The sequence below is a fragment of the Paracoccus lichenicola genome (genome assembly GCF_009708075.1).
In the GTDB taxonomy this organism is placed as follows: Bacteria; Pseudomonadota; Alphaproteobacteria; order Rhodobacterales; family Rhodobacteraceae; genus Paracoccus; species Paracoccus lichenicola.
Genome location: NZ_WMBT01000008.1, coordinates 111,732 through 163,233, shown reverse-complemented (window position 1 = coordinate 163,233; position 51,502 = coordinate 111,732). Strand labels below are relative to the sequence as shown.

Annotated in this window: 50 protein-coding genes and 1 pseudogene (1 of these 51 running past the window's edge); 21 read left to right on the top strand and 30 right to left on the bottom strand. The window is 69.2% G+C overall.

Features of this window, described 5'->3' with window-relative positions; all coding sequences use genetic code 11:
- Positions 1 to 155: 155 nt before the first annotated feature.
- On the top strand, positions 156 to 653 hold the full coding sequence (locus tag GIY56_RS13510; protein WP_154765370.1) for a cell wall hydrolase: 498 nt from the start codon (positions 156 to 158) through the stop codon (positions 651 to 653).
- Here GIY56_RS13510 and GIY56_RS13505 read toward each other — a convergent pair.
- From GIY56_RS13505 to GIY56_RS13490, 4 genes are all read right to left on the bottom strand, one after another.
- On the bottom strand, positions 640 to 1,914 hold the full coding sequence (locus tag GIY56_RS13505) for a Gfo/Idh/MocA family protein (protein WP_230312522.1): 1,275 nt from the start codon (positions 1,912 to 1,914) through the stop codon (positions 640 to 642). The two genes, GIY56_RS13510 and GIY56_RS13505, sit on opposite strands and share 14 nt — an antisense overlap.
- 19 nt (positions 1,915 to 1,933) lie before the next feature.
- Positions 1,934 to 2,182, bottom strand: a complete 249-nt coding sequence (locus tag GIY56_RS13500; RefSeq protein ID WP_154765369.1) for a hypothetical protein — start codon at positions 2,180 to 2,182, stop codon at positions 1,934 to 1,936.
- Positions 2,183 to 2,295: 113 nt separating this feature from the next.
- The gene (locus GIY56_RS13495) at positions 2,296 to 3,330 is read right to left on the bottom strand and encodes a site-specific integrase (protein WP_154765368.1); all 1,035 of its coding nucleotides are present in this window, start codon (positions 3,328 to 3,330) and stop codon (positions 2,296 to 2,298) included.
- A 38-nt stretch (positions 3,331 to 3,368) separates the two neighbouring features.
- The gene (locus tag GIY56_RS13490) at positions 3,369 to 4,046 is read right to left on the bottom strand and encodes an SDR family oxidoreductase (RefSeq protein ID WP_154765367.1); all 678 of its coding nucleotides are present in this window, start codon (positions 4,044 to 4,046) and stop codon (positions 3,369 to 3,371) included.
- A 239-nt stretch (positions 4,047 to 4,285) separates the two neighbouring features.
- Between GIY56_RS13490 and GIY56_RS18785 the strand changes: the two genes are divergently transcribed.
- From GIY56_RS18785 to ligD, 8 genes are all read left to right on the top strand, one after another.
- On the top strand, positions 4,286 to 4,420 hold the full coding sequence (locus GIY56_RS18785) for a hypothetical protein (protein ID WP_268866578.1): 135 nt from the start codon (positions 4,286 to 4,288) through the stop codon (positions 4,418 to 4,420).
- Between the two features lie 84 nt (positions 4,421 to 4,504).
- Positions 4,505 to 5,671 carry a glycosyltransferase gene (locus GIY56_RS13485; RefSeq protein ID WP_154765366.1) on the top strand — a complete coding sequence of 389 codons (1,167 nt, stop codon included), beginning with the start codon at positions 4,505 to 4,507 and terminating at the stop codon, positions 5,669 to 5,671.
- Entirely contained in the window at positions 5,668 to 8,001 is a 2,334-nt protein-coding gene (gene glf, locus GIY56_RS13480; RefSeq protein ID WP_230312521.1) for a UDP-galactopyranose mutase, read from the top strand. The genes GIY56_RS13485 and glf overlap by 4 nt, the downstream gene beginning before the upstream one ends.
- A gap of 7 nt (positions 8,002 to 8,008) precedes the next feature.
- On the top strand, positions 8,009 to 10,099 hold the full coding sequence (locus GIY56_RS18895; RefSeq protein ID WP_328288547.1) for a glycosyltransferase: 2,091 nt from the start codon (positions 8,009 to 8,011) through the stop codon (positions 10,097 to 10,099).
- Positions 10,089 to 11,189, top strand: coding sequence for a zinc-dependent alcohol dehydrogenase (locus GIY56_RS13470; RefSeq protein ID WP_196053631.1), 1,101 nt, complete (start codon positions 10,089 to 10,091; stop codon positions 11,187 to 11,189). Before GIY56_RS18895 ends, GIY56_RS13470 begins: the two co-directional genes overlap by 11 nt.
- Entirely contained in the window at positions 11,186 to 13,468 is a 2,283-nt protein-coding gene (locus GIY56_RS13465) for a glycosyltransferase family 4 protein (RefSeq protein WP_154765363.1), read from the top strand. Before GIY56_RS13470 ends, GIY56_RS13465 begins: the two co-directional genes overlap by 4 nt.
- A 54-nt stretch (positions 13,469 to 13,522) precedes the next feature.
- Entirely contained in the window at positions 13,523 to 14,386 is an 864-nt protein-coding gene (gene ku, locus GIY56_RS13460; protein WP_154765362.1) for a non-homologous end joining protein Ku, read from the top strand.
- A gap of 3 nt (positions 14,387 to 14,389) precedes the next feature.
- Entirely contained in the window at positions 14,390 to 16,882 is a 2,493-nt protein-coding gene (ligD, locus tag GIY56_RS13455; protein ID WP_154765361.1) for a DNA ligase D, read from the top strand.
- A gap of 153 nt (positions 16,883 to 17,035) precedes the next feature.
- Here the strand turns inward: ligD and ku (GIY56_RS13450) are convergent, their stop codons facing one another.
- The 3 genes from ku (GIY56_RS13450) to GIY56_RS13440 form a co-directional block, all read right to left on the bottom strand.
- Positions 17,036 to 17,842 (bottom strand): non-homologous end joining protein Ku, encoded by an 807-nt coding sequence (gene ku / locus GIY56_RS13450; RefSeq protein WP_154765360.1) that lies wholly within the window; start codon positions 17,840 to 17,842, stop codon positions 17,036 to 17,038.
- Positions 17,843 to 17,909: 67 nt separating this feature from the next.
- Positions 17,910 to 18,395, bottom strand: a complete 486-nt coding sequence (locus tag GIY56_RS13445) for a DUF4142 domain-containing protein (RefSeq protein WP_154765359.1) — start codon at positions 18,393 to 18,395, stop codon at positions 17,910 to 17,912.
- Positions 18,392 to 20,170: a YbhB/YbcL family Raf kinase inhibitor-like protein gene (locus GIY56_RS13440; protein WP_154765358.1), complete on the bottom strand. Its 1,779-nt coding sequence runs from the start codon at positions 20,168 to 20,170 to the stop codon at positions 18,392 to 18,394. Before GIY56_RS13440 ends, GIY56_RS13445 begins: the two co-directional genes overlap by 4 nt.
- 164 nt (positions 20,171 to 20,334) lie before the next feature.
- Here GIY56_RS13440 and GIY56_RS13435 point away from each other — a divergent pair, with 164 nt between their 5' ends.
- Together GIY56_RS13435 and GIY56_RS13430 are read left to right on the top strand one after the other, a co-directional pair.
- Positions 20,335 to 21,087, top strand: a complete 753-nt coding sequence (locus GIY56_RS13435; protein ID WP_230312520.1) for an SDR family NAD(P)-dependent oxidoreductase — start codon at positions 20,335 to 20,337, stop codon at positions 21,085 to 21,087.
- Between the two features lie 11 nt (positions 21,088 to 21,098).
- Positions 21,099 to 21,278, top strand: a complete 180-nt coding sequence (locus GIY56_RS13430; protein ID WP_154765356.1) for a DUF3606 domain-containing protein — start codon at positions 21,099 to 21,101, stop codon at positions 21,276 to 21,278.
- Between the two features lie 281 nt (positions 21,279 to 21,559).
- Here the strand turns inward: GIY56_RS13430 and GIY56_RS13425 are convergent, their stop codons facing one another.
- The 8 genes from GIY56_RS13425 to GIY56_RS13390 all read right to left on the bottom strand — a co-directional run bounded on the left by GIY56_RS13425 (position 21,560) and on the right by GIY56_RS13390 (position 26,137).
- Positions 21,560 to 22,006 (bottom strand): DUF421 domain-containing protein, encoded by a 447-nt coding sequence (locus tag GIY56_RS13425; RefSeq protein WP_154765355.1) that lies wholly within the window; start codon positions 22,004 to 22,006, stop codon positions 21,560 to 21,562.
- 7 nt (positions 22,007 to 22,013) lie between these two features.
- A complete protein-coding gene (locus tag GIY56_RS13420) occupies positions 22,014 to 22,529 on the bottom strand; it encodes a hypothetical protein (RefSeq protein WP_154765354.1) in 516 nt (171 codons plus the stop codon).
- A 68-nt stretch (positions 22,530 to 22,597) separates the two neighbouring features.
- The gene (locus GIY56_RS13415) at positions 22,598 to 22,762 is read right to left on the bottom strand and encodes a hypothetical protein (protein WP_154765353.1); all 165 of its coding nucleotides are present in this window, start codon (positions 22,760 to 22,762) and stop codon (positions 22,598 to 22,600) included.
- Positions 22,759 to 22,962 (bottom strand): hypothetical protein, encoded by a 204-nt coding sequence (locus tag GIY56_RS13410; protein ID WP_154765352.1) that lies wholly within the window; start codon positions 22,960 to 22,962, stop codon positions 22,759 to 22,761. Before GIY56_RS13410 ends, GIY56_RS13415 begins: the two co-directional genes overlap by 4 nt.
- Before the next feature lie 5 nt (positions 22,963 to 22,967).
- On the bottom strand, positions 22,968 to 24,152 hold the full coding sequence (locus GIY56_RS13405) for a zinc-dependent alcohol dehydrogenase (RefSeq protein ID WP_154765351.1): 1,185 nt from the start codon (positions 24,150 to 24,152) through the stop codon (positions 22,968 to 22,970).
- Positions 24,152 to 24,769, bottom strand: a complete 618-nt coding sequence (locus GIY56_RS13400) for an SRPBCC family protein (RefSeq protein ID WP_154765350.1) — start codon at positions 24,767 to 24,769, stop codon at positions 24,152 to 24,154. The genes GIY56_RS13405 and GIY56_RS13400 overlap by 1 nt, the downstream gene beginning before the upstream one ends.
- A gap of 54 nt (positions 24,770 to 24,823) precedes the next feature.
- A complete protein-coding gene (locus GIY56_RS13395) occupies positions 24,824 to 25,756 on the bottom strand; it encodes a manganese catalase family protein (RefSeq protein WP_154765349.1) in 933 nt (310 codons plus the stop codon).
- A gap of 120 nt (positions 25,757 to 25,876) precedes the next feature.
- Positions 25,877 to 26,137, bottom strand: a complete 261-nt coding sequence (locus tag GIY56_RS13390; RefSeq protein WP_154765348.1) for a WGR domain-containing protein — start codon at positions 26,135 to 26,137, stop codon at positions 25,877 to 25,879.
- 154 nt (positions 26,138 to 26,291) lie between these two features.
- Here GIY56_RS13390 and GIY56_RS13385 point away from each other — a divergent pair, with 154 nt between their 5' ends.
- Positions 26,292 to 26,714 carry a PPC domain-containing DNA-binding protein gene (locus GIY56_RS13385; protein WP_196053630.1) on the top strand — a complete coding sequence of 141 codons (423 nt, stop codon included), beginning with the start codon at positions 26,292 to 26,294 and terminating at the stop codon, positions 26,712 to 26,714.
- A 5-nt stretch (positions 26,715 to 26,719) separates the two neighbouring features.
- Here GIY56_RS13385 and GIY56_RS13380 read toward each other — a convergent pair whose 3' ends face one another.
- The 8 genes from GIY56_RS13380 to GIY56_RS13345 all read right to left on the bottom strand — a co-directional run bounded on the left by GIY56_RS13380 (position 26,720) and on the right by GIY56_RS13345 (position 36,925).
- Positions 26,720 to 28,987 (bottom strand): FdhF/YdeP family oxidoreductase, encoded by a 2,268-nt coding sequence (locus GIY56_RS13380; RefSeq protein ID WP_154765346.1) that lies wholly within the window; start codon positions 28,985 to 28,987, stop codon positions 26,720 to 26,722.
- A 199-nt stretch (positions 28,988 to 29,186) separates the two neighbouring features.
- The gene (locus GIY56_RS13375) at positions 29,187 to 30,032 is read right to left on the bottom strand and encodes a formate/nitrite transporter family protein (protein ID WP_154765345.1); all 846 of its coding nucleotides are present in this window, start codon (positions 30,030 to 30,032) and stop codon (positions 29,187 to 29,189) included.
- Between the two features lie 11 nt (positions 30,033 to 30,043).
- Positions 30,044 to 30,379, bottom strand: coding sequence for a nitrite reductase small subunit NirD (nirD, locus tag GIY56_RS13370; RefSeq protein ID WP_154765344.1), 336 nt, complete (start codon positions 30,377 to 30,379; stop codon positions 30,044 to 30,046).
- On the bottom strand, positions 30,376 to 32,820 hold the full coding sequence (gene nirB, locus GIY56_RS13365) for a nitrite reductase large subunit NirB (RefSeq protein WP_154765343.1): 2,445 nt from the start codon (positions 32,818 to 32,820) through the stop codon (positions 30,376 to 30,378). The genes nirD and nirB overlap by 4 nt, the downstream gene beginning before the upstream one ends.
- Before the next feature lie 261 nt (positions 32,821 to 33,081).
- The gene (locus GIY56_RS13360; protein WP_154765342.1) at positions 33,082 to 34,260 is read right to left on the bottom strand and encodes an ABC transporter substrate-binding protein; all 1,179 of its coding nucleotides are present in this window, start codon (positions 34,258 to 34,260) and stop codon (positions 33,082 to 33,084) included.
- Positions 34,257 to 34,844 carry an ANTAR domain-containing response regulator gene (locus GIY56_RS13355; RefSeq protein ID WP_154765341.1) on the bottom strand — a complete coding sequence of 196 codons (588 nt, stop codon included), beginning with the start codon at positions 34,842 to 34,844 and terminating at the stop codon, positions 34,257 to 34,259. Before GIY56_RS13355 ends, GIY56_RS13360 begins: the two co-directional genes overlap by 4 nt.
- A gap of 183 nt (positions 34,845 to 35,027) precedes the next feature.
- On the bottom strand, positions 35,028 to 35,933 hold the full coding sequence (locus GIY56_RS13350) for an asparaginase domain-containing protein (RefSeq protein WP_154765340.1): 906 nt from the start codon (positions 35,931 to 35,933) through the stop codon (positions 35,028 to 35,030).
- Positions 35,933 to 36,925: a bile acid:sodium symporter family protein gene (locus tag GIY56_RS13345; protein WP_154765339.1), complete on the bottom strand. Its 993-nt coding sequence runs from the start codon at positions 36,923 to 36,925 to the stop codon at positions 35,933 to 35,935. The genes GIY56_RS13350 and GIY56_RS13345 overlap by 1 nt, the downstream gene beginning before the upstream one ends.
- Positions 36,926 to 36,960: 35 nt before the next feature.
- Here GIY56_RS13345 and GIY56_RS18945 point away from each other — a divergent pair.
- A pseudogene (locus GIY56_RS18945) lies at positions 36,961 to 37,466 on the top strand (GntR family transcriptional regulator).
- Here GIY56_RS18945 and GIY56_RS13330 read toward each other — a convergent pair.
- On the bottom strand, positions 37,439 to 37,813 hold the full coding sequence (locus tag GIY56_RS13330; protein WP_154765336.1) for a type II toxin-antitoxin system VapC family toxin: 375 nt from the start codon (positions 37,811 to 37,813) through the stop codon (positions 37,439 to 37,441). The pseudogene GIY56_RS18945 and the gene GIY56_RS13330 sit on opposite strands and share 28 nt — an antisense overlap.
- The gene (locus tag GIY56_RS13325; RefSeq protein ID WP_154765335.1) at positions 37,810 to 38,052 is read right to left on the bottom strand and encodes a type II toxin-antitoxin system Phd/YefM family antitoxin; all 243 of its coding nucleotides are present in this window, start codon (positions 38,050 to 38,052) and stop codon (positions 37,810 to 37,812) included. The genes GIY56_RS13330 and GIY56_RS13325 overlap by 4 nt, the downstream gene beginning before the upstream one ends.
- A 275-nt stretch (positions 38,053 to 38,327) precedes the next feature.
- Between GIY56_RS13325 and GIY56_RS13320 the strand changes: the two genes are divergently transcribed.
- The gene (locus GIY56_RS13320) at positions 38,328 to 39,344 is read left to right on the top strand and encodes a GlxA family transcriptional regulator (RefSeq protein WP_154765334.1); all 1,017 of its coding nucleotides are present in this window, start codon (positions 38,328 to 38,330) and stop codon (positions 39,342 to 39,344) included.
- A 126-nt stretch (positions 39,345 to 39,470) separates the two neighbouring features.
- Here GIY56_RS13320 and GIY56_RS13315 read toward each other — a convergent pair whose 3' ends face one another.
- Genes GIY56_RS13315 through GIY56_RS13305 form a run of 3 tightly spaced genes read right to left on the bottom strand, consistent with a single transcriptional unit; the run spans position 39,471 to position 41,054 of the window.
- Positions 39,471 to 39,761, bottom strand: a complete 291-nt coding sequence (locus GIY56_RS13315; protein ID WP_230312519.1) for a type II toxin-antitoxin system RelE/ParE family toxin — start codon at positions 39,759 to 39,761, stop codon at positions 39,471 to 39,473.
- Positions 39,754 to 40,011 (bottom strand): type II toxin-antitoxin system ParD family antitoxin, encoded by a 258-nt coding sequence (locus GIY56_RS13310; protein WP_154765332.1) that lies wholly within the window; start codon positions 40,009 to 40,011, stop codon positions 39,754 to 39,756. Before GIY56_RS13310 ends, GIY56_RS13315 begins: the two co-directional genes overlap by 8 nt.
- A 47-nt stretch (positions 40,012 to 40,058) precedes the next feature.
- Positions 40,059 to 41,054, bottom strand: coding sequence for a GlxA family transcriptional regulator (locus tag GIY56_RS13305; protein WP_154765331.1), 996 nt, complete (start codon positions 41,052 to 41,054; stop codon positions 40,059 to 40,061).
- 102 nt (positions 41,055 to 41,156) lie between these two features.
- Here GIY56_RS13305 and GIY56_RS13300 point away from each other — a divergent pair, with 102 nt between their 5' ends.
- The 7 genes from GIY56_RS13300 (at position 41,157) to GIY56_RS13270 (ending at position 49,974) form a co-directional block, all read left to right on the top strand.
- Complete coding sequence (locus GIY56_RS13300; RefSeq protein WP_154765330.1) at positions 41,157 to 42,410, top strand: sarcosine oxidase subunit beta family protein; 1,254 nt, start codon at positions 41,157 to 41,159, stop codon at positions 42,408 to 42,410.
- Positions 42,411 to 42,420: 10 nt separating this feature from the next.
- Positions 42,421 to 42,714, top strand: coding sequence for a sarcosine oxidase subunit delta (locus GIY56_RS13295; protein ID WP_154765329.1), 294 nt, complete (start codon positions 42,421 to 42,423; stop codon positions 42,712 to 42,714).
- Complete coding sequence (locus tag GIY56_RS13290) at positions 42,711 to 45,686, top strand: sarcosine oxidase subunit alpha (protein ID WP_154765328.1); 2,976 nt, start codon at positions 42,711 to 42,713, stop codon at positions 45,684 to 45,686. Before GIY56_RS13295 ends, GIY56_RS13290 begins: the two co-directional genes overlap by 4 nt.
- A gap of 12 nt (positions 45,687 to 45,698) precedes the next feature.
- The gene (locus GIY56_RS13285; protein ID WP_154765327.1) at positions 45,699 to 46,229 is read left to right on the top strand and encodes a sarcosine oxidase subunit gamma; all 531 of its coding nucleotides are present in this window, start codon (positions 45,699 to 45,701) and stop codon (positions 46,227 to 46,229) included.
- 197 nt (positions 46,230 to 46,426) lie between these two features.
- Complete coding sequence (locus GIY56_RS13280) at positions 46,427 to 48,115, top strand: alpha/beta hydrolase (protein ID WP_154765326.1); 1,689 nt, start codon at positions 46,427 to 46,429, stop codon at positions 48,113 to 48,115.
- Between the two features lie 101 nt (positions 48,116 to 48,216).
- Positions 48,217 to 49,149, top strand: a complete 933-nt coding sequence (locus tag GIY56_RS13275) for a DMT family transporter (RefSeq protein ID WP_154765325.1) — start codon at positions 48,217 to 48,219, stop codon at positions 49,147 to 49,149.
- A gap of 87 nt (positions 49,150 to 49,236) precedes the next feature.
- Positions 49,237 to 49,974 (top strand): peptidoglycan-binding domain-containing protein, encoded by a 738-nt coding sequence (locus GIY56_RS13270; protein ID WP_154765324.1) that lies wholly within the window; start codon positions 49,237 to 49,239, stop codon positions 49,972 to 49,974.
- A 6-nt stretch (positions 49,975 to 49,980) separates the two neighbouring features.
- Here the strand turns inward: GIY56_RS13270 and GIY56_RS13265 are convergent, their stop codons facing one another.
- Together GIY56_RS13265 and GIY56_RS13260 are read right to left on the bottom strand one after the other, a co-directional pair.
- Positions 49,981 to 51,351, bottom strand: coding sequence for a sensor histidine kinase (locus GIY56_RS13265; protein ID WP_154765323.1), 1,371 nt, complete (start codon positions 51,349 to 51,351; stop codon positions 49,981 to 49,983).
- Positions 51,351 to 51,502: the end of a response regulator transcription factor gene (locus tag GIY56_RS13260; RefSeq protein ID WP_154765322.1), read on the bottom strand. It continues 517 nt past the right edge of the window; only the last 152 of its 669 coding nucleotides appear in the window; its start codon lies off the right edge, out of view — the gene reads right to left on this strand; it ends in the stop codon at positions 51,351 to 51,353. Before GIY56_RS13260 ends, GIY56_RS13265 begins: the two co-directional genes overlap by 1 nt.

Here is a 51,502-nt window from a genome sequence, read left to right as displayed (position 1 = left end):
GACCCCGAAGAGCATGGCGCTTCGTCGCAGCCCCCGAAATGAAAAGCGTCGCAGAAAAGGATAAGGGGTGAGGGGTAAGGGGTAAGCGCGGCTTGCAGGGGAAACCCGGTTCTTGATAGGCGTTCTGCAACAACAAGCAGGACAGGGGCAGGGCGATGACGATGATCTCGGGGTCTCGGGCCGGGCTGGCGCTTGGCATGGCGCTGGTGCTGGCGGGTTGCGGCCTTGGCCGCATGTCCGAACAGGAATGCATGGAACGGGCGATGTATTTCGAATCGAACCGCTCCAGCCGCGACGGCATGGTCGCGGTGGGCAGCGTGGTCATGAACCGCGTGCAGTCGGGGCAGTATCCCCGGTCGGTCTGCGGCGTGGTCGCGCAAAAGAACCAGTTCGCGCCGGGCATCATGAGGCGCAAGATGAACCTGCGGACCGCGCCGCAGGTGCGCGAGGCCGCCCGGTCCGTCCTGCGCGGCGAGCGCCATCCCCTGGTCGGCAACGCGATGTTCTTCCACACGGCGGGACACCGCTTTCCTTATGACAACATGCATTACGTGCTGGTGGCAGGCGGCAACGCCTTCTACGAAAAGCGCCGCAACCTTCTGGTGACGCAGCCCATCCCGCCCCATCCCGTCGAGGGCATCACCGGGCGCTGACCGGCGTGCCGTCGGGGTTCAGGTCCACCCATTCCCCGCGTTCGGCCGAGAGATAGACCGCCTCCAGCAGGTGCATGTCGCGCAGGCCCATGTCCGCCGGGGTCAGGATGGGGGTGCCGTCGCGCACGGCCTTGCTGAAATGGTCGATCTGCCCGGTGAACTGCCGTTCGCTGGGACCCGACGGCTTGGGGATCTCCTGCCCCTGGGCCGTGGTGACCGTCAGCCGGTTGCCGCTGTATTCGGTGGCCGGATCCAGCACCGCCACGCCCTGCGATCCCCACAGGTCGATCCGCTTCTTGCTGGCGACATAGCCCGACGAGATGCCGGCCCGCCGCCCCGAGGGAAAGACCAGCTGCACCTGCGCGATGGCCTCGACCTCGCCGAAGCGGCCGTCGGGGGTCTCGGGCGAGAAGGTGGCGGCGATCAGGCGGCTTGGCACCTCGTCCAGCAGCCAGATCAGCCCGTTCAGGGAATAGATGCCGATGTCCATCATCGACCCGCCGCCCGCCAGATCGCGCACCATCCGCCACTGGTCGCGCTCGACCCCAGGGTCCAGGGGGCGGTGATGGTCCGAGGTCGCATACCAGATCTCGCCCAGTTCGCCCTTGTCCACCATCTCCTTCAACGCGGTGTTGTTCGGCTCGAAATGGGCGCGATAGGCGATCATGATCTTGCGGTCGGCGGCCTTGGCCGCGTCGATCATCCGCTGCGCCGCGGCGGAATTATGGGCGAAGGGCTTTTCGCAGAGGACATGCTTGCCCGCCTCCAGCGCGGCGACGACGTTTTCCTCGTGGATGGCATTGGGCGTGATCACGTAGACGATGTCGATGGCGTCGTTGTCCGCCAGCCCCTGCATCCCGTAATCGAAGATCGCGCCTTCCGGCACGCCCCAGGCGGCGCCCACGGCCAGCGCCTTGTCGCGGTTGCCCGAGATCAGGCCGGTCAGCGTCGCCTCGGACGCCTGGCCGATGGCGGGAATGGCATGGTTCTGCGCGAAATGACCCAAGCCGCAGACCGCCCAGCCAAGCCGGTTTTCGGGCGGGGTCGGGCGCGGGGCGGCGTCCAGTTCGGGTTCGGGCCGGCCTGCCGCCCCGCGTTCCAGGGGATCGGCGGGCGGCGTCTGCCCGGTGCCGATGGCGCGCCCGGCGGTCTGGGCCAGGGCGGGCGCGGTCCCCAGGCCAAGCGCCAGGGTGCCCATGCCGGCCCCCGCCGCCGAGGTTTGCAGGAAGCCGCGCCGGGAAACGGTGGTCATGGTCATCATGGAGGCTCCGTGGCTGGGATCAAAGCGACGAGGGTTGGAACCGTTGCAGCGTCAGTTCGATCGTCCCGTCGGCATCCGGGTTCGCGGGGACGCTTTTCAGCATGACCTTTTCGGTCCTGCCGTCGATCTCGATCCGGCCCTTGTGCAGGCGGTCCAGCCCCCGGGCATCAAGGCCGCCATCGGTGTGGAAGCGGATGAAGTCGCCCCCGGATTCGGCTGTCCCCTGCAAGGGGGCCATGCCGTCCAGGGTCAGTGTGGCCTTGCTCATGCGTCTTTCCTTCCTGATGGGTCGGGGGTCGGTGTCCCCCGTCAACCCCCCGGAAGGGCCGGGCGTTCCGCCACGGCGGCGCGGGGCCAAGGGAAAGACAGGACGGGCCGGCCCTATCCCAGCAGGTCGGTCGCCGGGTTGTCGGCGATCTCGACATCCGCGTAATAGCGTTGCGCCTGCACGGGGCTGCGGTGCAGCGACAGCGCCATGGCGGCGGGCAGGGGGGCGCCGTCCAGCGCGGCCTGCGTCAGGAAGCCGGACCGCAGCCCGTGGGCGCTGGCGAAATCGGGCGGATAGCCCGCCAGCACCAGGCGGTTGCGCACCACGGCGCGGATCGCCTCGGGACCCAGACGGCGGGGCAGCACGCGGTCCGACAGGCTGACGGGGCGGAACAGCGGGCCGTCGCCGATCCGGGCCAGGGTGATCCAGGCCATGACGGCGCGGGCCGGGCGGCCCTTCAGCGGCAGGCGGGGGGCCAGGCCGGGACCGGTGGTCTTGGTCGCCAGCAGCCTGATGCGCAGCAGGCCCGACGCCTCGAAGTCGCGCGCGTCCACGTCATCCCCGTTCAGGGCCGAGATTTCGGACCGCCTGCGCCCGCCCGAGGCCCATCCCAGCATCAGCAGCGCCGTGTCGCGCAGGCCGCGGTGGCTGTGATCGCAGGTGGCCAGCATGGCTTCCAGCACGGGGCGGGTGATGGGGTTTTCGGACTTGCGCGCCCGGGGCCGCGCCGCCGCGCGCCGGGCACGGGCACGGGCCTGCGAGACCAGCGGCGCCTCGAAGGGCGAGGGCAGGTTCCGCATCCGGTGGAAGGCCCGCCAGCTGGCGATGCGCCGGTCCAGGGTGGCGGGGGCGGGGCAGGCCAGCGTGCGGCGCAAGCCCGCCGCCACCAGCGCCAGCGCCGCGTCCTGCGCCGCGCCCGGCACCCGGGTCAGATCCTGGGCATGATCCAGAAGAAAGCGCAGCGCCACGGCTTCGCTTTCCGGCCAGTCAAGCGCCGCGCCGAAGGCCGCCCGCTTCCAGGCGGCGATATAGGCAAGGTCGCGTTCCCACGCGCGCAGCGTGTTGGCGGGCGTGCCGCGCCGGTACAGCGCGGCCAGCGCCGCGGCCTGGTCGGGGGGCAGGGACAAGGGGGCAAGGGGCAGGTCCATGCGCGCAGGATGCGGCGGATCGGGGCGGGGGCGCAAGCCTACCAGGGGATCGGGTGGCCAAGGCGGTCCAGGAAGCTGCCGCTGTGTCCGGGCGCCAGCCGGTCGATGCTGTCCAGCAGGGCGGATGCGGCCTCGGGCGGCTGTTGGACCTGCAAGCCGGTCTTGGCGAATTTCCCCGACAACCCGGTCGCGACCGTGCCGGGATGAAAGGCCACGCAGATGGCCCGGGGGTGGGTGCGGCGCAGTTCCACCGCCGCCGTGCGGACGATCTGGTTCAGCGCCGCCTTGGACGCGCGATAGGAATACCAGCCGCCCAGCCGGTTGTCGCCGATGCTGCCCACCTTGGCCGACAGGACCGCGAACACCGCCCGCCGGTCGCGGGGCATCAGCGGCAGGAAATGCTTCATCACCAGCGCCGGGCCGATGGCATTGACGGCAAAGGCCCGGGCCATGGCCTCGGGGTCCAGCGCGCGGAGGGTCTTTTCCGGCTCGACCCCCGGCCCGTGCAGCAGGCCCGTCGCCACGATGACCAGCGCGGGCGTGCCGATGTCGGCCACCCGCCGGGCGGCAAGCGCGACGCCGGCGGGATCGGTCAGGTCCAGGTCCGGCCGCGACAGGCCGATCACCGCGCGGAACCCGCCCCGGGCCTGCACCTCTGCCACAAGCGCAGCCCCGATCCCGCCCGAGGCCCCGACCACCACCGCCACGTCGTCCATCGGTCCCCCCGCATAGTTTTTCTAATGCGCCATCCCAGAATATTGTCGTTCGCGGGGAAAGCCATGGGGGGCGTAGCAGGTGGGGCGGCACGCCGCTGGATCATGTCGGCCGTGCTGCCGCCGATGCGCGTTCTGGAACAGGGCGGCAAGACCATCCATGATCCGGTGGCGCCCGCCTCCGACAACCCCATCGCCATGAGCCTGCGCGAACCCGTGGGCGTCGTGGGCCTGGTGCTTCCTTGGCCGCGGGTTCCGGTCATCTGGGCAACGGCATCCATGGCCATCCGCCGTGCCTGGGCTGCGGCAAGGGCGGCGAGACGCTGGAGGAGGCCGCGAAAACGGATCAGGATCCGGCGGCCTCGCTGGCGGCATGAAGTGGCTGGACACTGATAAAAATCAATGCAACCCTTTGCGGGTGTTGACGGTTGACCCATGCTCTTGTTGCTGGATGGTCCCATATGCCTGGTTGGATTGCTGCGATTTCCGATTTCTGCTCGCAGGTCCCGCCCAGCATTCCGCAATCCCCCCCCGATCCCGGCTTCTGGGAGGCAAGCACGCTTCCCTTAGACCGGAGGCGGCCTGACAAGGTCGAGGTCGTCGGCGGCTATCTGGAACGCCTGCCCTTGGCCGCCGTCGCCGCGGGCCTGGTCGATCACGCCGAGGTCTGGAGCTTTGCAGGCCGCGACGGCGACTCCGACCGCGACAGGGACCTTTCGGACGGCACGCCCGACGCCCGCAACCCCGGGCTGGTCCGGCGCGTGTTCCGGGCCGACGGTCCCGCGCCCCATGCGTCCTGCGAGGCGGTGGATTTCATCGCCAAGGTGGGCGCGCCCGAAATCCTGTGTGTCTGGGGCCTTGGCGTCGATGCGGCGCTGCTGGAGGCCTGCGATGCCTCGGTCAAGATCTACAATTCCATTGACGCGCCCGCCCTGCGCATCCCCGACGACCTGGCGGCGAAGTTCGATCTGTTCCTGACCGGCGCCGACTGGCAGTCGCGGGAAATCGAGGCCCGGGTGCCCGGCGCGCGCACCCTGGTGCTGCCCATCGGTCCCGCCTTCGCATCCGGCGATACGTTCTTTCCGACGGGCGCGGACAAGGACCGCGACGTGGTCTATGTGGCCTGCGCGCAGCCCTACAAGCGCCACGACATCCTGTTCGACGCCATGGCGCGCCGCCCCGGCACGCGCGGGCTGCTGGTGGTGGGCTACGGCCACCAGGCCGACGAGTTCCGCGACCGCGCCGCCCGCGACGGGCTGGATCTGGAGATCGTGGGTCCGCCCGGCGTGTCCCATGACGAGGTGAACCGCCAGATCAACCGCGCCCGCGTGGGCGTCGTGTGCGGCGTCGATGACGGGGCGCCCGCGATCCTGACCGAATACCAGCTGGCGGGCCTGCCGGTGCTGGCCAATGCGCGGCTGTCCTGCGGCTTGCAATTCGTCACGCCGGACACCGGGGTCGTTGCCCACGAAGGCGCCGACTTTGCCGAGGCGCTGGACATGCTGCTGCGCGATTACGCCCGCTATGACCCGCGCGACGCCGCGCTGTCCCGGTGGGGCTGGCAGCCCAGCATGGCCGTGCTGGCCCGGGAACTGACCGAAATCCGCAATGCAAGGATGGTGCCATGAACGATGCCAACCCCCTGACCCCCCTTGCGCTTGCGATCCGGCCGGCGCTGATCTGCTTTTCGCACCTGCGTTGGGATTTCGTGCTGCAACGCCCGCAGCACCTGATGTCGCGCCTGGCCCGCGACTATCGCCTGTTCTTCTGGGAAGAAGCGATCCCCACCGACCACCACCTGCCCTATCTGGAATTCCACGCCTTCGAGGGCACCACGGTCCAGGCGATCCGCCCCCGCGTCCCCGCCCGCTGGTCGCCCGCCGACCAGGCCCGCGCGCTGTCGGGCCTGCTGGACCAGATGATGGGCCTTGGCGGCATCCACCGTCCGGTCCTGTGGTTCTACACGCCCATGATGTGGCCCATCGCCGCCCATGTCGAGGCAGGGGCCGTGGTCTATGACTGCATGGACGAACTGTCGGCCTTCCGCTTCGCCCCGCCCGACCTGGCCGCGAACGAGGCCGCGCTGATGGCCACGGCGGACGTGGTCTTTACCGGCGGCCATTCGATCTACGAGGCGAAGGCCGACCGGCACGCCAACATCCACCCCTTTCCGTCGGCGGTCGATACCGCGCATTTCGCCCGCGCCCGGGGCGGGCTGGCGGAACCGGGCGACCAGGCGGGCCTGCCCCATCCGCGCTTGGGCTATTACGGCGTGATCGACGAACGGCTGGACCTGGGCCTGATCGCGGCGCTGGCCCGCGCCCATCCCGACTGGTCGGTCGTGATGATCGGTCCCCTGGCCAAGATCGCCCCCGAGGATCTGCCGCGCGCGCCCAACATCCACTGGCTGGGCCAGCGCGGCTATGACCAGTTGCCCGCCTATCTGTCGGGATGGGACGTGGCGCTGATGCCATTCGCCATGAACGAGGCGACGCGCTTCATCTCGCCCACCAAGACGCCGGAATACCTGGCGGGTGGCGTGCAGGTGGTGTCCACCCCGGTGCGCGACGTGGTGCGCCAGTATGGCGACGTGGCCGCCGTGCGGATCGCGGCGGATGCGGACGGCTTCGTGCGCGCCTGCGAGGAGGCCCTGGCCGCGCGCGGCCAGACGCAATGGCGCGACGACGCCGACCGGGTGCTGGCCGATCTCAGCTGGGACAGCACCTTCGGGCGGATGCGGGACCATCTGGACCGGGTGCTGGGCAAGCACCCGCCCTCGGCCTCGGTCGTGAAGCTGCCGACGCCGCCCACCTTGCGCGGCGCGAAAAGGCACGACGTGACGATCTGCGGCGCGGGCTTTGCCGGATCCGTGCTGGCCCGGCAATTCGCCGAGGTGTCGGGCAAGCGCGTGCTGCTGGTGGACCGCCGTCCCCATGTCGCGGGCAACGCCTTCGACTGCCTGGACGACGCGGGCGTCCTGATCCACCGCTATGGCCCGCATATCTTCCACACCAACAGCGACGACGTGTTCGCCTGGCTGGGCCGCTTCACCGAATGGCGCCCCTATGAACACCGCGTGCTGGCGCGGGTGGGCGGCAAGTCGGTGCCCATGCCCATCAACCGCACCACGCTGAACGCGCTTTACGGCCTGGACATGCAGTCGGATGCCGAGGCCGAGGCCTTCCTGGCCCGCAAGGCCGAACCCGTGGCCGACATCCGCACCTCGCGCGATGTGGTGGTGAACGCCATCGGGACCGAACTTTACGAGACCTTCTTCCAGGGCTACACCCGCAAGCAATGGGGGCTGGACCCGTCGCAACTGGACAAGTCGGTGACGGCGCGCGTGCCGACCCGGACCAACACCGACGACCGTTACTTCACCGACAAGCACCAGGCCATGCCGCGCGAGGGTTACACCCGCATGTTCGAACGGATGCTGGACCATCCGGGGATCGAGCTGGCGCTTGGCACCGATTTCCACGACCTGAAGCCCGCCGAGCGCGGCGCGCTGACGGTCTATACCGGTCCCATCGACGCCTATTTCGGCCACCGCTTCGGCACGCTGCCCTATCGCAGCCTGCAGTTCCGGCACGAGACGCTGGACCGGGCGCAGTTCCAGCCCGTCGCCGTGGTGAACTTCCCGGCCGAGGACGTGCCCCATACCCGGATCACGGAATACAAGCACCTGACGGGCCAGGTCCACGCCAGGACCTCGATCAGCTACGAATATCCGTCAGCCGAGGGGGATCCCTATTACCCGATCCCGCGCCCGGAAAACCAGGCGCTGTTCCGCCGCTATGACGCGCTGGCGGCGGCGGAACCGAACGTGATCTTCGCGGGACGCCTGGGCAGTTACCGGTATTACAACATGGATCAGGTCGTGGGCCAGGCGCTTGCGATCCACCGGCGGTTGACGGCCCGGCAGCCCGCCGCGGATGCGATGGTCCCCCTGGCGTGATGGCGTGATGCGCTGCCTTTTGCTGACCGACAGCCCCGAGCCTTCGGGGGTGGGCGAACACATGCTGACCCTGGCCCGGTCCCTGCCGCCGGGCATGGCGAGCCTGGGCTTTCCCGATCACGCCGCAGGCCGCGCGCTGGTCCGGCGCGCCAAGGCCATGGGCCTGCCCGCGCAGGTCTTTGCCCCGGGTGACGCCCAACGCGTCGTGGCCGCCAGCCCCGCGCGCCTTGTCCATGTCCATGCGGGCATCGGGTGGGAAGGCCACGGCCTTGTCGCCGCAGCCGTGCGGGCAGGCAGGGCGGTGGTGCGCACCGAACACCTGCCCTGGCTTTTGACCGATGCGGGGCAGATCGCCGATTACGCCCGGGCCAGCCGCGGCCTGGACGCGATCATCGCGGTCTCGGACGCGGGGGCTGCGGGCTGGCGGGCGGCGCTTGCGGGCATGGGGCGCCGGGTGCCGGTCCATGCGGTTCCGAACGGCACCGCCGCGCTGCCCATGCGCCACCGGGGCGGGGACGGGCTGGCGATGCTGTGCGTCGGCCGCTTCGCCCCGCAAAAGCTGCACCGCACGCTGCTGGCGGCGCTGGCCCGCCTGCACCGGCGCGGGATCGCGGCGCGGCTGGATCTGGCGGGGCAGGGAACGGACAAGGCGCAGATGCGCCGCTGGGCCGCACGGTTGGGGCTGGCCGGCCATGTCCGCTTCCTGGGCCGGCGCGACGACGTGCCCGCGCTGATGGCCGCATCCGACCTGCTGGTCCTGCCCTCGGGCTTCGAGGGGCTGCCCCTTGTCGCGCTGGAGGCGATGTCCATCGGCCTGCCCGTCGTGGCCACCGACGTGACCGGATCGGCCGAGGCCCTGGGCGAGGGGCATCCCTGGCTGGTCCCGCCGCGCCGGTCGCGGCCCCTGGCCGATGCGATGGCGGGGGCGTTGACCGATCCCCTGCGCCGCGCCATCGTGGCGCGCGACGGGCAGGCCCGCTGGCGCGGCCATTTCACCGCCGACCGCATGGCGGCGGACACTTTGCAAATCTACCGCCGCGTGTTGCGGCAGCGAAACGAGGACGGAATGACCAAGACAAGGCTGGGCTTCATCGGCGCGGGCGGCATCGCGCATCGCCATTTCGGCGTGCTGCGGACGATGGATGACGTGGAGATCGCGGCTGTCTGCGATCCCGACGGGGACCGCGCCCGCCAGGCCGCCGAGGCCACCGGCGCCACGGCCTATCCCGATCACGAGGCGATGCTGGAAGCCCAGGATCTGGACGCCGTCTTCATCTGCGTGCCGCCCTTTGCCCATGGCGCGCCCGAACGCGCCTGCATCGCGCGCGGGCTGCCCTTCTTCGTCGAAAAGCCCCTGTCGCTGGACATCGCCCTGGCCGAGGAGATCGCGTCCGAGGTCGAGGCGGCAGGCCTTGTCACCGCCGTCGGCTATCACTGGCGCTACTTGGACACGATGGACGAGGCGCGCGGCCATCTGGCGCGCAACCCCGCCCATCTGATCCAGGGCTTCTGGCTGGACCAGACGCCGCCCCCTGAGTGGTGGTGGGACCAGGACCGCAGCGGCGGGCAGGTGGTCGAACAGGCAACCCACGTGATCGACGCCGCGCGTTTCCTGGCGGGCGACGTGACCGAGGTTTTCGGCATGGCCGCCCATCGCGACCGCGCCGATTTCCGGGGCCTGAGCGTGCCCACCGCCACCGCCGCCACCCTGCGCTTTGCCAGCGGGGCCATCGCCAACCTGTCGGCCACCTGCCTGTTGCGCTGGAACCACCGCGTCGGCCTGCATGTCTTCGCCGACGGCATGGCGCTGGAGATCAGCGACCATGACCTGATGGTCGATGTGGGCCAGGGCCGCCCCGTCCGCCACGCCCATGGCGATCCCGTCTGGCGCGAGGACCGCGACTTCATCGAGGCCGTCCAGGGCCGCGAGAACCGCATCCGATGTCCGTACGGGGAGGCGCTGATGACCCACCGCGTGGCCCTGGCGGTCAGCCAGTCCGCCCGCGACGGCGCCCTCGTGAAGATGGAGGGGCTGCGGGCTGACCCGCAGCCCATCTTTCGTCCGTCCCCTGCGCCGGATGCCCACCATGCCGCATGAGCATCGCCACATCCGGTCCCTGGGCATCGAACGCCCGCACGAGCCGTATTTCTTCGGCTATGACGAAGGCCCGGCGGGCGAGGGCCAGGTGCGTCTGGACCTGATGTACACGGGCCTTTCGGCGGGGACGGAACTGACCTTCCTGAAAGGCAGCAACCCCTATCTGCACAGCCGTTGGGACGACTGGCAGGGTCTGTTTATCCCCGGAGAGCCGTCGGCGCACTTCCCCGTCAACTTCCTGGGCTACATGGAGGTGGCCAAGGTCATCGACGCCCGCGCGCCGGGGTTCGACAACGGCGACGTGCTGGCCACCACCTTCGGCCACAAGACCGGCCACACCGCGAACCCCGCCCATGACCTGCTGCTGACGCTGCCGCGCGGCATGGATCCGATCCTGGGCATCTTCGTGGCGCAGATGGGACCGATCGCCGCCAACGGCATCCTGCACGCCGACGCCGACCAGTTCGGCGCGGGCGTCCCCTATCTGGGCGCGGGGGTCGAGGGCCGCCCGGTCCTGGTCTGGGGCGGCGGCACGGTGGGCCTCTTCTGCGCGCTGTTCGCGCGTCAGGGCGGGGCGTCCGAGATCGTGGTCGTGGACCCCTCGCCCTTCCGGCAGGACATCGCCCGCAAGCTGGGCTTTACCGCCATGGGCGAGGACGAGGCCGTGCGATACGCCAAGTCCGCCTGGCACCACAAGACGGCCGGGCGCGGCGCGGAATACGTGTTCCAGACCCGCGCACGGTCCGACAGCCTCAACCGTTGCCTGCAAGCCCTGCGCCCGCAGGGGACCGTGATCGACCTGGCCTTCTACCAGGGCGGCATGGACGGCGCCCGCTTCGGCGAGGAGTTCCACCACAACGGTTTGGCGATCCGCTGCGCGCAGATCAACCGGATGCCGCGCCCCGTGGCGCACGCCTGGGACCAGCGGCGGCTGGCGCAGGAAACGCTGCGGCTGTTGCAGGCCGAGGGCGACGCCATCCGGCAGCACATGATCACCCATGTGGTGCCCTATGACGACGCGCCCGGCTTCCTGCGCCATCTGGTGGCGGACCGCCCCGACTTCCTCCAGATCGTGTTCGAGGCCGCATGAACGCCGACGACACCCATGCCTGGGGGATCATTCCCCCCGACGCCTTCCCGCTGCCCCACCCGGACCATGCGCTGATCCGCATCACCTTCGTCATGGCCTGGCTGGTGGTGGGCGGCGAGGAAACGGAAATCCGCCTGCTGGCCCGCAACCTGCCGCACGACCGGTACCGCATCACCGTCATCCCCTGCCTCCGCAAGGAGGGGATGCCCCACCAGACCCACGAGCAACTGGCCGACCTGGGCGTGCATGTGGACACCACGCCCTATGGCCTGGGGTTCGAGGACACCATCGACTATCTGCGCCGCAAGCTGGCGGGGGCCGATGTGGTCGTGTCCTGCCAGGACGTGGCCGACATCTATCCCGCGCTGGAACGCATGGCGCTGCGCCCGCCCTTGATCGAGCATGGCGGCCTGGTCCGCGAGGCCCTGTCGGGACCCAAGCACTTCACCACCCGCTATGTGGGCGTCTGCGACAGCATCCGCGCGGCGGCGGCCTCGAAGATGCCGGACCGGGTTCAGGACGCGCTTGAAATCCCCTCGATGGTCGATCTGGACGAGTTCCGCCCCGAACGCCGCGACGACATGCGCGCCTTGCTGGGCATCGCGCCGGACGAGATCCTGATCGGTTGGGCCGGGCGGCTGGACCGCAAGAAGCGGGTCGAGGATTTCGTCGCCGCCGCCCTGCGCCTGGCCGACACCGCGCCCCGCGCGCGCTTCATCGTGGTGGGCGGTCCCGACGCCTTCATGCCGGAATACGAACACGAATTGCGCCACATGGCCGGTCCCCTGGGCCACCGCATGATCTTCACCGGCGACCGCAGGGACGTGCCGGACCTGATGGCGGCCATGGACATCTTCTGCTGGCTGTCGCGCGGCGAGGGGATGCCCCATGTCATCGCCGAGGCCGGCGCGGCAGGCCTGCCGGTGATCGCCACCGCCGACAACGGCTCGATGGAACAGATCGTGGACGGGGTCAGCGGCATCTTCGTGCCCCACGAGGATCCGGCTGCCGTGGCCGATGCCATGGCGCGCCTGCTGGGCGACGCGCCCCTGCGCGCGCGGCTTGGGCACGCCCTGCGCGCCCATGTCCATGCCAGCTATTCCGCGCAGGTCGTGGTGCCGCAATGGCGGGCGCTGATCGACCGGGTGCTGGCCGAACGCCCGCCCGCGCCGCCGCCCGCCACCTTCGACAGCTTCGCCCTGGGGGGATGGGAATCCTCCACCCACCGGCTGCGCAACGGTCGGCGGCTGGACCTGATCGAGGCCGTGGGCCATGACGTTCATGCCGCGCAGGACTACCGGCAGCTGGCAGGCCTCGGCATCCGCGCGGGCCGCGACGGCGTGCGCTGGCACCGGGTCGAACCCGAACCGGGGCGCTACGATTTCTCCAGCCTGACGCCGATGATGCGGGCCGCGCGCGACACCGGCACGCAGGTCATCTGGGATCTGCTGCATTACGGCTGGCCCGACGACCTGGACATCTGGGGCGCGGCTTTCGTGGACCGCTTTGCCCGCTTTGCCCGCGCCGTGGCGCTGCACCACCGGGAAATCACGGATGCCGTGCCCTTCTGGTGCCCGGTCAACGAGATCAGCTTCTTCGCCTGGGCGGGGGGCGACGCCCAATACCTCAACCCCTTTGCCGCGCATCGGGGATACGAACTGAAATGCCAGCTGGCCCGCGCATCCATCGCGGCCATGCACGAACTGCGCGCCGTCGATCCCCGCGCGCGCTTCGTTCATGCCGAACCCCTGCTGGCGATCCACCACGACCCGCATAACGGGCGTCCGCTGTGGGAGGCGCATGGCTATCACGACGCGCAGTTCCAGGCCTTCGAGCTGATCATGGGCCGGATGTGGCCGCAGCTTGGCGGCGATCCGTCCTTCCTGGACATCGTGGGGGTCAACTATTACTGGAACAACCAGTGGATCCACGGCGGCCCGCCCATCGACATGGACCACCCCTGGTATCGCCCCCTGTCCGACCTGCTGGTCGAGGTCGCGGCGCGTTACGACCGCCCGCTGATGATCGCCGAGACGGGGACCGAGGGCGCGCGCCGCGCATCCTGGTTCGCCTATATCCGCGACGAGGTCGCCCGCGCCCGCGACCGCGGCGTCCGGGTGGAAGGCATCTGCCTTTACCCCATCGCCAACCATCCCGGATGGGACGACGACCGGCTGTGCCCCAACGGGCTTCTGGGGCACGATCCCTCGGGCGGGATGCGGGCGGTCGAATGGCCGCTCGCCCAGGAAATCGCGCGCCGCGCCATGGCGGGGACCTAGCGGAACCCGACCCGCCCCAAGCCGTTCGTTTTGCGACGGATGGCGGAGGCGGCGATGGCACCCAGGGCAAGCTGGAAGGGATTTCTGAAGGTCGGAGAGGTCAGTTGCGCGGTGGGGCTTTACACCGCCGCCTCGACCTCGGAACGCATCGCCTTTCACACGCTGAACCGCAAGACCGGCAACCGGTTGCAACGCGTCTTCGTGGACAGCGAGACGGGCAAGCCGGTGGACCGCGACGACCAGGTCAAGGGATACGAGGTCGGCTCGGGCGATTACGTGATGCTGGACGCGGGCGAGGTCGCATCCGCGGTGCCCGACAGCGACAAGACGCTGTCCATCACCGCCTTCATCGGCTGCGACGACATCGACGACCTGTATTTCGACAAGCCCTATTACATCGCCCCCGTCGATGAAGGGGCCGAGGAAGCCTTTGCCCTGATCCGCGACGGGATGCGCGCGAAAAAGGTCGCGGCCCTGGCGCAGACCGTGCTGTTCCGCCGCGTCCGCACGGTGCTGATCCGCGCCCATGAAGGCGGGCTGATCGGGACCACGCTGAACTTCGACTACGAGGTCCGCAACCCCGCCGAGGTCTTTGCCGACCTGCCCGACATCCGGGTCGAGGGCGAGATGCTGGACCTGGCCGAACACATCATCAAGACCAAGCGCGGCAGCTTCGATCCGCGCGATTTCGACGACCGCTACGAGGCCGCGCTGGCCGACCTGGTCCGCGCCAAGATCGAGGGCCGCACCATCCAGCCCCGCAAGGAACCCGAACCCGAGGTGCCCGTGGACCTGATGGCCGCCCTGCGCGAAAGCGCCGCCATGGCCAAGCCCGCGCGGCGCACGACCAAGCCGCGCGGCGGCGGGGCGAAGCCCAAGGCTCCGTCCCACCCGTCCACCCGCAAGAAGGCCGGCTAGGCCATGGCGGGGCAGTCGGGCGCGGGGCTGGAGGTCTATAACGAAAAGCGCGACTTCTCGCAGACGGCCGAGCCGCGCGGGCGCAAGGCGCGCGCGCCGGGCCACGCCTTCGTGATCCAGAAGCACGCCGCGACGCGGCTGCATTACGACCTGCGGCTGGAACTGGACGGCGTGCTGAAAAGCTGGGCCGTCGCCAAGGGGCCAAGCCTGGTCCCGGGTGAAAAGCGCCTGGCCGTCCATGTCGAGGATCATCCGCTGGATTACGCCACATTCGAGGGCACCATCCCCAAGGGCAACTATGGCGCGGGCGCGGTGATCGTCTGGGACCGGGGGACATGGGTTCCCGTGGGCGGCGACTATGCCACCGGCAAGCTGGAGTTCGAGCTGAAGGGCGAAAAGCTGGCGGGCCGCTGGCATCTGGTGCGGATGCGCGGCAAGCGCGGCGAGAACTGGCTGCTGATCAAGTCCGACGACGACGCCGCCCGCCCGGATGATGCCCCCGACATCCTGACGGAGCGCCCGGAGTCGGTGACGACCGGCCGCACGGTCGAGGAGGTGGCCGAAGGGGCCGAGAACAAGCCGAAGCCCGCCAAGCCTGCGGCAAAGCGCAAGCCCGCCCGGGACGAAGCCGCCCCCGCCCGGCGGGCGACAAAGGCCCCGATGCCGGATTTCATCCAACCCGCGCTGGCCACGCTGAAGCCCGCCCCGCCCACGGGCGCCAAATGGCTGCACGAGGTCAAGTTCGACGGCTATCGCCTGCAGGCCCGGCTGGAAGGGCAACAGGTCCGGCTGCTGACCCGCAGCGGCCTCGATTGGACCGACCGCTTCGGGACCGGGGTGACCGACGCCCTGCGCGCCCTGCCTGCGGAGACCGCCATCATCGACGGCGAGCTGGTGGTGGAAACCGGGGCGGGGTCGTCGGATTTCCCGGCGTTGCAGGCGGATCTGTCGGAAGGGCGCAACGACCGCTTCGTCTTCTACGTCTTCGACCTGATCTATCTGAACGGCCATGACCTGCGCACGGTGCCGCTGATCGAACGCAAGGGGTTGCTGGAAGACCTGGTCGGCTCGGATCCGGGCCGGGTGCGGTTTTCCAGCCATTTCGGCGAAAGCGGGTCGATGGTGCTGCGCCATGCCTGCCGGCTCAGCCTGGAAGGGATCATTTCCAAGGAGGCCGACGCGCCCTATCGTTCGGGGCGCGGCAAGGGCTGGATCAAGTCCAAATGCTCGGCCCGGCAGGAGTTCGTGGTGGCAGGCTATGTCCCGTCCACCACCTCGGACAAGCTGGTCGGGTCGCTGGCCCTGGGCGTTTTCGATGGCGGCACGCTGAATTACGTGGGCCGCGTCGGCACGGGGTTTTCCGCCACGGTGGCCGCCGATCTGCGCGACAGGCTGGACGGGATGCGCATCGACCGCAGCCCCTTCGCGGGCAAGCTGACGGCGGACGAGGCGCGCGGCGTCCGCCATGTGCGCCCCGAGCTGGTGGCCGAGGTCGAGTTCCGCGCCTGGACTGCCGACGGGTTGCTGCGCCACGCATCCTTCCGGGGGCTGCGCGAGGACAAGCCCGCCAGCGACGTGGTGCGCGAAAGCGGCCCGGCGGGCGAGACCCCCAAGCCGCAGAAACGCCGCGTAACCCTGACCCATCCCGACCGCATCTACTGGCCGGACGAGGGGATCACCAAGGAAGGGCTGGCCGACTATTACGCCGAGGTCTGGCCCCGGATCGCCCCCTTCATCACCGGCCGCCCCCTGGCCTTGCTGCGCTGTCCGGGCGGCATCGGCGGGCAAAGGTTCTTCCAGAAGCACGCTTGGAACGGGATGAGCAAGCACATCACCCCCGTCAAGGATCCGCAGAACAAGGCCGAGGAGGCGATGGTCGCCATCACCGACCTCGACGGGCTGATGGGCCTGGTCCAGGCGGCGGCGCTGGAGATCCATCCCTGGGGATCCACGGTGGCGGATTGGGACCACCCCGACACCCTGACCATGGATCTGGACCCGGGCGAGGGCGTGACCTGGGAGGCCGTGATCGCGGGCGCGCAGGAGGTGCGGCAGCGCCTGACGGACGCGGGGCTTGCGGCATTCGTCAAGACCTCGGGCGGGAAGGGGCTGCATGTGGTGGCGCCGCTGCTGCCCCGGGCGGATTGGGATGCCGTCAAGGACTTCACCAAGGGGCTGGCCGAGGCGATGGCGGCGGATAGCCCCGGCGCCTATGTCGCGACGGTCACCAAGTCGAAGCGCAGGGGCCGGATCCTGATCGACTATCTGCGCAACCAGCGCGGCATGACGGCGGTCGCGGCCTATTCCACCCGCGCCCGTCCCGGCGCCGCCGTGTCCATGCCCGTGGCGTGGGAGGAGTTGGACCAGATCGGTCCCGCCCATTTCACGGTGGAAAACACCCCGAACCGGCTGGCCGCCCTGACCCGCGACCCGTGGGAAGATTTTCGGACCGCCGCCCGGCCGCTGGAGGTCACGGGGCAGCGGCGGAAGCCGTAGGGTGCGTGCTTGCACGCATCGATGCGCCATGAAGGTGCGTGCAAGCACGCACCCTACAAGTTCCTAGGAAAACGGGCGTAGGGTGGGGTTTCACCCCACCATCTTCACCCTCGCATGGTGGGGTGGAACCCCACCCTACGGGCTGGCTCGCGATCAGCGGCTGCCGCGCTGTCCCTCGGCCTGGATGCTTTTCTTCAGCGCGGTCATGATGTCGATGACGTTGTCGGGCGTTTCCACCTTGGGGGCGCGAACCCTGGCAGGCTTTTTCCTGCCCTTCTGCTTGGCGGCGATGATGTCCAGAAGGCGCGCCTGGACTGGGTCGTCCACCATGTGGGCGTCCCACTGCGTGCTGCGTTCGTCGATCAGCTTGCGCACAAGGGTCATCAGCTTGGCCTCGGGCTTCTCCGCCCCGACCTTGTCGAAGTAATCGCCCGCCTCGCGCACCTCGTCGCCATAGCGCAGGGTCCACAGCACGATGCCCTTGTCGCAGGGCTTCAGCATCACCGCCCGTTCGCGGCGGTACATGACCACGCGGGAAATGCCCACGGTGCCGGTCGCCGCCATCGCGTCGCGGATCACGGCGAATGCCTCCTGGCCCACCTCGTCCCCCGGCAGCAGGAAATGCGGCCGGTCATACCAGACCCACCCGATGGAATGGTCGGGCACGAACATGTCGATGTCGATGGTGCGCGTGCTTTCCAGGGCGACGGCCTCGATCTCGTCGTCCTCCAGCATGACGTAATCGTTCTCGCCCCGTTCATAGCCCTTGACCTCGTCCTCGTCGCGGACGGGCCTTTCGGTGACGGAATCGACATACTGGCTGACCACGCGGTTGCCGGTCCTGGCGTTCAGCGTGTGGAAGCGGACCTTCTCGCCCTCGGTCGTGGCGGGCATCAGGGTGACGGGACAGGTCACCAGCGACAGTTTCAGATAGCCTTTCCAGAACGTGCGCGGTGCCATGATGCGGATCCTTGCGGGGGTCGGGGTCAAACGGCTGCAACCGGGGCTTTGTTCCCCGGGGCCGGGGTCACTGGCCGGTCGTGATCTCCTCGATATGCGCCCGGTGTTCCTCCAGCGTGGGCAGGGTCGCTGCGGCGAAGGCCTGAAGGTCGGGGTCGCTGCCGGTCTCCGCAAAGGTCTGGAACAGCCCCACCGCCTCGGCATGGGCGCGGACCTGCATGGTCTTGTAGAGGTTGTCGAACTCGGCCCCTCGGGCGTTTTCCAGAAGCCCGATCATGGCCATGTGTTCGGCCGTGGGTTCGGCAGGCAGGGGGATGTCCCCCGCCGCGGCCTTCAGGTCGGCCCCGGCCTTTTCGTGATCGGCGATCATGCGGGCCGCGAAGTCCTTCAGCGCAGGATCGGTCGCCTTGTCCGTGGCCATCTGGCTGGAGCGGATTTCAAAGGCGTTCGAGCTGGCGGCCATCCCGACAAAGGCCGGGGGGTCAACGTCCGTCTCCTGGGCCGGCGCGGCCAGGGGGAACAGGATCAGCAGGGCGGTCGCAAGGCGTTTCATGGCAGGGTTCCCTGGTTGCGGTCGAAGGTGCCGGTGACGGTCCCGGCGGCCAGCACATGCCCCTGCATCGCGGCCAGCACGGCGGCGCGGTCGGCGGCGGGGGGCAGGTCCAGGCTGGGCAGGTCCAGCGCGAAGACCTGGAAGTGATAATGATGCGGCCCGTCCGGGACCGGGGGTTTCGGCCCGGTATAGCCGGTCGATCCCATCGCGTTCGCGCCCTGCTTCACCCCCTCGGGGTCGGGCAGGGATGGTTCCGTCGGCAGCCCCTCGCGCAGGGCGGTCACGCTGGCGGGAATGTCATAGGCCAGCCAGTGGACGAAGGGCTTGGGTTCCCGGGCATCCGGGTCTTCGGCGATGATGACGAAGGACCGCGTCCCCTCGGGCGCGCCGTCCCAGGACAGGGCGGGCGAGGCGTTGTCGCCATCCGCCGCGTGTTTCGGGTCGATGGGGGCGTCGGGCTGGAACGGGGCGGTGACGGTCAGCCCCGCCGGGGCCTTCAGCACCTCGGTTGCGAGGGGCGAGGGCGGGGGCGGGACCAGCGCATTGGGCACGGGTCCGCCCGCGGGCGGGCGGTCCTGCGGCGCGGCCTCGGATGCGATGCGATAGATCACGCCCTGCGTGTCGTCCGACACGAAGACCGCGCCGTCGCGGCCCACCGCCACGCCGACCGGACGGCCCGCATGGGTCCAGCCCTCCGCGCCCTCGGCCAGAAAGCCCGTCATCACGGGTTCGATCCCCACGGGCTTGCCGTCCTGAAAGTCGATGCGGACCAGTTCATAGCCCGAGGGCGGGCGGCGGTTCCACGACCCGCGCATGGCGACCAGCGCGTCGCCCCGCCATTCGGGGAACATCGCGCCGTCATAGAACGCCATCTGCATGGGCGCCGCGTGCGCGGTATGGCCCAGGGCCGGTTCCTCCGAGATCTTGGCCCAGGTTTCCAGGCTGGTGCCCGGCGGCGGATTGTCCTGCGGGTTGAACCGGTCCATGCCATGGACATAGGGCCAGCCGTATTGCTTGCCCTGCCGGATCCGGTTCAGTTCCTCGATCTGCTCGTTGTCGCCCAGCCAGTCGATGCCGTGGTCCATGCCCCACAGCTGGCCGGTCTCGGGTTCCCAATCGAAGCCGATGGTGTTGCGCAAGCCGCCCGCGAAGATCGTGCGGCTGGTCCCGTCGGGTTCCGTGCGCAGGATCGTGGCGCTTTCGGGGTTCGTCTCGGCGCAGGCATTGCAGGTGCTGCCGACCGAGACATACAGCTTGCCGTCCGGTCCCATGGCCAGCGTCCGGTTCGGGTGCTGGCCGCCATCGGGCAGGTCGTCGATGATGCGGCGCAAGGGGCCGAAAGTGCCGTCTTCGGCCACATCGGCCACGTAAACGTCGTTCACCGTGACCAGATAGACCAGGTTGCCGTCGAAGGCGATGCCGTGCATCCCCGGCCTGCTGGCGACCGTGACCGGCGCGTCCGCCTGCCCGTCGCCATCGCCGTCGCGCAGCATCACCACGTCGCCCACGCTGCGCCGCGTGGCATAGAGCGTGCCTTCGGCTGACACCGCCAGGATGCGCGGATTGACCAGGTCCTTGGCAAAGACGCTGGCCGTCGCGCCCGGGGGCAGCCGGAAGCCGGACAGGTCCGCGTCAGGCGTGCGGGGCTGCGGTTCCAGGATCGCGCCGGTGACGGTGGCGTCGGAATACTGCCCGACCTTGCCCTCCGGCTGGGCCAGGGCCGATGTCGCGGCCAGGGCCGCCGCCGGGATCGTCAACACGAGGATGCGGGGCATGGCTGTTCCCGTTCGCCAGGATTTCGCCGCTCAACCCTGCGCGAGGTCCGCCGGTTCCGCCGTCATGGACCGCGACAAAATATCGCCCGGCGCGACGATGGGGGAACCGGGGGCGGGGACGGCTGTTGAGGACGGATCATCACCCCTTGCAAAGGATGCCGTCTATGAGCGTTGCCCTTGTCACCGGCGCATCGTCCGGGATCGGCCTTGAACTGGCGCGGATCTGCGTCGAGGACGGACATGACACCATCATCGTCGCCAACGAACCCGAAATCCACGACGCCGCCAGCGAGTTGGGCGCCCAGGCCGTCGAGGCCGACCTGGCCACGCGAGAGGGCACGCAGGCCGTGGTGGCGGCCCTGGGCGGGCAGGACGTGGACCTGTTGTTCCTGAACGCGGGCACGGGCCTTGGCCATACCTTCCTGGAACAGGACCTGGAGGGGATCGAGCGCACGGTGGAAACGAACATCCTGGGCGTGCTGCGGCTGGCCCATCCCCTGGGGCGGCGGATGGTCGCGCGCGGCCAGGGGCGGATCCTGATCACCGGATCCATCGCGGGCTTCATGCCGGGACCGTACCAGGCCACCTATAACGCCTCGAAGGCGTTCCTGGACAACTTCTCGGTCGGCCTAGCCGAGGAGCTGAAGGACAGCGGCGTCACCGTGACCTGCCTGATGCCGGGGCTGACCGACACCAAGTTCTTCGAACGGGCCGGGATGCTGGACACCCCGATCGGGCAGGCGCCGAAGGACGATCCGGCCATGGTCGCGGCCTTCGGCTATGGCGCGATGATGAAGGGCACGACCCAGGCCACGCCCACCTTCAAGAACAAGGCCCAGGCCGTCATCGCGGAATTCCTGCCCGCCGAACTGGTGGCCAAGCTGCATACCCGGATGGCCAAGCCCAAGGACGAATGAAGGAGGACGCGATGGCAAGACAGACACCGCGCGGACGCGCTCAGGACCGGCGCCTGGTCGCGGGCGGCCAGGACCACGAGGTCCGCTACGAAGCCGAGAAGATGGGCGTGTCGCGCAAGGAGGTCCGCGAGGCGGTCAAGTCCGAAGGCAACAGCCGGACCAAGGTGGAGGACAAGCTGAAGGACGACTGACCACGGGCGCGGGTTGAGGTCGAGATTCAGCAGAGATGGGACGGGGTGCCGGGCGGGACAAGGAAACGCATCGCGTTTCCCCCGCCCGCGACGGAACGGTGCCACCAGAAACGGTTCAGCCCCGCGACCACATGAGGCCGGCGCCCGACCCAGGGGGGCGTGAAGCGCCCGCCGGGGGCGGGGCGGGCGCTGGCCGGGCCTTTTAGAGGCCCGGCGGTTCAGGTTGATATGGCGCGGCGTGGCGAAGGCGATGGCCTTCGCCAGATCGGCGACGCTGCACCCTATCGTTCCTTCGGGATGATGCTGATGCCGCCGCTGACCTCCAGCACGGCGGCGTCGATGTCGTCCAGCGTCTTCAGCCCATGCTGGGACCGCGCGGCTTCCAGCAGGTCGCCCACGCCGACGCGCGCCCGGCGCATCGCCTCCTCGTCGATCCGGCCCTGGCTGATCAGGACGGTGGGGTTGCCGTCCAGGATGGAGGCCGCCCTGTCCGATCGCGCCTTGACGAAGGCCAGCAGCACGTCGGTCGCGAACAGCGTGACGATCAGGACCGCCGCGTTGGTGATGGAAAAGTCGTCGCCCAGCAGCGCCTGTTGCGTCGTCTCGGCGATGATCAGCAGCAGGACGAAATCGAAGGGCGTCATCTGCGCCATGGTGCGCCGGCCCGACAGGCGCGTGGCGATCAGCAGGATGACATAGACGGAAACGCCGCGAATAACCGAATCCATGATTTCCTCAGGGCAGAACGATCAGGGTGATCGGGCGGGTCTCGCCGTTGACGGTCATCTCGAAGCGGGTCCAGCCGAAATGCATGGCCCGCAGGGCGATCCTGACCTGATGCGGGGCAGGGCCTCCGGTGGGAAAGGTCATCACCTGCGCGCCTTCGGCCAGGCGGTTCGCGTCGGGTTCGGGCTGGATCCGCTCGATCTGGAAGCGGTCGAAGAAGGGTTGCGAGATGCGGACCTCGTGGCTGGGGGCGGGGTTGTCGAAGGTGATCGCCACCTCGTCCGAGCCTTCCCAGCGGGACACGCGCGGCACCTCGGCCCGGGTGTCGGCAAAGGGCACCGTCTGCCTGGAAAGGATGCCGCCGCTGCCGGTCAGGCCCAGCACCGCCAAGGCCATGATGCCGCCAAAGCACCACCAGGCGGCGCGCTGGACGCGCCAGTAACGGCGCTGGCGGGCGCGCGGCTCGTCCAGTTGCAGCCCGTCGGGGCGTATGTCCGGGATGGTCAGTCTTGTCCCCTTGGTCATGGCCGCTCTCCGCAAGCTCTTGCTTCCAGGGGAAAGCCCCCTGGACGGGCTGCGGTTCCGTGCCGGGATCAAGGCTGCTGGCCGGCCTCGACTTCGGGTGGCGTGTCATGAACCTCGCTCGCGTGCCACAGGTTGCGGCCGACGAACAGGACCAGCATGACGGCGACCAGGATGACCACCACCGCCACGCCCGCCCGGCCAAGGCGGCGAGGCCCGGGCGCGCGGTTTGTCACGACAGCGCCCAGATGGCGCCGAAGATCACCAGCAGGACCATGGCCAGGGGCCAGACCAGCACCTGCCAAGCCAGCCGGTTGCGCACGGGCGCGGTGGCGCGGACATAGTCCGTGTCCGAAGGTTCCCCCGCCGCCCCGGCCGATCGGTCGATGGGACCGCCCTCGGTCGTCTTGTCGCCGTCTTCGTTGGTGCTGGGCATGATCTTCAAGTCCCCTTTGCGCCGGGCGTCAGGACCACCTTGGTCCATTCGTCCTGCTTGCCGTGAAAGTTCCTGTAGCCGGTGGGCGCATCCTCCAGCGCCAGGCGGTGAGAGATCAGGAAGGTGGTGTCGATCTCTCCCTCCAGGATGCGGTGCAGCAGTTCGCGGGTGTATTTCTGCACATGGGTCTGGCCGGTGCGGATCTGCAGGCCCTTTTCCATCAGCGCGCCCAGCGGGAACTTGTCGGCCAGCCCGCCATAAACGCCGGGGATCGACACCCGCCCGCCCTTGCGCACGGCCATCAACGCCATGCGCAGCGCGTGCGCCCGGTCCGCGCCGATGCCGACCTTCTGCTTCAGCGCGTCCATCAGGTTGTCGGGCGAAAAGCCGTGGCTTTCCATGCCCACCGCGTCGATCACCGCGTCGGGTCCGATGCCGCCGGTCATCTCCATCAGCGCCTCCAGCACATGGGTCTGCTTGAAGTCGATGACCTTGGCGCCCAGGGACCGCGCCAGCGCCAGCCGATGGGGGTAATGGTCGATGGCGATGACCTGCCCTGCGCCCATCAGCAGCGCCGACTGGACCGCGAACAGCCCCACCGGCCCGCAGCCCCAGACGGCCACGCTGTCGCCGGGCCGGATGTCGGCGTTTTCGGCGGCCATCCAGCCGGTGGGCAGGATGTCGGACAGAAACAGCACCTGTTCGTCGGGCACCCCGTCCGGGATCACGACGGGACCCACATCGGAAAACGGCACGCGCACGTATTCCGCCTGACCGCCCGGATAGCCGCCGGTCATGTGGGAATAACCGAAAAGCCCGCTCATCGCGTGGCCATAAAGCAGTTCGGACGCTTCCTGCTTTTCCACCGGGTTCGAGTTGTCGCAGGCCGAGAATTGCTGCTGCTGGCAAAAGAAGCAGGCCCCGCAGGAAATGGTGAAGGGCACCACCACCCGGTCGCCCTTCTTCAGCGTGGATTTCGGCCCCGTGTCCACCACGCGGCCCATGAATTCGTGGCCCAGGATGTCGCCCGGCATCAGGCCGGGGATCACCGCGTCGTAAAGATGCAGGTCGGACCCGCAAATGGCCGTGGCGGTCACCTCGATGATGGCGTCGCGGGGGTTGACGATCTGGGGGTCGGGAACGGTATCGACGCGAACGTCATGCTTGCCGTGCCAGGTCAGTGCGCGCATCAGTCCGCCCTTCTGTTGGACGAGGTGGCGATCTCGCCGGTTTCCAGAAGCATCTTGAGCCGCTTCAATTCCTGCTTGCCGCGCACCTTCGGATCGGTGCCGCGCAGCCGGGCCGCCCATTGCCCGACGGTGCCCGCCTGCGGGCGCCAGGCGATATGGGCCTCGACCTCGGTGCCGCGGTTCGCGGGGGCGTCGCGCAACTGGACCTTGGCCTCGATCTCGATGTCCGCGCCGGGGACGGACCGCCAGGCGAGGGCCTCGTTCTCGCGGTCCTCGACCAGGCGGGTTTCCACGGCCAGGTGGCCGTCCGGCGTGTCGATGACCCAGGTCACGTCGTCGCCGCTGACCTGGACGGCGGCCAGACCCTCCATGAAGTCGGTCAGGCGGTCCGGGTTGCGCCACATGTCGTAGATGCGGCTTCGCGGCGCGGCGATGGTGACGGTGCGGCCCGCGACCTGATAGCCGCCGAAATGGGACCGGCGCGCGGTGCGGCCGGGCGCGCTGTCGGGCGGACGCCGGGCGGGGGATTTCAGCATCGCCCCCGCGGCAAGGCCCGCGCCGACGGTCAAGGCAAGCACGGCGGCGGCAAGGGGCAGGTCGGTCTGGCGGCGCGGCATCGGGACCTCGTGGAAACAGGGCGGCCGCCCCCGGGGACGGCCGCCGTCGCGCGTTCAGCGCGACTTCTGGTAAAGCTTGCTGGCGATCTCGAACATTTCCTCGGGGGCGTAATCCGGGGTGAAGGCCGAGGGCACGCCGGTCAGGTCATGGATCTTGCCGCCGTCGGGCAGGCCGTCCACCACCTCGAGCTCGCCCGGGGGATCGTCGGGCAGGGCCATTTCCCCGCCGCCCCAGATGCCGCGCATTTCCTCGTAATCCTTGGGGCTGAAGGTATAAAGCCGGCGGTGCGACCCTTCGGCCAGGTATTTCTGGCATTCCGGGATGTTGCCCAGCGGGATGTTCGGCGTGGGCAGGAACTTTTCCAGCTCCACCCCGGTGATCTTCTTCAGCGCCAGGGCATAGGCATGGGCATGGACCGACCCGCGCACCAGCAGGTATCCGCAGACCTCGCGCCCGGTGATGTTGGCGTCGGTCAGCGATTCATAGACCCGCAGCTTGTGCAGCCGCGCGCCGCATTCCAGGTGGAAGTTGTGCAGCAGATCCACGATCACGTTGCCGGTCGTGGTCACCATGTCCGCGTTCCAGGACATCGAGTTCGAGTTGACCGGAACCGCGCCCCCCGCATGGCTGTAGAACGAGGCCGCAGACCGGATGTCCTTCATCGCCTCGAACGGCGCGTTCGAGATGTCGCCGCCGAAGCCCTCGTCCCCGCCCGGCACGTCCGGGCCGTTGTTCAGCATGGCCACCCCGTTCGAGACCAGCTCGACATGGCCCAGTTCCTCGGCGGTGATGGCCGCGACCAGGCTGTAGAAGGGGCGCAGCTTGGACTTGCTGCGGAAGTTGAAGCTTTGGAACATGTAGTTCCCCAGCGTGGACATCTCGCCGTACTTGCCGCCCAGCAATTCTTGCAGGGCAGCGCCGGCGTTCGGATCTTGTCGCTTGGGGGCAGGCAATTCGACTTGCAGCTTATCGACGCGCAGGAACATGGCCGTTCTCCGGGTTCTGGATGCCAGGAAAGAACACGGATTGCCGGGAACTGTTCCGTCGGCGCCGGGCGAACAACGATCAATCGGCGGATTTGGCCGCAAAATGCAAGATAAGCCGGATTATGGATCACCCGCGGGGCTGACCATGCCGTATCCCCGGCGCTGCTTGCGCCGCGCCCAGGCCGCCTGTTCGCGCAGCGCGGCCTCTCGGTCGGCGAACCAGTGCTGGCGTTCCCGGCCGCGATGGCCGATGCGCCCCCAGTTGCGCACCAGCACGACGCCGCCGAACAGGTCGGGCACGACATCCAGGCGATAATACCGCGCCATGTTCCGGTCGGGATCGCGGCGGTCCAGAAGCACGCTGTCGGGTTCGCTGATCATGGGTTCAGTCTGCCCCCTTGTTCGCGTTTCGTCCAATGATGATCATGAATCGGAACCCGCCAAGCGATTCCCGCCGTTGATGGATCACGTCCGCTTGACCCGTGCCGCCCCGTGCCGCACAAGCGGACGGGCAAACCCCCGAAGGCGGCTTTCCATGCACGGGCTATCCTCGACCGGCGTCTTTCACGCCTTCCGCCTTGGTCCGGGCCAGAACCTGACCGAGGGGTTGCGCCGCGTCTTCGACGCAAGCGGCGCGGGGGCCATGGCGGTGGTGATGGGCGTGGGCAGCCTGACCGATGTCGTGATCCGCCACGCCAACCGGCCCGAAGGAACCGCCTATCGCGGCCATTTCGAGATCACGGCCCTGGCCGGCACGCTGGATGCAAGGACCCAGCACCTGCACCTGACCATCGCGGATGGCGAAGGCCGGGCCTTCGGCGGCCATCTGATGCCCCAGGGATCGGCGGTCTTCACCACGGCCGAGATCGTGGTCCTGGCCCTGCCCGGCCTGGTCTTCAACCGCCAGCCCTGCCCCCGGTCCGGCCATGACGAACTGGTCGTGTCGCGGCGCGGCTGACGCGCTCAGGTCTCGATCCGCACCGGGGCGCCCTTGTAGGCCGGCGTTTTCGAGGCGATGTCGTGATGATCCAGCGGCACAAGGGGATTGGCCTCGGGGTAATAGGCCGCGACGCAGCCGTCGGGCAGGTCATAGGGGGTGACGGTGAACCCCTCGACCCGGCGGGGGATGCCATCGGCGACGGCCGAGACCAGCGTGACGCGCTGGCCTTCGGACAACCCGGCGCGCGCCATCCCGGCCCGCGAGATCAGGACGATCATCCGGTCCCCCTCCAGCCCGCGCAACCGGTCGTGATAGTCATAGATCGTGGTGTTGAACTGGTCGTTCGACCGCAGCGTGACCAGCGTGTGGACGCCGTCGCCCGGCATCACCCCCAGGGCCGACAGGCCGGGCGGCACCGTGAATTCCGCCTTGCCGCTTTCGGTCTGCCAGTCGCGCCTGCGGGCCGAATTGCCGCGGTAAAAGCCGCCCGCCTGGAACAGCCGATCGTTGAAATCCGCGAACTGGTCGGGATAGGTTTCGGCGATCAGGTCGCGGATGCGGCCGTAATCGGCGACCCATTCGTCCCAGCGGACCCGGGGGTTCGGCGGCAGCGTCGCCTTGGCGATGCCCGCGACGATGGCGGGTTCCGACAAAAGGTGGCGCGAGGCCGGGGGACGGCGGCCCAGGGATCCGTGGATGTGGCTGAGGCTGTCTTCCATCGACACCGCCTGCGGTCCCGATTTCTGCCCGTCGCGTTCGGCCCGCACCAGGCAGGGCAGCAGCCAGGCCCCCTTGCCCACCAGCAGGTGGGATCGGTTCAGCTTGGTCGCGATCTGCACGTTCAGGTCCAGCCCGGCCCAGCAAGGCTCGGCCCGGGCAAGATCGGGAATGGCGCGGGCGAAGTTGCCGCCCAGACTGACGAAGCCCTTCACAGAGCCGTCGATCACGCCCTGGACGGCCTCGACCGTGGTCATGCCGGTGTCGCGCGGCGGGTCGAAATCGAACATCTGCGCCAGCTTGTCCAAGGGCACCAGTTCGGGCTTTTCCGAAATCCCCACCGTGCGCTGGCCCTGCACATTGGAATGGCCGCGCACCGGGCAGATGCCGGTGCCGGGGCGCCCGATATGGCCGCCCATCAGCAAAAGGTTGACCAGCATCCCGATGCTGTCGCCGCCATGGACATGCTGGGTCAGGCCCATGCCGTAAACGCCGATCACGCGTTTCGACGCGGCGAACAGCCCCGCCACCTCGGCCAGGTCGCCCTGGGACAGGCCCGAGGCGGTCTCGATCCCCTCCCACGATTGCGCGCGCGTCCAGGTCTCGAAGGCGTCGAAGTCGTGGCAATGCTGCGCGATGAAGCCGCGGTCCACATCGCCGTGGTCGAACAGGTGCTTGCAGATGCCCGCGATGGCCGCGATGTCGCCGCCGGGGCGCAGTTGCAGGTAGATGTCGGAAATGGGCGTTCCGCGCCCCGTCAGCATCTCGGTCGGGCTTTGGGGGTTCATGAACTCGACCAGCCCGCGCTCGCGGATCGGGTTGAAGGTCACGATCTTGCAGCCGCGCCTTTTCGCCTGCTGGATCGGGTGCAGGAAGCGCGGGCTGTTCGAGCCGGTGTTCTGGCCGAAGAACAGCATCAGGTCGCAGTGCTCGAAATCCTCCAGCACGCAGGTGCCGACCGGCGCGCCGATCTTCTGCTTCAGCGCCACGCTGGTCGTCTCGTGGCACATGTTGGAACTGTCGGGCAGGTTGTTGTGCCCGTAAAGCCGCGCGAAGAGCTGGTACAGGTAGGACGTTTCAAGGCTGGCCCGGCCCGAGGCATAGAAGACGGTCGTCTTCGGATCCATCCCGCGCAGGCTGGCGCCGATGGCCGCAAAGGCTTCCGGCCAGGTCGTCTCGACATAACGGTCGCTGCCCGCGTCATAGCGCATGGGGTGGGTCAGGCGCCCGACGGCTTCCAGGTCGTGGTCGGGCCAGCTGCGCAATTCGGTCACGGTGTGGCGGGCGAAGAAGTCGGGCGTGCAGCGGTCGCGGGTCAGATCCCAGATGGTGGCCTTGGCGCCGTTCTCGCAGAACTCGGCCAGGTGCGGCGAGGGGGGCTTGGCCCATGCGCAGGACGTGCACATATGCCCGCCGGGCTTGTTCTGGCGGCGCAGGGTTTCCAGGGTGCCCAGGCGGATCCGGCTTTTGGTGGCCTGCCGCAGCACGCCTTTCAGCGACCCCCATCCCCCGGTCGGATGATCGTAGAAGGGGGTGGCCGGATCCTGGTCGCGTTCCCCGGTCACGTCGCACATCCCGGGGCGCGGCCGGTGGTCGCCGCCCGGCGCGCAAGGGTCTTGGGGAAGGTCGCGGGATCAGGGGACGGACGGACGGACGGCTGCATGGGGGGTTCCTTGCGCGCGGGCGTGGCAAGGAACAACCGCCGCAGGACCGAAGCGTTCCGTGCGGAAAGGATCAACCCGCCGCGAGGATCTCCCCGCAGCGGGCAGCGGCCTATTCGGCCGGGATGGCGGCCGGCGCGGGCGCCGGGTCGCGGTCCAGTTCGGGCGAGGTCTTGTGGTGCGTGGCATAAATCATCGCGCCCACGAAGGTCAGCCCGCCGACCAGGTTGCCGATCACCGTGGGGATCTCGTTCCAGATCATGTAGTCGGCGATGGTGAAGTTGCCGCCCAGCAGCAGGCCCGCCGGGAACAGGAACATGTTCACGATGGAATGTTCGAACCCCATGTAGAAGAAGATCAGGATCGGCATCCACATCGCCATGATCTTGCCCGACACGCTGGTGGACATCATCGCCGCCACCACCCCGGTGGACACCATCCAGTTGCACATCACCGCGCGTACGAACAGCGTCAGCATCCCCGCCGCGCCATGGGCGGCGTAGCCGATCGTCCGGCCCTCGCCGATATGGCCGATCTTCTCGCCCACGGCGTTCGGGGCCTCGGACCAGCCGAAGGTGACGATGATCGCCATGAAGATCGCGACGGTGAAGGCCCCCGCGAAGTTGCCCGTGAAGACCAGGCCCCAGTTGCGCAGCATCCCCTGGACGGTGACGCCGCGCCGCTTGTCGATCAGCGCCAGCGGCACCAGGGTGAACACCCCGGTCAGCAGGTCGAAGCCCAGCAGATAGAGCATGCAGAAGCCCACGGGAAACAGCAGCGCGCCGATCAGGGGGTTGCCGGTGTTGACGGTGACGGTGACGGCGAAGGCCGCCGCCAGCGCCAGGATCGCGCCCGCCATGTAGGCGCGGATCAGGGTGTCCTTGGTGGACATGAAGACCTTCGCCTCGCCGGCGTCGATCATCTTGCGGGCGAAATCCGCCGGGGTGACATAGGACATGGTGGTTCCTTTCAGGCGGCGCGGCTGGCGCGGATCAATGTGGCGTCGATGAGGATGCGTCCCTGCTGGACCTTGGTGGCATAGGTGCGCACCTGGCCTTCGTCGGCACCCTGGGCGGCGCCCGAGTTCATGTCGAAGACCCAGTTGTGCAGCGGGCAGGTGACCGAGGTGCCGTGGACGATGCCCTCGGACAAGGGACCGCCCTTGTGCGGGCAGCGGTCTTCCAGGGCGAAGACCTGGTCGTCGGCGGTGCGGAACACGGCGACGCAGCCCTGCGCGGTCCTGACCACGCGCGCGCCTTGGCGCGGGATGTCGTCCAGGGATCCGATGTCAACGAAGATGGTCATTCCGCGGCCTCCAGCGTCAGGTCGGCAAGGGGCGCCCATTTGGGCGTCTCGGATGGGGTGGAAAGGTCGGCCCAGGGGTCGCGGCGATAGACCGACTGGCTGATCTCGAACCGCTCGATCAGGGCGGCGCGGGTGGCGGGGTCGGCGATCTGGTCCTTGACCCAGTCGAGACCGACCCTGGCCACCCATTTGTAGGGGCGGTGCAGGTATCGCGCGCCTTCGCGGTAAAGCTGGACAAAGGCGGTGATGATGGCGACCGTCTCGTCCTCGGTGGCGGCGGTGGCCAGGGCCTCGGTTTCCTTCAGCTCCATCCCGGCGGCACCGGCGACGCTGATCTGATAGCCGCTGTCCACGCAGACCACGCCCACGTCCTTGCAGGTGGCCTCGGCGCAGTTGCGGGGGCATCCCGACACGCCCAGCTTGACCTTGTGCGGCGTCCAGGACCCCCACAGCAGCTTTTCCAGCCGGATGCCGAGGCCCGTCGAATCCTGCGTACCGAAGCGGCAGAACTGGCTGCCCACGCAGGTCTTCACGGTCCGCAGCCCCTTGGAATAGGCATGGCCCGAAACAAGGCCCGCGTCGTTCAGATCCGCCCACATGTGCGGCAGATCCTCCTTTTTGACGCCCAGCAGGTCGATGCGCTGGCCGCCCGTGACCTTGACCATGGGGACGTTGTATTTCTCGGCCGCGTCCGCGATGGCGCGCAGTTCGGCGGGCGTGGTGACGCCGCCCCACATGCGCGGGACCACCGAATAGGTGCCGTCCTTCTGGATGTTGGCGTGGTTCCTTTCGTTGACGAAGCGCGACTGGCGGTCGTCCTGGTACTCCAACGGCCATTCCGCCAGCAGGTAATAGTTCAGCGCCGGGCGGCAGGAATGGCAGCCGCCCACCGTTTTCCAGCCCAGATCCTGCATCACGGCGGGGATCGACTTCAGCCCCATCGACCGGATCAGCCGGCGCACGTCCTCGTGCGTGTGGTCGGTGCATTTGCATAGGCCCGCAGGGGCCTCGGCCACGGTGATGCCCAGGGTCAGGGCCATGACCTGCTGCACCAGGCCGGTGCAGGTGCCGCAAGAGGCGCTGGCCTTGGTGCAGGCCCGCACCGCGTCCAGCGTGGCCGCGCCACCCTGGACGGCGTTGACGATGGTGCCCTTGCAGACGCCGTTGCAGCCGCAGATTTCCGCCTCAGGCGGCAAGGCTGCAACGGCCGCCATAGGGTCCGGGGCGGCACCCCCCTGGAAGGCCGGGCCGAAGATCAGCGTGTCGCGCATCGGCCCGATGTCGGTGCCGTCCTTCATCAGGCCATAGAACCAGGCCCCGTCGGCGGTGTCGCCATACATCACCACGCCGATGATGCGGTTGTCTTCCAGCACCAGCCGCTTGTAGATGCCGCGCCCCGGGTCGCGGAACACGATGTCCTCGCGCCCCGGCGCGTCGGCGAAATCGCCCGCGCTGTAAAGGTCGCAGCCCGTCACCTTCAGCTTGGTCGCGGTCTGGACGGGGGCGAAGACCGCCTGCTGATCCAGCAGCGTTTTCGCCAGCACCTTGGCCTGGTCGTAAAGAGGCGCCACAAGGCCGAAGACCTGGCCGCGATGTTCGACGCATTCGCCAAGCGCGAAGATGTGCGGGTCGCTGGTGCGCAGCGCGTCGTCCACGACGATGCCGCGCTCGACCTCCAGATGGGCGTCGGTGGCCAGCCGGGTTTCGGGGCGGATGCCCACGGCCATGCAGACCAGGTCGGCGGGATAGACGGTGCCGTCCTCCAGCAGAACGGCCTCGGCGCGGTCGGTCCCAAGGATCGCCTTGGTCGCGCCCTTGCAATGGACGGTGATGCCGCGCTTTTCCAGATCCTTCTGCAGCAGGTATCCCGCCGCCGGATCCAGCTGGCGCTCCATCAGGTGGCCCATCAGGTGAATGACGGTCACGCGGGCGCCGCGGGCGGCCATGCCGGCCGCGGCCTCCAGCCCCAGCAACCCGCCGCCGATCACCACGGCGTCCTTGCCGCCCGTGTCCATCATCGCCTGCGTGTCTTCCAGGTCGCGATAGGTGACGACGCCGGGCAGGGTCTTGCCGGGCACCGGGATGATGAAGGGGGCGGATCCGGTGGCGATCACCAGCGCGTCATAAGGCACGCCGCCGCTGTTCGAGTGGACGATGCGCCTTTCGCGGTCGATGCGGACCACCGGCTCGCCAAAGCGGCAATCGACGCCGTGGGCGCCGTACCAGGCCTCGTCATGGGTGACGATCTGCTGGTATGTCTTTTCGCCCGACAGGACCGGCGACAGCATCAGACGGTTATAGTTGCCGCGCGGCTCGGTGTTGAACAGGGTCACGTCCCAGGCGTCGGGGGCGGCTTCGAACAGCTGCTCCAGCAGCCGGCCCGAGGCCATGCCCGCGCCGATGACGACAAGCTTCTTCTTGGGGATGAGGATGGCGGACATGGATGCTCCGATGGCAAGACGGGTGTCTGTGGCTGTCGGAAAGCGCGCGGCAGGGTGGCCCAAGGGCCAGGGACGCCGTCATGCTTTCGGGAAATGCCGCATCGTTGCGAGCCGGACCGGTGGCGCGCCATTGCGCCGGGCCATGAACAGACATTTAACGGTTTGCGGCGGAAAACCAAGCCTTCGGGACCGGCCTGCGCCGCCCTGGCCCCGTTTCAGACGGCGCGCGCAAAAAGATTGCGCGGTTTGCCTGGGGATTGGTCAGTTTGCGGACGCGGGCGCGGCGGGATCGAAGGTGAAGCCGTCGAAAAATCCGTCGGCGCGCAGAATCATCCCGCCGCGTTCGGCCGCCACGGACCGATCCTCGGCCAGCGCACCCTCGACCCGCTGGGATGCACCGGGCAGCGGCGCGCCCGCCGGGCGCAGGTGCCGGCGATACAGGTCGGTGCGGAAATGCGCCATCGCGCGGGCCATGGCGTCCTGCGGGTCCAGCCCGTGGCGCAGGGCCAGGCGTTGCGCGAACAGCGCGGCCAGGCTTTTCCAGGGAAAGGAGGCCGCGCCCGCGTTGAAGGCGATGAAGCCCGGCGCGTGGCGGATGTCGCCCCCCGCGCTGATCGTCAGCCGCCCCGTCAGCCCGCGTTCGGCCAGTTCCGGCGGCAGGTTCAGATAGGCAGGCCGCGACAGGATTTCCGCCGCCGTGCCGCGATGGTCGGGATCGTCCAGCCAGCGGCCCGCGCGCCAGACCGCGCGCATCAGCGCGCCGGTTTCCGTGGGGCGGGCGTCAGTAAAGCCGCGCAGCAGCACCAGCCCCTTTTCGGGCGCTGCGGCCCAGATGGCGGTGCCGGGCAGCAGCAGCGCCGCCAGCCCGCGTTCCACGGCAAAGCTGGCCCAAGGCTCGCCCACGCAGAAGGCATCGACCTCGCCCCGCGCCACCGCGTCCGTCATCATCGGCGGAGGCACGGTGATCAGGTCCAGTTCGGTCGGGGCAAAGCCGCAGGCGGCCAGCCAGTGGCGCACCAGTTCGGATTGCGTGGACAGGTGGAACGGCACCCCCACCCGCAGCGGTCCCGTCACCACGCCGCGCAGGGCCAGCCCGGCGGCGCGGGCGTCGTCGAAGGCGAAGTCGTGGCCCGCGTCGCGCAGCCGCCCTTCCAGGTCGCGGTTGACGGCCACCGCCTGCCCGCCCTGGGACAGGATCATCACCAGATCCATCGCGGGCAGCGCGGGACCAAGGCCAAGCGCCTGGCCCACCGGCATCGGCACCAGCATGTGCGCGGCATCCAGCAGCCCCGCGCCCAGCATGTCGCGCGCCTGCGCCCAAGCGCCAAGGCGGATCAGGTCCAGGGCCAGCCCTTCCTCGGCCGCGAAGCCAAGCTCGTGCGCGACGATCAGGGGCGCGGCGTCGATCAGGGGCACATAGCCAAGGCGCAGCGTGATCATCGGCCCAGAAGCCCCGCCGCCATGACCAGTTGCTGCGCGATGTCGGCCACGCGCTTGCCGCCGTCCATCGCGGTCTTGCGCAAGAGGGCATAGGCCGCTTCCTCGTCGATGCCGCGGGCCTTCATCAGCACCGCTTTCGCGCGGTCGATGATCTTGCGTTCTTCCAGCGCGGCACGGGTGGCGGCCAGTTCGGCGCGCATCTGCTGGAACATGTGAAAGCGCGCGATGGCCGCGTCCAGGATCGGCTTGATGCGTTCGGGGCGCAGCCCGTCCACCACATAGGCCGAGATCCCGGATTCGATCGCCGCCCGCGTCATCCCCTCGTCGGATCGGTCCACGAACATCGCCACGGGCCGTTCGGCGGGACCGGAGGCCAGCGCCAGTTCCTCCAGGATGTCGCGCGACGGGTTGGCGATGTCGATCAGCACCACGTCGGGGCGCAGCTCCGCCACCTGGCGCGCCAGGCCCGACTGTTCGGCGATGATGCGGATGTCGTGGTCGCCCGCCTCTCGCAGCCCGTCGGCGATGGGCTGCGCGCGGTCGGGATCGGGTTCGACGACGACGATGAGAAGGCGTTTGGACATGCTGTCCGTGTGGTGGCATGGGGGCGGCAGGCTGCGCAATGGCGGGGATGGGGCGACAGGGCTGCATGATGAAAGAATGGGCAATCCCTGTCGTCTGATTGGCAAAGGCCATCGCCTTTGCCACATGATACGGATGACATCCGAACAGTGGCGTAGGGTGCGTGCTTGCACGCACCGCACCCCCTACCCGAACACCTCCCCGGCCCGATCCCCCTGCCCCGCCGCGATCAGCGCGGCCAGCAGCACCCGCGCCTGTCCCGGGCGCAGCACGGCGGACAGCACCGCCCCCGCGCGCACCAGGTCATGCCCGCCGCCCCCGCCGCCATAGCTGGCGGCCAGCCGCCCCAAGGGCACGCGGCTGGACACGACCACCGGCACCCCCCTGGCGCGGCACCGCGCCACCGCATCGGCCATCGCCGGCGTGGCGTTCCCGGACCCGAGCGCCGCCAGCACGATCCCCTGCGCGCCCGCGGCCAGGCTGGCCTCCACATGCGTGGCGTCCCCACCCGGATGGACCGCGACGACATCCACGCGGACGCCGCCCACCGGCGCGGTCAGCGCCAGCCGGGGCGCGACCGCATCCGCCGCCAAGCGAAAGGCGTCAGCGCTGTCGGTGGCAAACTTCACCAGCCCCCAGGCCGGCAGCAGCCGCCCGCCGAAGGCCAGCCGGACCCCTGCCCCGCCCTCCAGCACCGCGCGGATGGCGGCCGTCATGTTCGCGGGACCGTCGGCCTGCGGATGGTCGTCGGTGAACTGCGCGCCGGTCAGGACCACGGGCGCGCCGGGATGGTTCAGGGACACCAGCAGCGCCGTTTCCTCCATCGCGTCGGTGCCGTGCAGGACCACGACGCCCGCGGCCCCGCCCGCCAGCGCGGCGCCCGCGGCATCGCTGACCGCCTGCATGTCGGCCAGGGTCAGGGTGGATGAATCGCGCGCGAACAGATCGACCGGTCTCAGCCTGACCGGGGGCAGGTCGCCAAGCCGGGCCAGCAGCGCCTGCCCGTCCAGGCTGGGCGTGCTGGATCCGGCGGCATTCTTCTGGCTGGCGATGGTGCCGCCCGTGGCGATGATCGTGACAAGCGGGACCATCAGCGCAGGTCCAGCCGCCGGGCCATGCGCTGCGCGATGATCGCGCAGGCGCCCAGTTGCAACAGGTGGAACAGCATCAAGGGCAGGATGATCAGCGAGATGTCCTGGCCCGCGAACAGGATCCCCGCCATGGGCAGGCCGGTCGCCAGGCTTTTCGTCGATCCGCAATACAGGACCGCCACTCCGTCGGCGCGGTCCAGGCCCGCCGCGCGGCCCACCAGCATCGCGCCCCCCATCACCGCCGCCAGCAGGACCAGGCACAGCGCGACAAGAATCGCCAGCGAGCCTGCCCCGATCACCTGCCAGATGCCGTTCACCACGCCCGCCGAAAAGGCCGCATAGACGATCAGCAGGATCGACCCCCGATCCACGATGATCGTGGGCGTCCGGTATCGGTTCAGCAGCCCCGCCAGCAGCGGGCGGCACAGCTGGCCCCCGGCGAAGGGCAGCAGGATCTGCTGGACGATCTTCCAGACGGCCCCAGGGTCGATGCCGTATCCCGACCCCTGCGGGATCAGCCACGCGAACAGCAAGGGCGACAGCACCACTCCGATCAGGTTGGACATCGAGGCCGCGCAGACCGCCCCCGCCACGTTCCCCCCCGACACGGCGGTGAACGCGATCGAGCTTTGCACGGTGGATGGCATGCAGCCGATATACAGGAACCCCACGCCCACGGCGGCGGGCAGCCACAGCATCGACACGGGCTTCAGCGCCAGCGCCAGGACCGGGAACAGCACGAAGGTCAGCGCCAGCACCGCCAGTTGCAGCCGCCAGTTCGTCAGCCCCGCCAGGATCGTCGCCGTGGTCAGCTTGGCGCCATACAGGAAGAACAGCAGCGCCACGACCCAATGGGTCAGGTGCGACAGGACCGCCGCCGCATCGCCGCGCGCGGGCAGCACGGTGGCCCCCGCCACGGTCAGCACCAGCAGCAGCATGTAGCGGTCGAGGCCGAAACGGGCCAGAACGGCCTCGGCCCTGCGCAAGGACATGGCGATTCTCTGATTGTTAATCCGCGTCTGCCTATATGGTCGGGGCACATGCACTCCAAGGGCAAAAGGATGACGGCTTCCCCCGCAATGACATCGTGACCCCCATGCCCCACATGCTGCTGGATCTGTTCGAAGCCCTGGCCGAGATCGAGGCCCTTTGCGCCTGCCTTGCCACGCAGCGCGTGCTGATGGCCGATCTTCCCGCGTTCGAGGAGGACGTGCAGCGGATGGCGGACGCCGATCCCGCCGCCTATCCGGCCATGAACTTCGACTTTCACGACCGGGTCTGCCGGCTGGCGCGCAATGCCGAACTGGCCGGCATCGCGGACGGGCTGCGGCAGCGGCTGGCCCCCTGCGCCGCGTGCAACTGGCGCGCGCCGACCGGCAGCAGCGGTCCGTTTGCGAACACCGCGCCCTGATCGCCGCCCTTCACGACCGCGACGGTCCCCTGGCGGGCAGCATCATGCGCGCCCATCTGCGCATCGCCATGCGCGAGGTGCTGTTCACGGACCGTCAGCCGTCCAGCAGCGCCACGTCATAGGCCTTGAGCTGGCGATCGACCGAGACCAGCACCAGCCCCTCGGCCCGGGCCTGCGCGACCAGCAGACGGTCGAAGGGATCGGCGTGGTGCGGGGGCAGCGCCGCCACCGCGCGGGCATGGGTCCAGGTGATCGGCAAGGGCTGCGCGCCCGCCGCCAGCGCCCGGTCGAACAGGTCGGCGGGCACGTCCAGCTTGCCCAGGGACGCCTTGATCGCGACCTCCCACACGGTGGCGGCGCTGATGAACAGGGCGGCGGCCCCGGCGATGGCGTCCCGCAGGGCGCAGGGCAGGCGCGCGTCGTCCGCCATCGCCCACAGGACGATATGGGTGTCCAGCAGCAGCCTCATTCAGGGAGGATGCCGCTGTCCCGGAACAGCCGGGCGACCTGGTCGTCGCCGTCGTTCATGTCGTCGGGCAGGCGGACCTGACCCTTGGCGCAGCCGATCAGGCTGTTCGCGCGCGCGGGCGAGGCCGTCAGCCGCGCCACCGGGCGGCCATAGCGGGTCAACTCGATCTCCTCGCCCGCCTCGGCGCGGCGGATGAGGTCGGCGAACTGGGCCTTGGCTTCGGCAATGGCGATCTGCATGGCGCACCCCCTTGTTGACCAGAATGTAGGTCATCTTCGGCTCCGGTGCAAGTCGCTCGCCCCATGCCAGGTCATGGATGCGCAGCGCGGCAGGCGCGGTCGCGATCCCGGGCCGCCACCTGTCGCTGGCCTGGGAACGGGTCAGGGACAGCCTGCACCCTTCAGGGGCGTGGCGCAAATCTCATGCCGTTTTGCCGCAGGCGTCCATTGCCCTGCCCCCGCACTCTGTCACGCTTGCGCCGCATGGCCCGCAGCGTTCGCGACGGAGAAGACAGATGGCACCCACCCCCCGGCGTTTCACCTTCCTGTTGCTGGACCGCTTCACCATGCTGCCCTTCGCGGCCACGCTGGACGCGCTGCGGTTGGCCAACAAGATGTCGGGACACAGGCTTTACGACTGGCGGCTGGTCGGGACGGGCGGGGATTTCGCCACCTGCTCGAACGGGTCGCGGATGGCGCTGGACGCGGGGCTTGACGGCGAGGTGACGGTGGCGCGGGACGAGGCGGTGATCGTCTGCGGCGGCGACGACATCACCGCGCAGGCCTCGCGCCCGGTGCTGGCCTGGCTGCGCCGGCAGGCGCGCGCGGGGGCAACGCTGGGCGCGGTCTGCACCGGCAGCCACGTTCTGGCCAAGGCCGGGCTGCTGGACGGACGCCGCGCCACGATCCATTGGGAAAACCACGATTCCTTCGCCGAGACCTTCCCGGACGTGGATCTGCACCGGCAGGTCTTCGTCGATGACGGCAGCCGGTTGACGGCGGGGGGCGGCACGTCGTCGATCGACATGATGCTGCACCTGATCGGGCGGACGCATGGGGCGGATCTGGCCGCGCAGATCGCCGACCAGATGCTGCACACCGCGATCCGGGCCGGGGGCGACCGCCAGCGGCTGTCCATCGCCACCCGCATCGGCATCCGCCACCCGCGCCTGGCCGCCGTGGTGGAACGGATCGAGGCGAACCTGGAAAACCCCGTCAGCCCCCCGCAACTGGCTGCCGACGCGGGCATGTCCACCCGCCAGCTGGAGCGGCTGTTCATGCGCTATCTGAACCGCAGCCCCAAGCGGTACTACCTGGAGGCCCGCCTGGCCCGCGCCCGCCACCTGCTGCTGTTGACCGACCTGCCCTTGATCGAGATCGCCATCGCCTGCGGCTTCGCCAGTTCCTCGCATTTCTCGAAATGCTATCGGGAACGGTACGGGACATCGCCCTATCGGGAACGGGGGGTGCAGAAGGCGGGAACGGTGGTGGCGCTGCCCACGCGGGCCGAGGTGCTGGCCCTGGCAAGCTGACGTAGGGTGCGTGCTTGCACGCACCGCTGGCGCGCCGCGTCGCAAATGGTGCGTGCAAGCACGCACCCTACGGGATCGGTGGGCTTCGTCGGGCGGGGTTTCCACCCCCCGTGCGGCTTGTGCCGGTCACAGATGCCGGTCGGCGTCCTGCTTGCCATGAAGAATGCGAATGATGTCCAGCCGGTCGCTTCCTTGCCGAAAATAGATCACGTGCGCGCCGCATGGATATTTCAGATATCCGGGACGCAGGGTGGTCGCCCTGCCGCGTTTCCGGCCCAAAGCGAGCGCCTCGAATGCCGCAACAAGATCCCGATAATATCCGTCCGCTTGGGCTTGGGACCAATGCTCCAACGTATAAAGCCAAATGCGCTCGAGATCGTTTTCGGCCAGCGGAGAAAGCCGATATCGTTTAGCCATCATGCCGCTTGGCGTATTTGTCGTGCATCCGGGCAAGGAATGCCTTGTCATCGAACTCGCGCGGCTCTCCCGATTCCTCGCCCGCGATCAATGCGTCTTGCAAGGCCTTTACCTTGGCCTCGTGTTCCTCAAGCAGCCGCAGCCCTGCACGCACCACGTCGCTGGCCGAACCATAGCGGCCGCCTTGCACCTGTGCGTCAATGAAGCTGGCGAAATGATCGCCCAAAGAAACGGATGTGTTGCGCGGCATGGCTCACCCCCTTATGCAATACCAACATATACCAAAAATCAATACGCTCAAATCCCCTCCCTCGCCCCCTTCCGCCACTGTTCCGGCGTCACGCCCATCACGTCGCGGAACACGCGGATCAGGTGGGACGCGTCGCAAAAGCCTGTCTCGGCGGCGATCTGGCTGACCGTGCGGTCGGGGCGGGCCAGCAGCATCCGCACCTGGGACAGGCGGACGCGCATGAAGGCCTCGGATGGGGACAGGGACAGGGATGCGGCGAAGTGGCGTTCCAGCTTGCGGCGGCTGACCTGCAACTGGGCGGCGACATCGGCCACGGCGGGGGGCGTGTCCAGGCTTTGCTGCAGCATCAGCAGGGCGCGGCGGACCAGGGGGTCGTCGGTCTTCAACTCCAGCGGCAGGCCGGGTTGGGGGTCGCCCCCGTCCATCGCCTCGTCGATGATCATGATGTGCAGGCTTTTCTGCGCCGCAGCCCGGCCGATGTGGCGGTCCACCAGAAAGGCCGCCAGATGCGCGGAACTGGCTCCGCCCGAACAGGTCAGCCGGTCGCGGTCCACCACGAAGATGCGGTCGGACACCGGGCGCAAGCCGTCGAACTGTTCCAGGAAATCCTCGTGGTGGAACCAGCTGACGCAGCAGCGGTATCCGTTCATCAGCCCGGCCCGGTGCAGGATGAAGGCACCGGTGCAGACGCCGACCAGCGGCACGCCCGCACGGGCCGCGCGGTGCAGGAAGGCGGTGTAATCCGGGTCCAGCCGCTCGATCTCGTCGATCAACCCGCCCGCCACGACGATATAGTCGAAGCGCGCCGGATCGCCCAGCTTCTCGTCCGGGGTGACACTGATGCCGCAGCTTGACTGCACCGGCTGCGAGGATGTCGCCAGCACCCGCCAGGAACAGCGGATCGGGCGGGACCGGTCGCCCTCGTCGGCGGCCAGCCGCAGCACGTCCACGAAATTGGCGAAGGCCGACAGGGTAAAGCGCCGCGCCAGCAGAAAGCCGACGCGCAGGCGCAGGGAATCACTGGGGGCGGGCATGTCGCGCATGACGCAAATGTAACACCACCCTGGCGCAGGGATCCAGTCGGCGCGGGCGGCTTTCTGGCATTTTCGGTTCAACCCGGAATCGCCGCAAAAGGTTCGCCCCCCATGACCCATTTCTCTGGCTTCTCGCTGCTGAAACAGGCGCTCAACGGCCACAAGGGCTGGCGCGCGCAATGGCCGGACAGCCAGCCAAAGGCCGAATACGACGTGGTGATCGTCGGCGCGGGCGGGCACGGGTTGGGCGCGGCATACTATCTGGCCAAGGAACACGGCATCACCAATGTCGCGGTGATCGACAAGGGGTGGCTGGGCGGCGGCAACACGGGCCGCAACACCACGATCATCCGGTCGAACTATCTGTATGACGAAAGCGCCAAGCTTTACGATCACGCGCTGGACCTGTGGGACAACCTGTCCCAGGAGCTGAACTACAACGTCATGTATTCCAAGCGCGGCGTGATGATGCTGGCGCACAACACCCATGACGTGCAGTCCTTCCAGCGGCACGTGAACTCGAACCGGCTGAACGGCGTGGACAACCGCTGGCTGACCAGGGAAGAAGCCAAGGCCTTCTGCCCGCCGCTGAACATCTCGCCCGACGCGCGCTATCCGGTGGTGGGCGCGGCCTTGCAGATGCGCGCGGGCACGGCGCGGCACGACGCGGTGGCCTGGGGCTATGCCCGCGCGGCGGCGGCGCGCGGCGTGGACATCATCCAGAACTGCGCGGTGAACGCGATCCGGCGCGGGCCGGACGGGGCGGTGATCGGCGTCGACACGGCCAAGGGCTTCATCCGCGCGCGTAAGGTCGCGGTGTCGGCGGCGGGCAATACCAGCGTGGTAATGGACAGCGCCGGGCTGCGGATGCCGCTGGAAAGCTTTCCGTTGCAGGCCCTGGTCAGCGAGCCGGTCAAGCCGATCTTCCCCTGCGTGGTCATGTCGAACACCGTCCACGCCTATATCAGCCAGTCCGACAAGGGCGAACTGGTGATCGGGTCCGGGACCGACCAATACACCAGCTATTCCCAACGCGGCGGGTTGCCGCTGATCGAACACACCGTGGCCGCGATCTGCGAGGTGTTTCCGATCTTCACCCGGATGCGGATGCTGCGCAAATGGGGCGGCATCGTGGACGTGACGCCCGACCGCAGCGCCATCCTGGGCAAGACGCCGGTCAAGGGCCTTTACGTCAACTGCGGTTGGGGCACGGGCGGCTTCAAGGCCACGCCGGGGGCGGCGCATCTGCTGGCATACACCGTCGCCCGCGACGAGCCGCACCCGCTGAACGCGCCCTTCACGCTGGAACGCTTCACCACCGGGCGGCTGATCGACGAGGCCGCCGCCGCCGCCGTCGCGCATTGAGGAACCCGCCATGCTGCTGATCCACTGCCCTTATTGCGAAGACACCCTGCCCGAGCTGGAATTCACCTATGCGGGCGAGGCGCATATCGCCCGGCCCGCCGATCCGTCCACGCTGTCGGACGAGGAATGGCGCGACTTCCTGTTCATCCGCACCAACGCGCGCGGGCCGCATTACGAACGCTGGCGGCATGTCGGTTGCGGGCGCTTCTTCAACGCCCTGCGCGACACGGTCAGCGACCGTTTCCTGATGACCTACAAGGCGGGGCTGCCCCGTCCTCCTCTGACCAACGAGGCCGCAGAATGAGCCGCTATCGCATTCCGGGCAAGGGCCGCGTCGATCACTCCGCCCCCGTGTCGTTCACCTTCGACGGCAAGACCTACCCCGGTCTGCGCGGCGACACGGTGGCATCCGCCCTGCTGGCCAACGGCGTCCACCTGATGGGCCGGTCCTTCAAGTATCACCGCCCGCGCGGCGCGGTCACGGCCGGGTCCGAGGAGCCGAACGCCCTGATCGGGACCAGCCGCGGGCCGGGCCGGTTCGAGCCGAACACGCGCGCCACCGTCCAGGAACTGCGCGCCGGGTTGGTGACGGAAAGCCAGAACAAGTGGCCGTCGCTGTCCTTCGACATGGGCGCGATCAACGACCGGGCCTACATGCTGTTCTCGGCAGGCTTCTATTACAAGACCTTCATGTGGCCGAAGTCCTTCTGGGACAAGGTTTACGAACCCGTGATCCGGGGCGCGGCAGGCCTCGGCAAGTCGCCCACGGAAACGGACCCCGACCATTATGCCAGCCGCTATCTGCATACCGACGTGCTGATCGTAGGCGCTGGCCCTGCCGGGATCGCGGCGGCGCTGGCCGCGGCGCAGTCGGGCGCGGACGTGACGCTGGTCGATGAGAACCCGGAGATGGGCGGATCGCTGCTGTCCGATCCGGGCGTCCAGATCGACGGCAAGCCTGCCTGGGACTGGATCGAGGCGCAACTGGGCCGCCTGCGCGCGGCGGGCGTGCGGCTGATGACGCGGACCACGGCGATCGGATACTATCACCAGAACATGGTGGGCCTTTGCCAGCGGCTGACCGATCACCTGGACAGCCCGCCCAAGGGCGCCCCGCGCGAACGCATGTGGCGGGTGCGGGCGGGCCAGGTGGTGCTGGCGCAGGGCGCGCTGGAAAAGCCGCTGGTCTTCGACGGCAACGACCGTCCCGGCGTGATGCTGGCCGGGGCCGCGCAGACCTATCTGCACAAGTACGGCGTCCGCGTGGGCGATGCCCCGGCGGTCGTGACCAGCCATGACAGCGCCTGGTATGCGGCCTTCGACCTGGCCGACAATGGCGCCCGCGTGGCGGCGATCATCGACACCCGCGACACGGTGCGTCCCGACCTGCTGGACGCCGCCCGCAAGCGCGGGATCAAGGTGCTGGCGGGCCATACCGTCACCACCACCAAGGGCCGTCTGCGCGTGAAATCCGTCCGCGCCGCTCCCGTGCGCGGCACCCATGTCGGCGCGGGCCGCGACATCGCCTGCGACTGCCTGCTGATGTGCGGCGGCTGGACGCCCTCGCTGCATCTGTTTTCGCACACCAAGGGATCGCTGGCCTGGGACGGCCAGACCTTCCTGCCCGACCGCAAGACCGAAGATGTCGAGATCGCGGGCGCGGGCCGGGGCCTGTGGGGTTACGAACCCGCTCTGGCGGACGGCGCGGCGGCGGGCCTGCGCGCGCTGGAAGGCCTGGGCCGCGCGGGTCACGGCACCAGCTTCGCCGTGGCGAACGACCGCCCCGGCACCGGGGTCAGCCACACCGAACTGCCGACCGACGGCAATCCGGGCCGCGCGCGCGCCTTCATCGACTTCCAGAACGACGTGACCGCCAAGGACATCCGCCTGGCCGTGCGCGAGGGGATGCGGTCGATCGAGCATGTGAAGCGCTACACCACCAACGGCATGGCGACCGACCAGGGCAAGATGTCGAACATCAACGGCTTGATGATCGCCGCCGACGCCCTGGGCAAGGCGCCGCCGCAGGTGGGCCTGACCACCTTCCGCCCGCCCTATACGCCCACCAGCTTCGGCGCCTTCTGCGGCTACCTGCGGGGCGAGACGTTCCAACTGACCCGCAAGACCCCCATCGACCCTTGGGCCGAGGCGAACGGCGCGGTCTTCGAACCGGTCGCCCAATGGCGCCGCGCCTGGTATTTCCCGCGCGCCGGAGAGGACATGCACGCCGCCGTGCTGCGCGAATGCAAAGCCACGCGGGCCTCGCTGGGGATCTTCGACGCGTCCACCCTGGGCAAGATCGAGGTCGCGGGGCCGGATGCGGTCGAGTTCATGAACCGCATGTACACGAACCCCTGGACCAAGCTCGCGCCGGGCCGCTGCCGTTACGGGTTGCTCTTGGGCGAGGACGGCTTCATCCGGGACGACGGCGTGATCGGGCGGCTGTCCCCGGATCTGTTCCACGTCACCACCACCACCGGCGGCGCGGCGCGCGTGTTGACGATGATGGAGGATTACCTGCAGACCGAATGGCCCGAGCTTGACGTGTGGCTGACCTCGACCACGGAACAATGGGCGACGGTCGCGCTGAACGGGCCGAACGTGCTGGCGATGTTGAAGCCGCTGGTCCAGGGCGTGGACTGGGACGACTTCCCGCACATGTCCTGCGCGGAATGCACCGTGGCGGGCCTGCCCGCCCGCCTGTTCCGCCTGTCCTTCACTGGAGAGGTCGGGTTCGAGGTCAACGTTCCCGCCCGCCACGGCCTGGCCCTGTGGACCGCGCTGATGGAGGCCGGAAAGCCCCACGACATCACCCCCTATGGCACCGAGGCGATGCACGTGTTGCGCGCCGAAAAGGGCTACATCATCGTGGGCCAGGACACCGACGGCACCGTGACCCCGCAAGACGCGGGCCTGGACTGGGCCGTCGGCAAGGCCAAGCGCGACTTCGTGGGCAAGCGGTCCCTGTCGCGCCCCGACATCGTGGCAAAGGGCCGCAAGCAATTGGTCGGCCTGCTGACCGAGGACGGCAGCCTGCTGCAAGAGGGCGCGCAGATCGTGCTGGATCCGGACCAGCCGAAGCCCATGCGGATGGTGGGGCACGTCACCTCGTCCTATCAGTCCACCATGGGCCACCCCATCGCCATGGCGGTGATCGAGGGCGGGTTCGACCGGATGGGCGAGACGGTGTTCATCCCCATGCCGGACGGGGTGCGCAAGGCGCGCGTCACCTCGACCGTGTTCTATGACCCCGACAACGCGCGGCTGAAGGCGTAAGGAGAAGCGACGATGACCAACCAGAAGCATCACTTCGACGCCTCGCCCGTCCTGGTCGAGGATGTGGTCCCCGCCTTGCGCCTGTCGCTGCGCGTCAAGCCCGCGCACCGGGCCACGCTGGCGCAGGCGCTTGGCCTGGACCTGCCCGCCCGCGTGGGCGCCCGCGCCGTCGCCAACGGAACCGAGGCGCTGTGCCTTGGTCCCGACGAATGGCTGCTGACCGCGCCCGAGGGGACCGACCTGGCAAGTCCGGCGCGCGCGGTCTATGCCGATGCGCCCCACAGCCTGGTGGACATCAGCGACCGAGAGGTCACGCTGCGCCTGTCCGGTCCCGCCGTGCTGGACCTGCTGGCGGCCTGCTGCCCGCGCAATGTCGCGGCGATGCCCGTGGGCACGGCGGCCCGCACGGTCTTCGACAGCGCAACCGTCGTCCTGTGGCGTGACGGCCCGGCCGATTTCCGCATGGACGTGTGGCGCAGCTTCGCCCCGCATGTCCGGTCCTTGCTGGCGCAGGTCCGGCAGGAGATCGCGGCGGGCCTGTAAGGGGCGGTGAACGGGCGGGACAAGAAAACGCGGCTGGCGTTTTCCCCGCCCGCCACGCGACGGTGCAACCCCGCGACCACGAGAGGCCGGCGCCCGCCCCGCCCCTTCCAGGCAGCGCCGGTCCTGGCCGCCGGCCCTGCGGATCGGGCGCGTCGAAGGCGGTTGACGCGGCCCGCGCGATCGGCCCTGATCGGCCCATGAAAAGACCGGATCATCCCCCGACCGCCGACCGGCCTTCTGCCCTGCGCCGCATCGCGGGAAACGTCTCGGGCATGGGGCTGGTGCTGGGCGCGCTGTTCATGGCGGCCTCCCTGACCCCCAGCCTGATCCCGCGCGGCCAGGGGGTGCAGGGCGTGCTGGCCGGGGTCTGCTTCGCGTCGGGCTATGGCGTCGCGGTGCTGGGCCGCTGGATCTGGGTCACGCTGGAACTGCCGCTGATCGGGGGGCGGACCGGGCGGGGGTTGCTGCTGGCCTTCGCCACGGCGGCGGCGCTGATCGTGGGGCTTTTCCTGGCGCGGGCGACCGACTGGCAGAATTCCATCCGCGCGCCGATGGGCATGGCGCTTGCGCCGCCCGGCCTGCCCTTGATGATCGGCGCCATCGCCCTGGCGGTGGCGGCGGTCCTGCTGGCCGGGGGCAAGCTGATCGCCTTGCTGGTCCGCCGGCTGATCCGGCGCATCGCCTGGCTGGTGCCGCGCCGCGCCGCGCATCTGCTGGGGCTGATCATCGGCGGCATCCTGCTGTGGTCGCTGGCCAATGGCGTGCTGTTCAGCGGCTTCATCCGCATGGCCGACACATCGGCCCGCACGCTGGACGCGGTGATCCCGCCCGACATCCTGCCGCCCGCCGATCCCCTGCTGCCCGGCAGCCCCGCATCCCTGGTCGCGTGGGAGGATCTGGGCCGCGAAGGCCGCAGCTATGTCGCCACCACCCCCACGGCCCAGGCCATCGCCGCCGTCACGGGCGGCAGCACCATGCAGCCCCTGCGCGCCTATGTGGGCCTCAACGCCGCCGACACGGCCGAGGACCGCGCCGCCCTGGCCGTGGCCGAACTGGACCGCATCGGCGGGTTCGACCGTAGCGTCCTGGTGGTCGCCATGCCCACCGGCACCGGCTGGCTGGATCCTGCGGCGATGACCACGCTGGAATACCTGCACCGCGGCGACGTGGCGACGGTGGCGATCCAGTATTCCTATCTGCAAAGCTGGATTTCCCTGCTGGTCGAACCCGAATATTCCGCCGAGGCCGGCCGCGCCCTGTTCAGCGCCGTGCGCCGCCACTGGCTGACCCTGCCCGAGGCGGACCGACCGGAACTGTATCTGTACGGTCTCAGCCTGGGCGCCTACAGCTCGCAGCAGTCCTTGCGCCTGTCCGAGATGATCGACCAGCCCTTCGCGGGCGCGCTGTGGGTCGGGCCGCCCTTCGTCAGCCCGCTGTGGCAAACGCTGACGCGGGAACGCGACCCCGCGTCCCCCGAATGGCTGCCCCGGATGGAACGGGGGCAGACGGTGCGCTTCACGAACGGGCGGCAGGGGCTGTCGGTGGGGGATCCCTGGGGCGGGATCCGCATCGTCTATCTGCAATATGCCAGCGACCCCATCGTGTTCTTCAACACCGGATCGGTCTGGCGCCGCCCCGACTGGATGAGCGCGCCGCGCGGTCCCGACGTGTCCCCGGACCTGCACTGGTATCCCATCGTCAGCTTCCTGCAACTGGCCCTGGACATGGCGCTGGCGCTGCACGTGCCGATGGGGCACGGGCATCTTTACGCCCATGAGGACCACATCGCCCCCTGGATGGCGGTCACGCAGCCCCAAGGCTGGGACGTGGCGGGGCTGGAGCGGCTGCGGGCGCATCTGCTGGCGCTGCAATCCGGGGGCGATTGACGCCCCCATCCCGGCCACAGGACCTGCAGGGCCTGCAAGCCGCCCCTTGTGGCCCGGCGCGGGGCGTCCTAACAGGGGGCGCCCGACACGGACGGTTCCCCATGCCCCACCCCAATCCGATGCAGGGCATCCTGCTGAAATGCGCCAGCGTGGCGGTGTTCACGGTCATGGCCGCGATGATCAAGGCCACCTCGGAAGGGACCGGCGTGCCCCCCGGCCAGCAGGTCTTCTTCCGCTCGATCTTCGCCATCCCGGTGATCCTGACATGGCTGGCCTTTCGCGGCGAGCTGTCGGTGGGGCTGCGCACCGTCCGCCCCTTGGGCCATTTCTATCGCGGCATCGTGGGCACCACCGCCATGGCGCTGAACTTCTGGGCCTTGTCGCTGCTGTCCTTTCCCGAGGTGACGGCCATCGGCTATGCCGCGCCCTTGCTGGTCGTCATCTTCGCCGCGATGTTCCTGGGCGAGGACGTGCGCCTGTTCCGCCTGTCCATGGTGGGCGTCGGGCTGACCGGGGTGCTGGTCGTGCTGTCGCCGCAGCTGCGGCTGGACGCGCCCGCCGATCCCTGGCGCAGCTTGGGCGCGGTGGTCGCCGTTGGGGGGGCGGTGGGATCGGCGCTGGCGCAGATCTTCGTGCGCCGCCTGGTGCAGGACGAACGCACGGCGGCCATCGTGTTCTGGTTTTCCGTCACCTCGACGATCCTGGGGCTGCTGACGCTGCCCTTCGGCTGGGTGATGCCCGACGCGCGGACCGCCGCGCTGCTGGTGGGCAGCGGCATCCTGGGCGGCGTGGCGCAGATCATGCTGACCTCGGCCTATCGCTTTGCCGATGCCTCGCTGGTGGCGCCCTTCGAATATGTCTCGATGCTGCTGGCCATCGCCATCGGCTGGCATGTCTTCGGCGAGGCGCCCACGCGCGTCGTCCTGGCCGGCGCGGCCCTCGTGATCGGGGCGGGCATCGCCATCATCTGGCGCGAACGCCAGCTGGGCCTGGAACGCAGCCGCCAGCGCAAGGCGATGACTCCGCAAGGATAGAAAACCCGCTGGAACCGAAAGCCTTTTTCCGTGCTATATGATCGAAGCCCCGTCCGGGGGCATGAACCACAGGGAGAGGACCATCCGATGGTCAGGACCATGCTTTCCGCGGCCTTTGTCGCCGCAACCTTGACCGTGCCCGTACAGGCCCAGGACCTGGGCAACATCATCGGCGGCGTGGCGCGGCAATACCTGTCGCAGGAACAGGACCGCGCCGCCTTCGCGCAGGCGCAGGAACGCAACACGATCCGGGGTTACCAGTCCTATCTGCAACAGTTCCCGAGCGGGCTTTACGCGAGACAGGCGCGAGACGGGATCGAACGCCTGGGCGGATCGAGCGCCTCGCGCGCCGATCCCTATGCGGGCACCGGCGACACCAGCGGGCTGAGCCGCGACCAGCGGATCACGGTGCAGCGGCGGCTGAACGCGCTTGGCTACGGCACCAACGGCACGGACGGCAATTTCGGCGCGGGCACCCGCCGGGCCATCGCCCTGTGGCAGCGCGACCGGAGCTATACCCAGACCGGCAGCCTGACGACCGCGCAGGCCAACGAGATCCTGCGCGGCACCGCCCCCCGCAGCAACAGCAGCCAGGCCACAGCCACCGGCCTCGGCCCGGCGGACGCCGAGGCCGACCTGGGCCTCGGCCGGTCGCAAAAGGCGGCGATCCAGGCCGGGCTGACGCGGCGGGGTTATGACACGCGCGGCATCGACGGCGCCTTCGGGCAGGGCACCCGCAACGCCATCGCCTCGTGGCAGCGGGCCAACGGGATGCAGGCGACGGGATACCTGACGGCCGCGCAGGCCGACAGCCTGATGCGCTGACGGGCGTCAAGACGGCGGGCCGTCCGCCCGCCGCAGCCGCAGTTCCGCCCGCAGGCCGCGCCCGCCGGGTGCGTCCCGCAAGGACAGGCCGCCGCCGAACAGGGCGGCGATCTCGGCCACGATGGGCAGGCCCAGGCCAAGCCCCTTGGCCTCATCGCGCGCGCCCCGGGCAAAGCGCGCGCCAAGCCGGGCGCGCAGGCCGGGCGGGATGCCGGGACCGTCGTCGGTGACCGCAAGGACCGCGTGATCGCCATCGGCGCGAACGCTGACCGTCACCACCGCGCCGCGCCCGGCATAGGCCAGCGCATTGTCGATCAGGTTCGCCAGCGCCTCGGCCAGCAGGACGGGTTCGGCGCGAACCTGTGCGGGCTGGCCCTCGAACCCCAGGTCGATGCCGGCCTCGGCCGCGCGCGGGACCGCCTCGCCCGTGACATCGCGGGCCAGCGCCGCCAGATCGACGGCGGCCAGCGCCCCCTGCCCCGGCGCGGCATCGACGCGCGCCAGCAGCAGCAGTTGCGCCAGCACCCGTTCGGCATGGGCCAGCGCCGCGTCGCCCTTGGCCACCGCCTGTCGCATCGCCCCCGGGGTATCCGCCCGCCCGGCCAGCGCCATCTGCGTGCGCAGCACGGCCAGGGGCGTGCGCAACTGGTGGCTGGCATTGCCGGTGAAGTTGCGCAGCGCGTCCAGCGCGGTGGCAAGGCGGGCCATGAAGGAGTTGACCGCCTCGACCAGGCCCTGGACCTCCAGGGGCACGGGTTCGCGGATGGGCGACAGGTCGCCCGGGGACCGGGCGGCGATGGCCTCGCCCAGCCGGCGCAGGGGGCGCAGCGCCAGCGGCACGGCGATCCAGACGATCAGCGCGGCGCCCGCGATCATGCCCGCCAGCCGCAGCGCCGACCGGATCAGGATCGACCGCGCGAGATCCCGCCGCGCCAGCGTCGATTCCGCCACCGTCACGGCGAAGGGGATGGATTCGACCCCCGTGGACACGGTGCGGGCCAGGGTGATGATGCGGACCCTGTCGCCCGCGTGGATGCCGTCGGCAAAGCCGCGCCCGTCCCGGTCGGTGGGCGCGGGCGTCAGGTCGGCATAGCCCGTCAGGAAGCCCAGGGGACCATCGACGCGATAGAACACCCGATCCTGCGCGGTCGAGGTCAGCATCTCCAACGCGGAATAGGGAATGTCCACCTGCAGGCCCGTATCCTCGTCCACCGTGACGCGCTCGGCAATCGCCAGGGCGGACCCGGCCAGCACCCGGTCGGACACGAGGGTCGCGGTGGCCACGGCCTCGCGCCAGGTGTCGAACAGCGCCAGCAGGCCCAGCACGGCGGTCGCGGCCAGCAGCCAGCCCAGCAGGCGCCGCCGCAGCGATCCCATCAGGCCGACCTGTCGATGTAATACCCGATGCCGCGCGCGGTGCGCAGATGCACGCCGTGCGGCGCAAGGCGGCGGCGCAGGCGGCTGGCATATTGCTCGATGGCGTTTTCCGACAGGCTGTCGTCCAGGCTGGTCAGGGACTGGACGATGG

What these genes read in the sequence shown, in the direction of transcription:
- GIY56_RS13350 (WP_154765340.1), bottom strand. Translation starts at nt 35,933, where the DNA reads ATGGTCCCGCTTGTCACGATCATCGCCACGGGCGGCACCATCGCCAGC.
- GIY56_RS13495 (WP_154765368.1), bottom strand. Translation starts at nt 3,330, where the DNA reads ATGGACCTGCCCCTTGCCCCCTTGTCCCTGCCCCCCGACCAGGCCGCG.
- GIY56_RS13310 (WP_154765332.1), bottom strand. Translation starts at nt 40,011, where the DNA reads ATGCCGCGCAACACATCCGTTTCTTTGGGCGATCATTTCGCCAGCTTC.
- GIY56_RS13295 (WP_154765329.1), top strand. Translation starts at nt 42,421, where the DNA reads ATGCTGCTGATCCACTGCCCTTATTGCGAAGACACCCTGCCCGAGCTG.
- GIY56_RS13345 (WP_154765339.1), bottom strand. Translation starts at nt 36,925, where the DNA reads ATGTCCTTGCGCAGGGCCGAGGCCGTTCTGGCCCGTTTCGGCCTCGAC.
- GIY56_RS13285 (WP_154765327.1), top strand. Translation starts at nt 45,699, where the DNA reads ATGACCAACCAGAAGCATCACTTCGACGCCTCGCCCGTCCTGGTCGAG.
- GIY56_RS13280 (WP_154765326.1), top strand. Translation starts at nt 46,427, where the DNA reads ATGAAAAGACCGGATCATCCCCCGACCGCCGACCGGCCTTCTGCCCTG.
- GIY56_RS13470 (WP_196053631.1), top strand. Translation starts at nt 10,089, where the DNA reads ATGCCGCATGAGCATCGCCACATCCGGTCCCTGGGCATCGAACGCCCG.
- GIY56_RS13400 (WP_154765350.1), bottom strand. Translation starts at nt 24,769, where the DNA reads ATGCCGCGCCGCCAGACCGACCTGCCCCTTGCCGCCGCCGTGCTTGCC.
- ku (WP_154765362.1), top strand. Translation starts at nt 13,523, where the DNA reads ATGGCACCCAGGGCAAGCTGGAAGGGATTTCTGAAGGTCGGAGAGGTC.
- GIY56_RS13405 (WP_154765351.1), bottom strand. Translation starts at nt 24,152, where the DNA reads ATGCGCGCACTGACCTGGCACGGCAAGCATGACGTTCGCGTCGATACC.
- ku (WP_154765360.1), bottom strand. Translation starts at nt 17,842, where the DNA reads ATGGCACCGCGCACGTTCTGGAAAGGCTATCTGAAACTGTCGCTGGTG.
- GIY56_RS13320 (WP_154765334.1), top strand. Translation starts at nt 38,328, where the DNA reads ATGGCACCCACCCCCCGGCGTTTCACCTTCCTGTTGCTGGACCGCTTC.
- GIY56_RS13430 (WP_154765356.1), top strand. Translation starts at nt 21,099, where the DNA reads ATGGCAAGACAGACACCGCGCGGACGCGCTCAGGACCGGCGCCTGGTC.
- GIY56_RS13325 (WP_154765335.1), bottom strand. Translation starts at nt 38,052, where the DNA reads ATGCAGATCGCCATTGCCGAAGCCAAGGCCCAGTTCGCCGACCTCATC.
- GIY56_RS13355 (WP_154765341.1), bottom strand. Translation starts at nt 34,844, where the DNA reads ATGTCCAAACGCCTTCTCATCGTCGTCGTCGAACCCGATCCCGACCGC.
- GIY56_RS13510 (WP_154765370.1), top strand. Translation starts at nt 156, where the DNA reads ATGACGATGATCTCGGGGTCTCGGGCCGGGCTGGCGCTTGGCATGGCG.
- GIY56_RS13420 (WP_154765354.1), bottom strand. Translation starts at nt 22,529, where the DNA reads ATGACCAAGGGGACAAGACTGACCATCCCGGACATACGCCCCGACGGG.
- GIY56_RS13300 (WP_154765330.1), top strand. Translation starts at nt 41,157, where the DNA reads ATGACCCATTTCTCTGGCTTCTCGCTGCTGAAACAGGCGCTCAACGGC.
- GIY56_RS13270 (WP_154765324.1), top strand. Translation starts at nt 49,237, where the DNA reads ATGGTCAGGACCATGCTTTCCGCGGCCTTTGTCGCCGCAACCTTGACC.
- GIY56_RS13490 (WP_154765367.1), bottom strand. Translation starts at nt 4,046, where the DNA reads ATGGACGACGTGGCGGTGGTGGTCGGGGCCTCGGGCGGGATCGGGGCT.
- nirB (WP_154765343.1), bottom strand. Translation starts at nt 32,820, where the DNA reads ATGTCCGCCATCCTCATCCCCAAGAAGAAGCTTGTCGTCATCGGCGCG.
- GIY56_RS13445 (WP_154765359.1), bottom strand. Translation starts at nt 18,395, where the DNA reads ATGAAACGCCTTGCGACCGCCCTGCTGATCCTGTTCCCCCTGGCCGCG.
- GIY56_RS13505 (WP_230312522.1), bottom strand. Translation starts at nt 1,914, where the DNA reads ATGATGACCATGACCACCGTTTCCCGGCGCGGCTTCCTGCAAACCTCG.
- GIY56_RS13275 (WP_154765325.1), top strand. Translation starts at nt 48,217, where the DNA reads ATGCCCCACCCCAATCCGATGCAGGGCATCCTGCTGAAATGCGCCAGC.
- GIY56_RS13360 (WP_154765342.1), bottom strand. Translation starts at nt 34,260, where the DNA reads ATGATCACGCTGCGCCTTGGCTATGTGCCCCTGATCGACGCCGCGCCC.
- GIY56_RS13395 (WP_154765349.1), bottom strand. Translation starts at nt 25,756, where the DNA reads ATGTTCCTGCGCGTCGATAAGCTGCAAGTCGAATTGCCTGCCCCCAAG.
- nirD (WP_154765344.1), bottom strand. Translation starts at nt 30,379, where the DNA reads ATGACCATCTTCGTTGACATCGGATCCCTGGACGACATCCCGCGCCAA.
- GIY56_RS13305 (WP_154765331.1), bottom strand. Translation starts at nt 41,054, where the DNA reads ATGCGCGACATGCCCGCCCCCAGTGATTCCCTGCGCCTGCGCGTCGGC.
- GIY56_RS13315 (WP_230312519.1), bottom strand. Translation starts at nt 39,761, where the DNA reads ATGGCTAAACGATATCGGCTTTCTCCGCTGGCCGAAAACGATCTCGAG.
- GIY56_RS13390 (WP_154765348.1), bottom strand. Translation starts at nt 26,137, where the DNA reads ATGATCAGCGAACCCGACAGCGTGCTTCTGGACCGCCGCGATCCCGAC.
- GIY56_RS13385 (WP_196053630.1), top strand. Translation starts at nt 26,292, where the DNA reads ATGCACGGGCTATCCTCGACCGGCGTCTTTCACGCCTTCCGCCTTGGT.
- GIY56_RS13435 (WP_230312520.1), top strand. Translation starts at nt 20,335, where the DNA reads ATGAGCGTTGCCCTTGTCACCGGCGCATCGTCCGGGATCGGCCTTGAA.
- GIY56_RS13265 (WP_154765323.1), bottom strand. Translation starts at nt 51,351, where the DNA reads ATGGGATCGCTGCGGCGGCGCCTGCTGGGCTGGCTGCTGGCCGCGACC.
- GIY56_RS13425 (WP_154765355.1), bottom strand. Translation starts at nt 22,006, where the DNA reads ATGGATTCGGTTATTCGCGGCGTTTCCGTCTATGTCATCCTGCTGATC.
- ligD (WP_154765361.1), top strand. Translation starts at nt 14,390, where the DNA reads ATGGCGGGGCAGTCGGGCGCGGGGCTGGAGGTCTATAACGAAAAGCGC.
- GIY56_RS13375 (WP_154765345.1), bottom strand. Translation starts at nt 30,032, where the DNA reads ATGTCCTATGTCACCCCGGCGGATTTCGCCCGCAAGATGATCGACGCC.
- GIY56_RS13410 (WP_154765352.1), bottom strand. Translation starts at nt 22,962, where the DNA reads ATGCCCAGCACCAACGAAGACGGCGACAAGACGACCGAGGGCGGTCCC.
- GIY56_RS13290 (WP_154765328.1), top strand. Translation starts at nt 42,711, where the DNA reads ATGAGCCGCTATCGCATTCCGGGCAAGGGCCGCGTCGATCACTCCGCC.
- GIY56_RS13485 (WP_154765366.1), top strand. Translation starts at nt 4,505, where the DNA reads ATGCCTGGTTGGATTGCTGCGATTTCCGATTTCTGCTCGCAGGTCCCG.
- GIY56_RS13440 (WP_154765358.1), bottom strand. Translation starts at nt 20,170, where the DNA reads ATGCCCCGCATCCTCGTGTTGACGATCCCGGCGGCGGCCCTGGCCGCG.
- GIY56_RS13330 (WP_154765336.1), bottom strand. Translation starts at nt 37,813, where the DNA reads ATGAGGCTGCTGCTGGACACCCATATCGTCCTGTGGGCGATGGCGGAC.
- GIY56_RS13380 (WP_154765346.1), bottom strand. Translation starts at nt 28,987, where the DNA reads ATGTGCGACGTGACCGGGGAACGCGACCAGGATCCGGCCACCCCCTTC.
- GIY56_RS18895 (WP_328288547.1), top strand. Translation starts at nt 8,009, where the DNA reads ATGCGCTGCCTTTTGCTGACCGACAGCCCCGAGCCTTCGGGGGTGGGC.
- GIY56_RS13500 (WP_154765369.1), bottom strand. Translation starts at nt 2,182, where the DNA reads ATGAGCAAGGCCACACTGACCCTGGACGGCATGGCCCCCTTGCAGGGG.
- GIY56_RS13465 (WP_154765363.1), top strand. Translation starts at nt 11,186, where the DNA reads ATGAACGCCGACGACACCCATGCCTGGGGGATCATTCCCCCCGACGCC.
- glf (WP_230312521.1), top strand. Translation starts at nt 5,668, where the DNA reads ATGAACGATGCCAACCCCCTGACCCCCCTTGCGCTTGCGATCCGGCCG.